The following is a 55,949-nucleotide window of genomic DNA, read 5'->3' as shown; positions in this document are numbered from 1 at the left end:
TCGGCATGAACAGCAGCGACACCGGCCTGCTGTACTTCGACGAGGTGCGGGTGCCGCAGCGCTTTCGCATCGGCGAGGAGGGGCAGGGCTTCATCTACCAGATGCAGCAGTTCCAGGAGGAGCGCCTGTGGGCGGCGGCGAGCTGCCTGGTGTCCCTGACCCACTGCATCCAGTGGACCATAGCGTGGGCGCAGGAGCGCAGGCTGTTCGGCGCCGTGCTGGCCGACCAGCAGTGGGTGCAGTTCAAGCTGGCCGAACTCAAGACCGAGGTGGAAGCGCTGCGCGCGCTGACCTACCGCGCCTGCGACCTCTACGTGCAGGGGCAGGATGTGCTCGAACTCGCATCGATGGCCAAGCTGAAGGCAGGCCGCCTGAACCGGCTGGTGCCGGACACCTGCCTGCAGTTCTGGGGCGGCATGGGCTACACCTGGGAGAACAAGGTCTCGCGCATGTACCGGGACGGCCGGCTGGCCTCGATCGGAGGCGGCGCCGACGAAGTGATGCTGGGCATCCTGGCCAGGCTGATGGGCATCGCCAAGCGGCGCCCGGCGAACGAATGAAGATCCGCCGCGTCCTCGTCGCCAACCGCGGCGCCATCGCCTGCCGCATCTTCCGCACGGCGCAGCGGCTCGGGCTGGAAACGGTCGCCGTCTACTCGGAGGCCGACCGCGATGCGCTGCACGTGCGCGCAGCCACCGAAGCGCGCCCGCTCGGAGGCGCGGCGGCGGCGGACTCCTACCTGCGCATCGACCGGATTCTTGCCGCCGCCCGCGCATCGGGCGCCGACGCCGTGCACCCCGGCTACGGCTTCCTGAGCGAGAACGCCGATTTCGCCCAGGCCGTGGCCGATGCCGGACTGACCTGGATCGGCCCCGGCCCCGACGCGATGCGCGCCCTGGGCCACAAGGCACGCGCGAAGGAACTCGCGCATGCGCGCGGCATTCCCTGCCTGCCCGGCTACCACGGCGACGACCCGTCCGACGAACGCTTGCTCGCCGCCGCGCGCGACATCGGCTTTCCGGTGATGGTCAAGGCCAGCGCCGGCGGCGGCGGCCGCGGCATGCGGCTGGTGACCGAGGCGGCGCAGCTTCCCGCCGCCCTGCAGGCCGCCCGCTCGGAGGCGCAGTCCGCCTTCGGCGACGGCGAACTGCTGCTCGAACGCGCGCTGCCCCGGCCGCGGCACATCGAGATCCAGCTGATCGCGGACCTGCACGGCCGCTGCCTGCACCTCGGCGAGCGCGACTGCTCCGTGCAGCGCCGGCACCAGAAGCTGATCGAGGAGTCGCCCAGCCCCGCGGTCGACGCGTCGCTGCGCGAGCGCATGGGAACGCACGCGGTCGAACTCGCGCGCGCGGCGGGCTATGTCGGCGTGGGGACGGCGGAGTTCCTGGTCGACGAGCATGGCCGCTTCTGGCTGCTGGAGATGAACCCGCGGCTGCAGGTGGAGCATGCGGTGACGGAGATGGTCAGCGGCCTCAACCTGGTCGAATGGCAGCTGCGCATCGCCGCCGGCGAGCGCCTGCCGTACCGGCAGGAGCACCTGAACCTGCAGGGGCACGCGATCGAGGTGCGGCTGTGCGCGGAGGACGAATCCTTCCTGCCGCAGACCGGCCGGGTGCAGCTGTTCAGGCCGCCGCCGGCCGGGGAGGGACGCAGCGCCGGCGCGCGCCTGCGCTTCGACCACGCGCTGTTCGAAGGCGTGGAGGTCACGCCGCACTACGACGCGCTGCTCGGGAAGCTGGTCGCGCACGCGCCGACGCGCGAGCAGGCCATCGCGCGCCTGCTCGCCGGGCTGGAGTCGCTCCAGGTGCTGGGGCTGGCCACCAACCGGCGGCTGCTCGCCGCCTGCCTGCGCCATCCCGAATTCGCGGCCGGCGCGGCGCACGTCGACTTCCTCGCGCGCCATGGCGACGCGATCCGGCGCCAGCTGGCGGCGGAGGAATTCGGCGCGGTGCCGCAGGCGGCGCTGGCGCTGCTGCTGCCGCAGGGGCCCGCCAGCGCGCTGCCGTCGCCCTTCCTGCGGCCGTGGCGCGTGCGGCACCACGGCGAGCTGCTGGACCTGCCGGTGCGCGAAGCCGATGGTGTCGCCCCGCCGCCGGTGCAGGCGGCCCCCGTGGCGCCGGGCCGCTGGCACGTGCAGAGCGGCGCCATCGACCTGTTCCTGGAAGATGCCTCCTACGACCCGCCCGCCGGTGCTGGCGCCGCTGCCACGGCCAACGAACTGCGGGTGCCCTTCAACGGCAAGGTGATCGCCGTGCATGCCCGCGCCGGCAGCTCCGTGCGCCGGGGCGACACCCTCGTGGTCGTCGAATCCATGAAGCTGGAACACGCGCTGCTGGCGGCGCGCGATGCCACCGTGCGCACCCTGCACGTGCAGCCGGGAGAGCAGGTGGCGACGGCGCAGGTGCTGGTGACCTTCGAGGCTGCGCCACAATCGGGTCCATGACCCGTGACCCGACCGCCATCGCCGCCCTGGAATTCGAGGAGGAGTTCGTCACCGGCCTGCGCACCATCTTCGAGGAGAAGATCGTGTTCAACCGGGTGCTCGGCCTGCAGGTCGTCTCCCTGCTGCCGCAGCGGGTGACGGGCCGCATCGCGATGAAGCCGGAGCTGGTGGGGCACTACCTGTTCAACCGCGTGCACGGGGGCGTGATCAGCGCCGGCCTCGATGCCATGGGGGGGCTGGCCGTGATGGCGGCGGTCGGCGAGCGCCACCTCGCCGAGCCGCCGGCCCAGCGGCTGCAGCGCTTCGGCAAGCTGGGGACCATCGACCTGCGGATCGACTACCTGCGCCCTGCCATCGGCGAGCACTTCGTGCTGCACGCGGAGGTGCTGCGCCTGGGCTCGCGCGTCGCCAGCACGCGCATGGAGTTCCTGGGACCGGACGGCAAGCTGCTGGCCAGCGCCGCCGGCGCGTACATCATTTCCTGAGCGCGCTCACGCCGGCGGGATGGTGGACTGCTGGCGCACCGAGGCCAGCATCTCCCAGCTCACGAGGAAGATCGCCGCGATCACCGGCCCGATCACGAAGCCATTGAGGCCGAACACCACGATGCCGCCCAGCGTGGCCACCAGCACCAGGTAGTCGGGCATGCGCGTGTCCTTGCCCACGAGGATGGGGCGCAGCACGTTGTCGACCAGCCCGATCACCAGGGCGCCCCACACGGCCAGGCCGATGGCCTTCACCAGCGCGCCGGTGAGGAAGTAGTAGATCGCGATCGGCCCCCACACCATGGCGGCGCCCACGGCCGGCAGCAGCGAGAGCAGCGCCATCACCGCACCCCACAGCAGGGCGCCCGGCAGGCCCAGCACCCAGAAGGCGAGGCTGCCCAGCGCGCCCTGCACCAGCGCCACGACGATGTTGCCCTTGACCGTGGCGCGCACGACGGTGGCGAACTGCGTGAGCAGCCGGCGCGTGTGCTGCGGATGCAGCGGGATCGCGCGGGCGATGGACTGCGACAGCTGCTCGCCGTCGCGGAACAGGAAGAACAGCACGTAGAGCATCACGAAGAAGGCGACGACGAAGTCCAGCGTCACCTGGCCGATGCCCACCACGCGGCTGGTGAGCACCTGTCCGCTCGAAGTGAGCGTGGCCAGCAGCTTCTTCTGCAGCAGCCCGAGGTCCCCGACACCGAAGCGCTCCAGCACGGAGCGGGCCCAGTGCGGCAGGGCGTCGAGCATGCGCTGGAAGAACTGGCCGATCTGGATCTCGCCCGAGCGCATCTTCTCGACCAGCACCGACGCTTCGGCCGTGGTGGAGGCGATGATCATCGCCAGCGGCAGGATCACGATCAGCAGGATGACCGTGAGCGATGCGAGCGCGGCCATGTTCCTGCGGCCGTGGCTGCCCTGCACGAAGCGCTGGTGCAGCGGCCAGAACACGATGGCGATGAAGACCGCCCAGCAGACCGCGCCGAAGAAGGGCCAGATGATCAGCAGGAACAGCGCCGTCGCCGCGAGCACCAGCAGCAGCAGCGACTTGAACTCGAGTTGGGGGTTCTTCAGCGGGTTCGGCGCGCTCATCCTGTCGAGGGTAGCAACAAACCAGCGCGCCTGGGGGCGCGATGACGGAATGACTTCGCCGCTGCGCAGCCCGATGACACGCTTCGCTGATGACAAAAGGGATCGTTCGTCATCGCGAAGCGTGTCATCGAGGCCGCAGCGCGGCCGAGGTCATTTCGTCATGGACGCACGTAGTCGGAGACGACCTTCCAGCGGCCGTCCTGGATCTGCGACAGGCGCGAGAGCTCGTTGCCCAGGTGCTTGGTGGCCGTATAGGTGGAGATCGGACTGCCGAAGATGTCGGGCTCGAAGGTCATGCCGTCCATGGCCTTGATGAAGCTGTCGGTGGTGAGGTTGGGACCGGCCTTCTGCGCCACCCGGGCGAACTGGTCGACGATGCTGTAGCCGTAGACCGAGAACACCGTCGGATCCTCGTTGAACTTCGTCTTGTACTTGGTGGCCCAGAAGCGGATCGGCTGGGAGGCCTCGTCCAGGTAGGGGTGCTGCACCGTCATCGTGGCGTACAGGCCGTCGACCGCCTTGCCTCCCAGCTTGTGGATCAGGTCGGTGTAGGCGGCGCTGGAGCCCAGGAAGGTGGGGTTGTAGCCGGTCTTGCGGGCCTCCGCGATGGCGCCTATGGTCTCGCGGATGATGGTGCCCAGCACCACGACCTCGCAGCCGGATGCCTTCAGCTTGGCCACCTGCGAGGAGAAGTCGGTCGCGCCGCGCTTGTACGTGGTCTTCTCGCCGACGTCCATGCCCACCGCCTTCAGGCCTGCTTCGGCGCCGCGCTGCACCTCCAGGCCGAAGTCGTCGTCCTGGTACAGGGTGCAGACCTTCTTCGCGTTCTTCTCCTTCACCAGCTTGGGCAGCGCCGTGCGGATCTGGTCGTAGTAGGTCGCCGCGAACGAGTACTTCAGCCTGTGCAGCGGCTCGTACATCTCGCGCGCGGCGGTGATCGGCATGAAGTTGATGATGTTCTTCTCGAACTGCACCGGCATCGCCGCCATGTTCTGCGCCGTCCCGATGTGGCCGGCGATCAGGAACACCTTGTCCTGGTTCACCAGCTTCTGCGCCGCCAGCACCGCCTTCTTGGGGTCGTAGGCCGAGTCCTCCACGGCCAGCTTGAGCCTGCGGCCCTGGATGCCGCCCTGCTCGTTGATCTCGTCCACGCGCAGCTGCATGCCCATGCGGGCCTGCTTGCCGAAGGCGGCGATCGGGCCCGAGAGGTCCTGGATGGTGCCGATCAGGATCTCGCTCTTCGAGACTCCTTGCTGCTGCGCGAGCGATGCGCTGCAGGCCAGTGCGGCGGCGAGCGCCAGGGTGGATTGCAATCTCATGTCTCGTCTCCTTCAGGCGTACATGGCTTCGATCTGGCGTGCGTACTTGCGCTGCACGAGGCTGCGCTTGAGCTTCATGGTGGGCGTGAGCTCCTCGTCCTCGGCGGACAGCTGCGTATCGAGCAGGAAGAAGCGCCTGACCTGCTCGACGCGGGCGAAGTTGCGGTTCACGCGGTCGATCTCGGACTGGATCAGCGCCTGCACCTCGGGCGCGCGCGTGAGGCTGGCGTAGTTGGAGAAGGGCACGTCGTGGTCCTGCGCGTACTTCTCCACGTTCTCCTGGTCGATCATCACGATCGCGCTCAGGTAGGGCCGGCGGTCGCCGATCAGCACGGCATCGGTGATGTAGGGCGAGAACTTCAGCTCGTTCTCGAACTCGCTGGGCGTCACGTTCTTGCCGCCGGCGGTGATGATGATGTCCTTCATGCGGTCGGTGATGCGCAGGAAGCCGTCGGCGTCGATGCTGCCCACGTCGCCGGTGCGCAGCCAGCCGTCCGCGGTGAAGGTCTCGGCGGTCTTCTGCGGCTGGTTCAGGTAGCCCCGGAACACGTTGGGGCCCTTCACCTGGATCTCGCCCGTGCCCGGGGCTATGCGCACCGCGTTGTAGCCGGCCGCCGGGCCGATCGAGCCGGGCTTGATCCGCGTCGGCGGCATGCCGGTGGCGGCGCCGCAGGTCTCCGTCATGCCCCACACCTCCAGCATGGGCACGCCCAGGGCGAGATACCAGCGCACCAGCTCGGGCGAGATCGGCGCCGCGCCCGTGACCAGGAAGCGCGCGCGGGCGATGCCGATCATGCGGCGCACGTTGGCCAGCACCAGCAGGTCCGCCGCGGCGAACTGCAGCTTCAGCAGGGGGCCGACGGGCTCGCCCGCGAGCACCTTCTGCGCGACGCGCTGCCCGGTGCCGATCGCCCACGCGTACGCACCCTGCTGCAGCCGGCCGGCTTCCTTCAGGGCGATCGTCACGCCGGAATAGAACTTCTCCCACACGCGGGGCACGGCGGTGAGCACGGTCGGCTGGATCTCGCGCACGTTCTCCGGCACCGTCTCCGGGTTCTCGACGAAATTGAGCCGGGCGCCGGTGTAGAGCGAGAAGTACTCGCCGCCCATGCGCTCGGCGATGTGGCACAGGGGCAGGAAGCACATGCACTCGTCGGCTTCGGAGCGCGCGATCAGCGTGTTGTAGCCCCGCACCGTGTACGCCAGCGCGCCGTGCGAATGCATGGCGCCCTTGGGCTTGCCGGTGGTGCCCGAGGTGTAGACCAGGATCGCGAGGTCTTCGGGGCGCACCGCGCGCACGCGCGCCTCCACCGCACCCGCATCCCGCGCGAGCACCTCGCGCCCGAGGTGGCGCAGCTCGTCGAGGCTGATCACCAGCGGGTCGTGCAGGTCGCGCAGGCCGTCCATGTCGAAGACGACGATGCGGCGCAGCCGGGGCAGCCGGTCGCGCACCTCCAGGGCCTTGTCCAGCTGCTCGTCGTCTTCCACGAACAGGATGCTGGTGCCCGAGTCCTCGCACAGGTAGTGCACCTGCGCCGGCGCGTCGGTGGGGTAGATGCCGTTGGCGACGCCGCCGCACGAGAGCACGGCGAGGTCGGCCAGCACCCATTCGACCACGGTGTTGGAGAGGATCGAGGCCGTGTCGTGCGGCTGGAAGCCGAGCGCGACCAGCCCGCCCGCGATCTCGCGCACCGCCTGGCCGGTGCGCTCCCAGGTCCAGCTGCGCCAGATGCCCAGCTCCTTCTGCCGCATCCACACCTTGGGCCCGCGCTGCACCACCGCATTCCAGAACAGGGCGGGCAGGGTGTCGCCTTCGAGCACGCTCTGCGTGATGGGCTGGAGGGCCGAAAGGTCCCAGAGCGTCTTCATGGCTTTCCGCGGCAGGAAGTCAGCGCCACGTCTTCTTCTTCTTCCAGCGCCGCTCGCCGCGCACGCCGGCTTCCTTCACGCCCAGGTAGAACTCCTTGATGTCCTCCTTCTCGCGCAGGCGGGCACAGGTGTCTTCCATCACGATGCGCCCGTTCTCCAGCACGTAGCCGTAGTCCGCCGTGGCCAGCGCCATGTTGGCGTTCTGCTCCACCAGCAGCAGGGTGGTGCCGCGCTCGCGGTTGATGCGCACCACGATCTCGAAGATCTCCCGCGTGAGCTTGGGCGAGAGCCCGAGGCTGGGCTCGTCCAGCAGGATCAGGTGCGGCGCCGCCATCAGCGCCCGCGAGATCGCGAGCATCTGCTGCTGGCCGCCGGAAAGAAGGCCGGCATCCTGCGTGGCACGTTCCTTCAGCACGGGGAAGTAGCGGTAGACGGCCTCCAGGTCGCGTGCGACGCCGTCGCGGTCGCGGCGCGTGTAGGCGCCCATCAGCAGGTTGTCGCGCACGGACAGCAGCGGGAACACCTCGCGGCCTTCGGGCACGTGGCACAGCCCTTCCTGCACGATCCAGGCCGGGTCGCGGGCGGTGATGTCCTCGCCCTTGAACGCGATGCTGCCCTTGCGCGGATCGAGGATGCCGGAGATCGTCTTCAGGATCGTCGTCTTGCCGGCGCCGTTGGCGCCGAGCACGGTGGCGATCTCGCCGCGCCGGACCTGCAGGCTGACGCCGCGGATCGCCTTGATCGGGCCGTAGGCGCTTTCGACGTTCGACAGGCGCAGCACCGGCAGGTCGCTGACGGCAGGCGGGTTGGAGGTCATCGGATCGCCTCGGGGGCCGGGGCCACGCCTTCGGACGGGCCCAGGTAGGCCTCGACCACGCGCGCATCGCGCTGCACTTGCGCGGGCGTGCCGATGGCCACCACTTCACCCTGGTTCATCGCCACCACGCGGTCGCTCACGCGCGAGACGAGGCTCATGTCGTGCTCCACCATCAGCACCGTGATGCCCAGCTCGGCGCGGATGTCCTGGATCCAGAAGGCCATGTCGCCGGTCTCCTCCACGTTCAGGCCGGAGGAGGGCTCGTCGAGCAGCAGGAGCTTGGGCTCGGTGCACAGCGCCCGCGCCAGCTCCACCACCTTGCGCACGCCGTAGGGCAGGCCGGCGACGGTGGCGTCGCGGTGGTGCTGCAGGTCCAGCAGGTCGATCACGCGTTCGACCTTCTCGCGCGCCTCGACTTCCGCCGCCCGCGCGCTGCGCGTGAACAGCATGTCGTGCAGCACGCCGGTGCGCCGGTGGGTGTGCCGGCCGACCAGCAGGTTGTGCAGCACCGAGGCGTGCTCGAACAGTTCGATGTTCTGGAAGGTGCGCGCGATGCCGAGGGCGGCGATGCGGTGCGGCGGCTGCCGGGTGAGCGGCCGGCCTTCGAAGGCGATGCTGCCGGTCGTGGGGTTGTAGATGCGGCTGATCAGGTTGAACACCGTCGTCTTGCCGGCGCCGTTCGGCCCGATCAGCGTGAGGACCTCGCCCCGGCGCACGTCGAAGCTCACGTCGTTGACGGCCAGCACGCCGCCGAAGCGCACGCCGAGGTGGCGGGCCGACAGCAGGGTGTCCGTCGTTTGGGTGGGCATCACCGCAGGCGCTCCGATTTCTGGAAGGCTTTCTGGCGCCGGAACATGCCGCGGCGGTAGAACGGGAACAGCATCAGGTAGGTGCGCACCTTGACCCAGCGGCCGTACAGCCCGAGCGGCTCGAACAGCACGAAGGCGACCAGCACGCCGCCGTACACCACGGCCTTCAGGCCCGGCGCCTGGCCGACTGCTTCCGGCAGGTAGTCCTTCACCCCGCTGATCGCCTGCGGCAGCCCGATCAGGAAGGTCGCGCCGAGGAAGGCGCCGTGCAGCGAGCCGAGCCCGCCGATCACCACCATCAGCAGCAGGTCGATCGACTGCACGATGTCGAACTGGTCGGGCGAGAGGAAGCGGATCTGGTGCGCATAGAGCGCGCCGCCCACGCCGGCGAGCGCCGCCGAGATCGCGAAGCTGAGGGTCTTGTAGCGCGCCAGGTGGATGCCCATGCTCTGGGCGGAGATCTCCGAATCGCGGATCGCGACGAAGGCGCGCCCGGTGGGCGAGCGCAGCAGGTTGGCGCAGACCAGCGTCGCCAGCACCGCGAGCACGAGGCAGACGAGATAGAAGGAGCGCGCCGTGTCGGCCGTCCAGCCGAACATCCTGACCGCGCCGACCGACTTGCCGACGTTGCCGCCGGTCACGCTTTCCCAGCGGGCGAACACTTCCTGCACGATGAAGCCGAAGGACAGGGTGGCGATGCCCAGGTAGATGCCCTTGACGCGCAGCGCCGGCAGGCCCACCACCACGCCCACCGCCGCCGACAGCGCCGCGCCCGCCGCGAGGGCGAGCGGGAACGGCCAGCCGAGGCCGGTGAGCGCCGCCTGCGCGTAGGCACCGACGCCGAAGAAGGCCGCATGGCCGATCGAGAACAGGCCGGTGAAGCCGGCCAGCAGCATCAGGCCCAGGCCCACGATGCCGTAGATCAGGATGAAGGTCAGTTGCGCCAGCAGGTATTCGGGCAGCAGCAGCGGCGCGGCCACCAGCAGCACGAGCAGCAGCCCGTACCAGAACACGTGTCCGGCGTGCTTCGCCAGGCGGATGTCCTGCTCGTAGGTGGTCTTGAAGACGAATCTCACACTTTCTTTCGCAGCTTCTCGCCGAACAGGCCGTTCGGCAGCACGACGAGCATCACGAGCACCACGATGTAGGGCGCCGTGTCCTTGAATCCCTCCGGCAGGTAGAAGCCCGAGAGCGACTCCACCACGCCGATCACCAGGCCGCCCGCGATCGCGCCGGGCAGGCTGCCGAAGCCGCCGACCACCGCCGCCGGAAACGCCTTCAGGCCGATGAAGCCCATGTTGGCGTGCACGAAGGTGATGGGCGCCAGCAGCAGGCCCGCGATGGCGGCCACGCCGGCGGCCAGCGCCCACGCCAGGCTGTTGAGGCGCTTGACCGGGATGCCCATGTAGTACGCAGCGAGCTGGTTCTGCGAAGCGGCCTGCATCGCGAGGCCCACCTTGCTGTAGCGGAACACGGCATAGAGCAGCGCGCACAGCAGCGCGGTGGCCGCGATCACCACCATCTGCTCCACGTTCAGCACCAGGCCCCCCACGTTCCAGGCCTGGTCCTTGTAGGGGACGGGGAGGGTGCGCGTCTCGGTGCCGATGCCGGGAATCATCGTGACCAGCCCGCGGGCGACGTAGCCGATGCCGATGGTGAGCATCACGATCGAGAACGCGGGCTGGCCCAGGATGGGGCGGATCACCACCTTTTCCAGCACCAGTCCGAACAGGGCCATCGCGCCGATCGCGCTGAGCACGGCGAGCCAGAAGGGGAAGCCCAGGCCGCCCATGGCCGCCAGCCCGAAGAAGGCGCCGAGCATCATCAGCTCCCCCTGGGCGAAGCTGACCGTTTCGGTGGCCTTGTAGATCAGGACGAAACCGAGCGCGATCAGCCCGTAGATGCAGCCCTGGGCGATGCCGCTGATGAAAAGCTGGAGGAACTGCACCTGCGCTGCTCCTTTCCCCCGGACGTTGCCGGCGGAAAATGTCTTATAGCGGGGCGGCGCGCGTGCGGCACACAGGGTTCGCCCCAACGACGCGCGCTGGCGGACGCACGGTGCCTGCGGTGTAATCGCGCGCATGGACGCCCCTGCGGTGCGCATGGAGAAGATCGACGCCGTGACGGTGGTGACGCTCGATCGCCCGCAGGTGCGCAATGCCGTCGATGCCGACACGGCCCGGCGGCTGCACGAGGCCTTCCTCGCCTTCGACGACGATGCGCAGGCGCGCGTGGCCGTGTTCCATGGTGCCCACGGTCACTTCTGCGCCGGTTGGGACCTGCAGTATGGTGCGCATGCGGCGCAGGAAGGCGGCGCCGCGGGCCTGGTGGCGCAACTCGAATTCGATGCGGCCACGGCGCGCCCTGCAGGGCCCATGGGGCCGACGCGGCTGCTCCTGTCCAAGCCGGTGATCGCCGCGGTGGCCGGCGCGGCGGTGGCGGGCGGCATGGAACTGGCCCTCTGGTGCGACCTGCGCGTGCTGGAGGAGGACGCCTTCTTCGGGATCTATTGCCGCCGCTTCGGCGTGCCGCTGATCGACGGCGGCACCGTGCGGCTGCCGCGGCTCGTCGGCATGGGCCATGCCATGGACCTGATCCTCACCGGCCGCAGGGTGGATGCGGCCGAGGCGCTGCGCATGGGGCTGGCGAACCGCGTGGTGCCGCGCGGTGCGGCCCGCGAGGCCGCCATCGCCCTGGCACTGCAGCTTGCCGCATTTCCGCAAGAGACGCTGCGTGCCGACCGGATGAATGCTTACGAGCAGTGGGGGAAGCCCGTGGAGGCGGCGCTGCGCGCCGAGTGGGAGCGCAGCCGCGAACGGATCGCGGACGGCCTGGAGGGGGCGGCCCGCTTCGCGGCAGGGGAGGGGCGGCACGGTTCTGCCGTCGTTCCCGCGGAGGCGGGGGCGGAGCGGCATGCAAGGGACGTCGTTCCCGCGGAGGCGGGAACCCACGGCGCTGCGCGCCGCTCTGGGCCCCCGCCTGCGCGGGGGTGACGGATCAAAGCGCGCGGCCGTGACGAGTCAAAGCGCGCGGGGGTGACGAATCAAAGCGCGCGGGGGTGACGAATCAAAGCGCGCGGGGGTGACGCTCAGCCCGCGTCCGACGTTTCGATCGCCTTCGGCCTGCCGTTCTCGTCCAGCGCCACATAGGTCACCAGCGCCTCCGTCACCCGCACGAAGGAGCCCTGGCGCTGGAAGCGTTCGGCGAAGACTTCGACGTCCACCGTCACCGAGGTGCGGCCGATGCGCGTCACCGAGGAATAGAAGCTCAGGATGTCGCCCACGCGCACGGGCTGCTTGAACACGAACTCCTTGACCGCGACCGTGGCCATCCGGCCGCGGATGATGCGCGCCGGCAGGATGGAGCCGGCCAGGTCGACGTGGGCCATGACCCAGCCGCCGAAGATGTCGCCGTTGCCGTTGGTGTCCGCCGGCATCGGGATCACCTTGAGCACCAGTTCCTTGTCGGTGGGCGGGGTGGCAGGGCCATGCGGCGGCAGGGCAGCACGTGGTTTCGTGGACATGGGCACAATCCGTGGATACGTTTGACCGGATTGTCCTCCATGCGCCGCGGCGGCGAATCGTCTTCCTCCCTTCCCACACCTTCGGCCGCGGTCAACGCGCCGCGGCCCGGCCGCTCCGACTGGGCCACCCTGGGGCGCCTGTTCCCCTACCTGTGGCAGTACAAGTGGCGCGTGTTCGCGGCGCTCGCCTTCGTGATCTGCGCGAAGGTCGCCAACGTCGGCGTGCCGGTGCTGCTCAAGGAACTGATCGACGCGATGAACATCAAGCCGGGCAGCGCCGGCGCGATGCTCGCCGTGCCGGTGGGCCTGCTCGTGACCTACGGGCTGCTGCGCCTGTCCACCTCGCTGTTCACCGAGCTGCGCGAACTGGTGTTCGCCAAGGCGACGCAGGGGGCGGCGCGCAGCATCGCACTGGAGACCTTCCAGCACCTGCACGCGCTGTCGCTGCGCTTCCACCTGGAGCGGCAGACCGGCGGCATGACGCGCGACATCGAGCGCGGCGTGCGCGGCATCGAGTCGCTGATCTCGTACTCCCTCTACAGCATCGTCCCCACGCTGGTCGAGGTGACGCTGGTGCTGGGCGTGCTGGCCGTCAAATTCGACGCCTGGTTCGCCTGGATCACGGTGGCGGCGCTGGTCGTCTACATCACGTTCACCGTGACGGTCACCGAATGGCGCACCCAGTTCCGCCGGGAGGCGAACGAATTCGATTCCGCCGCGCACACCAAGGCGGTGGACTCGCTGCTGAACTACGAGACCGTCAAGTACTTCAACAACGAGGGCTTCGAGGCGAACCGCTACGACCAGAGCCTCGAGCGCCTGCGGCGTGCCCGGCTCAAGAGCCAGACCACCCTGTCGCTGCTGAACGTCGGGCAGCAGACGATCATCGGCATCGGCCTGGTGGCCATGCTGTGGCGCGCCACGCTCGGCGTGGTCGATGGCCGCATGACGCTGGGCGACCTGGTCATGATCAACGGCTTCATGATCCAGCTGTACATCCCGCTCAACTTCCTGGGCGTGCTGTACCGCGAGATCAAGCAGAGCCTCACGGACCTGGACAAGATGTTCGTGCTGATGGAGCGCGAACGCGAGATCGCCGACCCGCCCGGCGCGCAGCCGCTGACGGCCTTCCTCCCTCCCGCCCAGGAGGAGCGCCGGGGTGGGGGCGCCGGCAGCGCCGCGTGGACGGTCCGCTTCGAGCACGTCGGCTTCCACTACGACCCGGCACGGCCCATCCTGCGCGACGTCTCCTTCGAGATCCCGGCCGGCAAGACGGTGGCGGTGGTGGGCCCCTCCGGCGCCGGCAAGTCGACGCTCGCGCGGCTGCTGTACCGCTTCTACGACGTGCAGCAGGGCCGCATCACCATCGCCGGGCAGGACATCCGCGCGGTCACGCAGGCCAGCGTGCGCCAGGCGATCGGCATCGTGCCGCAGGACACGGTGCTGTTCAACGACACCGTCGAATACAACATCGCCTACGGCCGCACCGGCGCGAGCCGTGCCGAGGTGGAGGAAGCCGCGCGCGCGGCGCGCATCCACGACTTCATCGCCTCGACGCCCAAGGGTTACCAGACGATGGTGGGCGAGCGCGGCCTGAAGCTCTCCGGCGGCGAGAAGCAGCGGGTGGCGATCGCCCGCACGCTGCTGAAGGATCCGCCGATCCTGATCTTCGACGAAGCCACGTCGGCGCTCGACAGCGCCAACGAGCGGGCGATCCAGGCCGAGCTCAGGAGCGCGGCGCAGAACAAGACCACCCTGGTGATCGCGCACCGCCTCTCGACCGTGGTCGACGCGCACGAGATCCTGGTGATGGAAGGCGGACGCATCGTCGAGCGCGGCACGCACCCCGAACTGCTGGCGCTCGGCGGGCGCTACGCCGACATGTGGGCCCTGCAGCAGAGCGCCGAGTCCGAGAAGTTCGCCGAAGTGATGGGGATGTAGCGTGGCAGACGCTGGCACACCGGATTTCGCGGAGTATGTCGCGCACGAGGAATTCCGCGCGGGCCTGCCCTTCGGGCGCTTCCGCGTGATCGTCGATCCCAAGCGGGCGCGCCGCTACGTGACGCAGCGGCTGATGCTGGTCGTGCTGCTGATGCCCCTGATCGGCATCGGCATCGCGCTGGCGCTGGTCGGCGCGCGCTGGACGGGCGCCGCGATGGTGGTCGCCGGCGTGGTGCTGCACCGCGTGCTCATGTGGCAGGCCCCGCAGATCCTGCTGCACATGGCCACGCGCGACGCCAGGGTGTACGAGCACGCGACGCAGCAGGGGCTCATGGAGGTGCGGCGGGTGGGGTGAGCAAGCTCTGCAGGTGCGCCGCGGACGGCGAGCGCTGCGCCGATGGCCTCGGCCATCTGTGGAAACTGTCGGACAAGCGGCGGCGGCTGAGGCTGCGAACAATGCCCTTGCATGTTCGATTCCCTCAGCCGATTCCTGGGCCGTGATCGCCGCCGCCTCGAGAAGCGCCTCCAGCTGGCGCTGCGGTCGGGGCACATGGCTGCCTGGGAACGGGAACTGGCCACCAGCCGCCGATGGTGGTCGGCGGAAATGTTCAGCCTGCACGGAATGGCTCCGCAAGGCGAACCGCCGCGGGACTATGACGCGCTGGTCCATCCCGACGATCGCGCGCCGCTGAAGGCCCAGGTCGACGAAGCGGTGCGGGCCTGCAAGGACATCGCCCTGCAGTACCGCATCGTCTGGCCCGACGGCTCCGTGCACTGGATCGAAGGCCACGGCACCATCGTCTGCGACGAGCAGGGACGCCCCGACCTGATGACGGGTGTCTGCGTCAACATCGACGCCCGCAAGGCGGAGGAGTCCGATCTCCAGTTCCTCGCGCAGGCCAGCGCCGAGCTCGCCGGCCTGACCGACTACCCCGCCACGATGCAGCGCATCGCGCAGCTCGCCGTGCCGCATTTCGCCGACTGGTGCGCCGTCGACATGCTCGAGGGCGGCACGCGCCTCAAGCGGGTCGCCGTGGCGCATGTCGACGAGGGCAAGGTGCGGCTCGCCCACGAGCTGCACGAGCGCTATCCACCCGATCCGGCGGACCCCGGCGGGACCTGGAGCGTGGTGCGCAGCGGCCGGCCGGAGCTGGTCCCGGTCATCACCCGGGAGATGCTGGAAGCCACGATCAGCGACGCCGGCTACCTGGAGGCGGTGTGTTCGCTGGGGCTGCATTCGTACATGGGCGTCCCGCTCCTGTCGCGCGGCGCGGTGCTCGGGGTGATGTCCTTCATCACCTCCGACTCGCGCCGCGTGTTCACGCAACGCGAGCTGATGCACGCCACCGAGCTGGCGGCACGGGCCGCCGTCGCCATCCACAACGCCGAGCTGCTGGACACCTTGCGCCGTTCCGATGCGGCCAAGGACGTGTTCCTCGCGACGCTGGCGCACGAGCTGCGCAACCCGCTGGCGCCCATCGTCAACAGCCTGGAGCTGCTGGCGCGCGCGCAGGACCCCCAGCGCCTGCTGCCCCAGGCCCTCGACATCATGCGCCGGCAGACGACGCACCTGACGCGGCTGGTCGACGACCTGCTGGACCTGGCGCGGATCAACTCCGGCAAGATCGAGCTGCGGCGCGAACCGCTGGACCTGCGCGACGCGTTGCGCGCCGCGGTGGAGAGCTGCCAGCCGCTGATCGACCGGCGCCGGCACTCGCTGGCGCTGGAACTGCCCGGGGAACCGGCGCGGGTGCGCGGCGACGCCGTGCGCCTGACGCAGGTGTTCGCGAACCTCCTGAACAACGCGGCCAAGTACACGCCGGAGAAGGGCCGCATCGAAGTCCGGATGGAGATCGCGCAAGGGACCATCGTCGTCACCGTGTCGGACTCGGGGGTGGGGATCCCGCCGGAACTCCTGCCGAAGATGTTCGAGCTGTTCACGCAGGCGCCACGCGCCGCGGCCGTGGAGCAGCAGGGGCTGGGCATCGGCCTGTTCCTGGTCAAGGGGCTGGTGCAGATGCACGAGGGCAGCATCGGCGCGCAGAGCGAGGGAGCGGGCCAGGGCAGCCGCTTCACCGTTTCACTGCCGCAGGCGCAGGACGTCGCTGCCGCCGCGGCGCCGGGCGTCGATCCCGCACAGGCCCGCAGCGCCAAGCGGGTGCTGGTCGTCGACGACAACGCGGATGCGGCCGAGACGCTGTCGCAGCTGCTGGAGCTGATGGACCACGAGCCGCGCACGGCGCACGACGGCCAGGGGGCGCTGGCGCGTTTCGAGGAGTTCAGGCCGGAGGTGGTCCTGCTCGATATCGGCCTGCCCGACATGGACGGCTACGAGGTGGCCCGCCAGATCCGCAGCCGGGCCGACCACACCGTGCGGCTCGTGGCCCTGACGGGCTGGGGCCAGAAAGAGGACAAGGCGCGCGCCGCGGCCGCGGGCTTCGACGATCACTGGACGAAGCCGATCGATCCGGCGAAGCTGGGGGAGATCTAGGGTCTGGGTTGCCAGGGTTCGTAGGCTGGCGGTGAGCGCCGCAGGCCGACCGAGCGCTGCGCGCAGCGCGTAGTCCGAGGCGACAGACCTCGGCAACCCCAGCGCTTTCACGCACCGCTGGGGTTCCGGCGCTGACGCGCGTCACCACCAGCCTACGACCAGCGCGCGAGCGGCCGGAGTCACCCCGCGTCTCCGAGCAGGTGCCTCAGCTTCACGAACACCAGCGCCGCCATCACCGCATCGGCCAGCGCATCGTGCGCCGCCTCCATCGGCAGGTCCAGCGTCTGCATGACGGTCGCGAAGCGCAGGTCGATCTGCGCCGGCTCGTAGTAGGGCGGCAGCTGCCGGCGCTTCCAGTCGTAGAACATCGCCGAGACCTCGATCTTCGGCTGCGGCAGGCCCATGCCCAGGCGCGGGAAGAGCGCGCGGTCGATCATCGCCAGGTCGAACTCGAGGTAGTAGCCCACGATCGGACGGCTGCCGATGAAGCGCATCAGCGCCATCAGCGCCTCGTCGGGATCCATGCCTTCCACCACGTCGCGCTCGCGCAGGCCGTGCACGCGCACGCTGTCGGCGGAGATGCGGCGCTTGCTCGGGCGCACCAGCAGTTCCAGCCGCTCGCTGGTGAGGATGCGGTCGCCCACGATGCGGACCGCGCCGATGGAGATGATCTCGTCGCGGTGCACGTTCAGGCCGGTGGTCTCGCAATCGAGCGCGACCCATTCGTCGGGCGGCGGCGGATCCCACATGAAGCGGAAGCGCTCGTCGCCCAGGTGATAGAGCAGCCACTCGCGCTTGAGCGCGCGCAGCCAGTGCAACGGCGACAGGCTCGTCATCGGCTCACAGCATGTCCAGGCGGTAGCGGTGCCGCAGCATCGCCTTGAAGCGCTTGACGGCCGCCAGCGCGTCCTTCAGCAAGTCCCGCTGCAGCGGCGAGAGCGCCTCGACGTGGATCACCCGCCCGTTGCCCGTGTCGCCGGCCGCGAGCCCCGCCTGCAGCTTCAGGCCCATGAGGAAGTAGAGGCTTTCGACCAGCTCCGCGCCCACGTTGCCCGGCAGCCGCCCCATCGCGCACAGCGCCTCGATGCGCTCCACGGTGCCGGTGCACGCCAGGCGCGCCTCCAGCGCCAGGCTGCGCACGCCGTGCACCAGGGGGAAGATGCCGGCCTTCTTCAGGTCGAGCGAGTCGCTGTCGGCCAGGAAGAACAGGCGGTTCCACCAGCCGCCTTCCTGCTCGAAGGCATCGATGGCGGCGGCGAAGCGCGCCTTCAGGGCATCGCTGTCGGTGAGCAGCCGGTCGACCTCGGCGCGCACCTGCGCGAGCAGTTCGGCGTCGCCGCACACCGCGCGGGCGTCGATGAAGATGGCCAGCGCCATCAGGCTCTCGGCATCGGGCATCACCAGCCAGCGGCGCACCGTGTGGCCGAAGGCCTGGACCGGCTGGCACCACTGCGGGTTGCTCACCATGATGCGGCCGGGGCACTCCGGGTAGCCGAAGGTGGCGAGCGCGTCCGAGAAGCGCTGGCAGATCGCCGCCAGGTCGTGCGGGCATGCGTAGCCCTCGCGCAGCACCAGGCCGTTGTCCTGGTCGGTCTTGAGCAGCTGCTCGCCGCGGCCCTCGCTGCCCATCACGAACAGGCAGCTGTTGGCGAACAGGTCGGGTGGCGCGATGAGCTGCCAGGCGCGCTCGAACAGCTTGGCATTGAGCTCGCCCACCAGCCGCGCGATGGCGCCCACCTTCGCGCCGCCGCGCCACAGCAGCGCGGTCAGGCGCGTGATCTGCTCGGCGGCCTGTGCCAGTGCGGCGAGATCCTCGGCCTGCACGATCTGCACCGAGATCAGGTAGGAATGGTTGGACAGGAAGCTGAGCAGGTCCAGCTGCTCGAGGAAGCCGACCACGCGCTCGCCGTCCATCACCACGAGCCGGTGCACCTGGTGCCGGATCATCAGCGCCAGCGCCTCCACCAGCGAGTCCTGCGGCCGCACGGTGAGCAGCGTGAAGGTGGCGAACTCGCGCACGGGCAGCTGCGCGAGCGGCGCGCCTTGCAGCACCGCGCGCTGCAGGCCGGTGGTGGTGAAGACGCCGGTGCGGGGCGGCTGCGTGCGCGTGTCGCGCACCAGCACGTTGCCGGTGTGGCGGGCCTGGAAGACCTTGACGACCGATACGACGTCGTCGTCCGCGTCGACCACGTGCGCGGGCCGCAGGTAGGCCTCGCCCACGCGCCCGAGCGCGAGCGACTGCCGCTCCTGCGCCCCGGCGCGCGCACCCAGCGCGCTGAGCTTGTGCGAGAGGTCGGCGAACAGCAACGCGCCGAAAGTGGCGTTGCGCGAGATGAGTTCGGTGACGGCCCCGCGCGCGATCAGGTGCGCCAGCACTTCCTCCTGGGCCACGAAGCGGCTGCTTGCCTTGCCCGCCACGAGGGCACGGCCGTCGAAGCAGTCGTCGGGGCCGTAGCTGGCCACGAGTTCGTCGCCGTCGAACTGCTGCACGCGGCCCTTGATCACGACGAACAGGTGCGCGGGTTCCACGCCGGGCGCGAGCAGCGTCGTTCCTTCGAGCCAGTAGCCGATGTCGACGTGGTCGCGCACCAGGCGCTGTTCGTCGCCGGAAAGACAGTCGAAAGGGGAAACGGAGAAGTCGAAGGAGGCGGCCACGGGCCCCCCGATGATTGCGGCTCGCGACCCGCGGCACTTGCGCTGCATCAATTGCAGCGGGGTGCACCGGCACGTGCGCCGCGGTCAGATTTGGGTCAGCATGCCTGCCCACACTTGCGCCTCGTCAAAAGCAAAGGGGACAAGAGTGAGCGAGACAGCATTGGACGCAATCATCCCTGGGGGCGGCAAGCGCCCGGCCAGGGGCCAGGCACCGCGGGCGGACGACGTGACAGCGCGCATCCGCGCCAATCCCAAGTACCAGGAACTGCGCCGCAAGCGCAACACCTTCGGCTGGACGCTGACGCTCGCGATGATGGTCGTGTACTACGGCTACATCGCGCTCATCGCGTGGAACAAGCCCTTCCTGTCGCAGCCGATCGGCGCCGGCGTCACCACGCTGGGCGTGCCGATCGGCATGGGCGTGATCATCTTCACCGTGCTGATCACCGGCTTCTATGTCCGCCGCGCCAACTCCGAATACGATGCGCTCACGCGCGCCATCCTCGAGGAAGAAGTGAAATGACGCGCCTGCACCGCCATCTCCTCGCGCTCGCCGCGCTGGCCGCTCCCCTCGCCGTTCTGGCCGCGGGCGACGGCCCCGGCCAGGCCGCCAAGCAGGCCACCAACTGGACGGCCATCAGCATGTTCGCGGCCTTCGTGCTGCTGACGCTGTGGATCACCAAGTGGGCTGCCGCGCGCACCCGCTCGGCGGCCGATTTCTACACCGCCGGCGGCGGCATCACCGGCTTCCAGAACGGCCTGGCGATCGCCGGCGACTACATGTCCGCGGCCTCCTTCCTGGGGATCTCCGCGGCCGTGATGGCCACCGGCTACGACGGCCTGATCTACTCGATCGGCTTCCTCGTGGGCTGGCCCGTGATCACCTTCCTGATGGCGGAGCGCCTGCGCAACCTGGGCAAGTTCACCTTCGCCGACGTGGCCGGCTACCGCTTCAAGCAGACGCCGATCCGCGCCTTCGCGGCTTCGGGCACGCTGGTCGTCGTGGCCTTCTACCTGATCGCGCAGATGGTCGGTGCCGGCCAGCTGATCAAGCTGCTGTTCGGCCTGGATTACTGGATCGCGGTGGTGCTGGTCGGCGGCCTGATGATGGTGTACGTGCTCTTCGGCGGCATGACGGCCACCACCTGGGTGCAGATCATCAAGGCCTGCCTGCTGCTGGCCGGCGTGAGCTTCATGGCCTTCATGGTGCTGGCGCAGTTCGGCTTCAGCCCCGAGGCGCTGTTCTCCAAGGGCGTGCAGGTCAAGACCGCCATCGCGGCGATGGCCGGCAAGAGCGCGGCGGAAGCCGGCGATGTCGGCGGCTCCATCATGCGGCCGGGCGGCTTCGTGAAGGACCCGATCTCCGCCATCAGCTTCGGCATGGCGCTGATGTTCGGCACCGCGGGCCTGCCCCACATCCTGATGCGCTTCTTCACGGTGCCCGATGCGAAGGAAGCACGCAAGTCGGTGTTCTGGGCCACCACCTGGATCGGCTACTTCTACGTCCTGATCTTCATCATCGGCTTCGGCGCCATCGCGCTGGTGCTGACCAACCCCGAGTTCGCCGATGTCTCCAAGGGCATCATCAAGGGCGGCGCGGGCACGGCCAACATGGCGGCGGTGCTGGTGGCCAAGAGCGTGGGCGGCGACGTGTTCTACGGTTTCATCTCCGCCGTGGCCTTCGCGACCATCCTCGCGGTGGTGGCCGGCCTGACGCTCTCCGGCGCATCGGCGGTGTCGCACGACCTGTATGCCACGGTGTTCAAGAAGGGCAAGGCCGACAGCGCTTCCGAGCTGAAGGTCTCGCGCATCACGACCATCGCCCTGGGCATCGTCGCGGTGGTGCTGGGCATCGTCTTCGAGAAGCAGAACATCGCCTTCATGGTGTCGCTCGCCTTCGCCATCGCGGCCTCGGCGAACTTCCCGGTGCTGTTCATGTCGGTGCTGTGGAAGGACTGCACGACCAAAGGCGCCGTGATCGGCGGGTTCCTGGGCCTGATCTCCTCCGTGGCGCTGACGGTGGTGTCGCCCTCGGTGTGGGAAGTGACCCTGGGCAACCCGAAGGGCAGCGCCTGGTTCCCCTACACCTCGCCGGCCCTGTTCTCGATGACCATCGGCTTCGTGGGCATCTGGCTGTTCTCGATCCTGGACCGCAGCGCACAAGCCGCGACGGAACGCGGCCTGTTCGAGGCGCAGCAGGTGCGTTCGGAGACCGGGCTCGGTGCTGCGGGAGCGTCGGGGCACTGATCGCCTCTGCCGTTCGCGCACACGGCGCAATGAGGGCATCGCTTGGCGGTGCCCTTTTTCATTTCTTGCGCGGATGGGCGGTGCGCATTTCTTCCGGTGCGCTCCGGACCGGACCAGGCCGGGTCCCTGTCCGCCTCTGCGACTGTCCCCCGGCGCGGATGGGAGACTGGCGCGAAGCTGGCGATACGCCCGCCCCTCCTCCTTGATGTCGCCGAGTCGGACAGGGACCCGTCCTGGTCCTGCACTGTGCGGTCGTGAGACGCGTGGCCCCTGGGAGGCCCGCACCGCGCAGCGCCTGCCGCGACGGACCCCGCACTCCGAAGGGGCGCGCAGTTTCGCTAAGCTGTGCACCCCATGCTGTTCGCCGTCCTCTTCACCGACAAGCCCGGTCGCGGCCACTTGCGCACGGCCAATCTCGATGCGCACATCCGCTGGGTCGAGGGGCACGGTGACATGGTGCTCGTTGCGGGATCGCTGCGCGTGGAACCGGGCATGGTCCCCAAGGGCGGCTTGTGGATCGTCGAGGCGCCTTCCAAGGAAGCGGTGATGGAATTGATGGAGACCGACCCGTTCTACACCTGCGGCCTGCGCGAGCAAGTGGAAGTCCTGCATTGGAGCAAGGCACTGGATCGCAAGGTGCCGGTATGAGGCTGGCGCGGCCACGCCTCCCGTAGGCTGGCGGTGGAGCGAAGCGAAACCCCAGCGCTGTTCCCCGTCACCCGTCCTCAGCCGGGGTTACACGCCGCTGCATTCTCTGCAGGCCGGATCCGCCACCCGCCTGCTAGCATGCCTTCCCGACCTGGAGGCACCATGGCGACCAACACCGTCCGATTGCACCGCGTGCTGCGCACCCGCCCCGAGCGGCTCTATCGCGCCTTCCTCGATCCCGCGGCCATGGCCAAGTGGCTGCCGCCGAACGGCTTCACGGGCACGGTGCACCAGATGGACGCGCGCGTCGACGGCAAGTGGCGCATGTCGTTCACGAATTTTTCCAGCGGCCACAGTCACTCGTTCGGCGGCACCTACCTGGAACTGGTGCCGAGCCAGCGCCTGCGCTACACCAGCGCCTTCGACGACCCGAACCTGCCAGGGGAAATGACCACCACGGTCACGCTGCGCGAAGTGTTCGGCGGCACCGAGATGGAGGTGGTGCAGGAAGGCATCCCGGAGGTGATCCCCACGGAGGCCTGCTACATGGGATGGCAGGAATCGCTCACCCTGCTCAAGCAGCTGGTGGAAGCGGAAATTCCCGGTTAGCGGCGCAGCAACGGCGCCAGCATCCACAGCCCGAGCGCCGGGCCGATCCCGAGTGCCGGCAGCACCACGGCCAGCGGCCAGGTCTGCGCCGCGCGCACGAACACCTCGATGCTGACCACGGAAATCGCGAAGCCGATGCAGTTGGTGAAGGTCAGCACGCTGCCGACCACCGAGGGCGGGGCGTTCTGTGCCGTCAGCGTCGAGAACTGCGGCGAGTCTCCGGAGACCGTAGCGCCCCACAGCAGCATCCAGGCGATGAACAGCGGCAGGGGCGCCACCAGCATCAGCGGCGCGGCCAGGCAGCAGGCACCGCTGGTCGCCAGTTGCAGTTGTGCGACGCGCGCGCTGCCCAGGCGGCGCACCAGCAGCCCGCCGACGACGCAGCCGGCGAAGCCGGCGCCTATGGCCCAGAACGCGCCGGCGCTGACGCTGCGCCCCGCCAGCCGCGTGGCCAGGATCAGCGGCACCAGCACGATGAAGGAATACAGCTCCCACATGTGGCCGAAGTAGCCGAAGACCGAGGCGCGCACCCGCCGGTCCGACCAGATCAGGCCCAGCGCACGCGGCGTGATGCGCGCCGCGTGCATCGCCTGGGGATGCGGCGGCACGAGCATCGCCGTCGCCAGGCCGCCCGCAATGGCCAGGGCGGAGACGGCCAGCACGACCAGCTGCCAGGGCGCCAAGCCGCCCACCGTGAACGACAGCCCGCTGCCGTCGCCGGCCAGCGCGCGCAATCCGTGCGGCAGCGCCGTCCCGAGCACCAGGGCGCCGATCAACACGCCCATCACGGCCCCGAGCCGTTCGCGATACCAGCTGGCGGCGATCTTCATGCCGACCGGGTACACGCCGGCCAGCAGGAAGCCGATGGCGAAGCGCAGCGCCAGCAGCACGCCCAGGCGGCCGTCGGCCAGCAGCATGCCGGCGTTGCACAGCGCCCCGAGCACCGCGCACGCCAGGAACACGCGGCCGGGCGGGAAGCGGTCGGCCAGCATCAGCAGCGCAAAGGCCAGCGTGCCCGCGACGAAACCGAGCTGCACGGCGGAGGTGAGGGTGCCGAGTGCCTCGGCGGGCAGCCCCCAGTCGCGCTGCAGGTCGGGCATCACGGCGTTGACCGCGAACCAGAGCGAGGTGCCGGCGAACTGCGACAGGACGATCACCGGCAGAATGTGGCGAGGGACGGCCGTGCTCATCGCCGCAGCATACGGCCACCGGCCGACCCCATCCTTTCCGGAGCCGCGATGACCCCAGACGAACAGCAGATCCGCGACCTGGTCCACACCTGGATGCAGGCTTCCAAGGCGGGCGACACCGCGACGGTGCTGGACCTCGTCACCGACGACGTGGTGTTCCTGCTGCCCGGGCGTGCGCCGATGCGCAAGGACGAATTCGCGGCCGCGGCGCAGTCGCAGGCCGGCCCCGGCGCGCCGCGCATCGAGGGCGAGGCCGAGATCCAGGAAGTGCAGGTGGTGGGCGACTGGGGTTTCCTGTGGACGCGCCTGTGGGTGAAGGTCACGCCGCCGGGCGCCGAAGCGGGCATGGAGCGCAGCGGCTACACGCTCACCGTGGTGCGCAAGGAGCAGGGCCGCTGGCGGCTGGCGCGCGATGCCAACCTGCTCACCCCGGTGCAGCCGGCGGACTGAAGCAGCCTTGCGCATCGGCCTCGTCTCCGACACCCACGACCTGCTGCGGCCGGAAGTGCTGGACTGGCTGCGCGGCAGCGATCACATCCTGCACGCCGGCGACATCTGCGGCGAGGCCGTGCTGCAGGAACTCGCGCGCATCGCGCCGCTCACCGCGGTGCGCGGCAACAACGACCGGGGCGCCTGGGCCGGGTGCCTGCGCGAACGCGAAATCGTGCGGCTCGGCGGCGCCACCATCCTCGTCGTGCACGACATCGCCGACCTGCGGCGCGCTCCGCCGCCTGCCGACGTCGCTGCCGTGATCACGGGCCATTCGCACAAGCCGCTGGTCGACGAACGCGACGGCGTGCTGTACGTGAACCCGGGCAGCGCCGGCCCGCGGCGCTTCAAGCTGCCGATCTCCGCCGGCGAGCTGATCGTGGAGCAGGGCCGCGTGGCGGCCAGGCTCATGCCCTTCTGAAAGGACGCTGCCATGCTGAACATCCGCGACATCGACCACCTCGTCCTGCGCGTGAAGGACGTCGATGCCATGGTCCGTTTCTACGGCGAGGTGCTGGCTTGCCCGGTGCACCGCATCGACGAGAAGATCCGGCTCGTGCAGTTGCGCGCCGGCCGCGGCCTGATCGACCTGATCCCCGTGGACAGCGACATCGGGCGCGCCGGCGGTGCGGCGCCGGGACGCGAAGGCCGCAACCTGGACCACTTCTGCCTGCGCGTCGACCCCTGGGACGCCGACGCGATCCGCGCCCACCTGCGCGCGCACGGCGTGGAGCCGGGTGAGGTGGCGCAGCGCTTCGGCGCCGAAGGGCAGGGACCTTCGATCTATCTCAGCGACCCCGAGGGCAACACGGTGGAACTCAAGGGTCCGCCGAACCCGCCGTCCCACTGACGAAGTCGGCCGACAGCGGGCGGCACGGGGCTTGCACAGACTGCGTCCATGAAATCTCGCAGCTCTCCCCGCCTCGCCCACCAGGCCACCGAACTCGCCTTTGCCGTGCCGCAGGTGGTCGCCCACCGGCTCACCCGCCTGGCCCTCGCCGGCCCGCGGCCCAACGCCCGCGACCAGCGCGAGTTCCACGGCATGGCGCAGGAGAAGGTGCATGCCTTCTGGCAGTCGTGGTTCGCCATGGGATGGGCCATGGTGGAGGCCTCGCAGAAAGCCTGGCTGGCGATGCTGCAAGGCGCGCGCGTGCCCCTGCTGGATGTGCAGCATGTGATGGCGCGCGGAATGGCCCCGGTGCACCGCAAGGCAACCGCGAACGCCCGCCGGCTGGCGCGGACGTCGTTGCGCTGAGGCCGCCAGCCGTCACGCGGCAGGAGCGGCCAATAGTCACCTCCGCAGAGGCGGCCAACCGTCATCCCCGCAGAGGCGGCCAATCGTCACCCCCGCGGAGGCGGGGGTCCAGGTTTCTGCGCGCTCCCCGCACCTTGCCGTGGACGCCTGCTTCCCTCTTGCCGGACCAGGATGGGACAGTCCGCCTCGGCGACTGTCCCCCGGCGCGGATGGGAGACTGGCGCGAAGCTGGCACTACGCCCGCGCCTCCTCCTTGATGTCGCCGAGTCGGACTGTCCCATCCTGGTCCTGCATGGCGCGCGCTCGGGTGGCGTGTCTCCGGTGAGCGCACCCGGGGGGGCCGAGGAAGCCAAATCGAAGCCGCCCTGCTCGAACGCGCAGGTGGCAGGACCAGCTCGGGACTATCCGGCTCTGCGACATAAAGGAGGAGGCGCGGGCGTGGTGCCAGCACGGGCAACGCGTCTCACCCGCGCCGGGGGACAGTCGCTGAGACGGATAGTCCCGGGCTGGTCCGGCGGGAAGGCAACAGGTGCTCGCCAGCGATGGTGGCGAGAGTCACCTGCGCTCGGATCGCCATAATCCCCCGATGGAAACCAAATGGCTGGAAGACTTCGTCAGCCTTGCCGAAACGCGTAGCTTCAGCCGCTCGGCGCAGTTGCGCCACGTCACGCAGCCTGCGTTCTCGCGCCGCATCCAGGCCCTGGAGGCGTGGGCGGGCACGGACCTCGTCGACCGCAGTTCGTATCCGACCCGTCTCACGCCCGCGGGCGAGACGCTCTACGCGCAGTCGCTGGAGATGCTGCAGGCGCTGCAAAGCACGCGCGCCATGCTGCGCGGGCACGCGTCGGTGGGCCACGACGTGATCGAGTTCGCGGTGCCGCACACGCTGGCCTTCACCTTCTTTCCGGCCTGGATGTCCAGCCTGCGCGAGAAGTTCGGGCCGATCAAGAGCCGCCTGATCGCGCTGAACGTGCATGACGCGGCGATGCGCCTGGTGGAGGGCAGTTGCGACGTGCTGATCGCCTACGACCACGCCGCGCAGCCGCTGCAGCTCGATGCCGGCCGCTATGAAGTCGTCACGCTCGGCCAGGAGACGCTCGCGCCCTACTGCAGGCCGGACGGCACCGGCGAGCCCGTGTTCCGCCTGCCCGGGCGCAGTGCGCAGCCCCTGCCTTATCTCGGGTACGCGCCCGGCGCGTACCTGGGGCAGGTGACGGACCTGCTCCTGAAGCAGGCCGGCACCGCCATCCACCTCGATCGCGTCTACGAGACCGACATGGCCGAGGGCCTGAAGGTGATGGCGGTGGAAGGCCACGGCATCGCCTTCCTGCCCTACAGCGCCGTGAAGAAGGAGTTGCGCGCGCACAAGCTGGTGCCCGCCGCGCCGGCGGACCTGGGTGCCCTGGCGGTGACCATGGACGTGCGCGCGTACCGCGAGCGCCCCGGCGGCAAGCACACACCCAAGGGCACGGCGCAGGCGCTGTGGAACTTTCTCGTGAACGAAGGCGGCGCTGCCTCGCTCCTGAAGGAATAGCAGCCCCGCGGCGGTGGCATGCCACCGGGCATAAACCCTGCTTACGAGGGCCGCTTGCTGGCCCTAAGCTGTCGGCGCCCGGGGCCGCCGTCGCCCCCTGCCCGGCTCGGCCTAGAATTTCCGACCGGGTTCCAGTTTCAACAACAGGAGATTTGAATGAAGATGAAGTATCTGCTGGCTTTCGCTCTCTCGGCCTTTGCAGCCAGCGGCGCTTTCGCCCAGTTGACCGACACCCTCGCCAAGGCCAAGGCCGCCGGCAAGGTGGTCATGGGCACGCGTGAGTCGTCTGCCCCGCTCGCGTACACGCTGGGCGGCAACCAGTTCACCGGCTACCACGTCGAACTGTGCCAGCGCATCCTGAAGGCAGTGCTCCCGGGCGTGCCGGTCGAATACGTCGCCGTGACTTCCGCCAACCGCATCCCGCTGGTGCAGAACGGCACCGTCGACATCGAGTGCGGCTCCACGACGAACAACGTGGCCCGCCAGAAGGACGTCGCCTTCGCGCTCACCACGTACGTGACCGAAGTGCGCACCGCGGTGAAGGCGAACTCCAAGATCAACTCGGTCGCCGACCTGAACGGCAAGACCGTCGCCACCACCACCGGCACCACCTCCGTGGCGCTGCTGCGCAAGAACAAGCGCGCCCAGGGCATCCAGTTCAACGAGGTGTACGGCAAGGACCACGCCGACAGCTTCCTGCTGCTCGAATCGGGCCGCGCCGACGCCTTCGTGATGGACGACAACATCCTGGCCGGCCTGATCGCCGGCTCGAAGAGCCCGAAGGACTTCAAGATCGTCGGCGAGACGCTGAACGTCGAACCGATCGCGATCATGATCCGCAAGGACGACCCGAAGTTCAAGAAGGCGGTGGACGACTACATCCGCGGCGCCATCAAGGCCGGCGAGATCGACCTGCTGTACAAGAAGTGGTTCCTGCAGCCGATCCCGCCGAAAAACGTGGCGGTCAACCTGCCCATGGGCAGCGTGCTCAAGAGCCTGCTGAAGACGCCGTCGGACGCGCCGGCCGAAGAATTCAACAAGTAAGCGACGCCCCGCGCCGGCCGTGATGCGGCCGGCGCCCCGATAACAACAACGAAGAGGACGGACCATGGCCCTGGAGTGGCAGGTCTTTTGCCAGGACACGATCGAGCGGACCGCGGTGGCGGGCTGCTTCGGCAGCGGTGGCGCCACGGGCACGCAGACCTACCTGGACTGGCTGCTCCAGGCCTGGGGCCAGACGGTGCTGGTGGCGGCGCTGTCGCTGGTCGTGGCGCTGGTCGTGGGATCCGTCATCGGCACCTTGCGAACCCTGCCGGAGAGCCCGGTGCTGGTGCGCATCGGCAACGTCTGGGTCGAGTTCTTCCGCAACATCCCGCTGCTGGTGCAGATCTTCCTCTGGTACCACGTGGTGCCGGTGCTGCTGCCCTTCTTCGCCCACACGCCCAAGCTGGTGCTGGTGGTGATGGGGCTGGGCCTGTTCACCTCCGCGCGCATCGCCGAACAGGTGCGTGCGGGCGTCCAGGCGCTGCCGCGCGGGCAGCGCTACGCCGGCATGGCGATGGGCTTCACCACGGTGCAGTACTACCGCTACGTGCTGCTGCCCATGGCCTTCCGCATCATCGTCCCCCCGCTGACCAGCGAGGCGATGAACATCTTCAAGAATTCCTCGGTGGCGTTCGCGGTCTCCGTGACCGAACTGACCTTCTTCGCCCAGCAGGCGGGGGAGGAGACGGCGCGCGGCATCGAGATCTACCTGGCGGTCACGGTGCTGTACGTGATCTCCGCGTTCGCCATCAACCGCGTGATGGCCTTCATCGAGAAGCGCGTGCGGGTGCCGGGCTTCGTGGCCAGCACCGGCGGCGGGCACTGACATGCTGGATTTCAGCGTCTTCACCCCCGCGGTCTTCCAGGCCTACATCCTCAACGGGCTGTACTTCAGCCTGGTGCTGACCCTCGTCGCCACGCTGGGCGGCATCGTGTTCGGCACGATCCTGGCCCTGCTGCGCCTGTCCGGCATCAAGCCGCTGGAACTGGTCGCGGCCACCTACGTCAACGGCATGCGCTCCATCCCGCTGCTGATGGTGCTGCTGTGGTTCTTCCTGATGGTGCCCTTCATCATCGGGCGGCCGATCGGCGCCGAGCTCACGGCGGTGATCACCTTCATCGCCTTCGAGGCGGCCTACTTCAGCGAGATCGTGCGGGCCGGCATCCAGTCGATCTCGCGCGGGCAGGTGTTCGCGGGCCAGGCGCTGGGCATGAGCTACGGGCAGAACATGCGGCTGGTGATCCTGCCGCAGGCCTTCCGCAACATGATCCCGGTGTTCCTCACGCAGACCATCATCCTGTTCCAGGACACCTCGCTGGTCTACATCATCACCGCGCACGACCTGCTGCACGGCTTCACCGTGGCGGGCAACAACCTGAGCCGGCCGCGCGAGTCGTACATCCTGGCCGCCGTCATCTACTTCGTGATCTGCTTCAGCCTGTCCTGGATCGTCAAGCGCGTGCAGCAGAAGATCGCGATCATCCGATAGGGAAAGAACGCCCATGAGCGAATTGCAACCGATGATCGACATCCGCAACGTGTCGAAGTGGTATGGCCCCGTGCAGGTCCTCAGCGACTGCACGGCGCGCATCGACAAGGGCGACGTCGTCGTGGTGTGCGGCCCCTCCGGGTCCGGCAAGTCCACGCTGATCAAGACGGTCAACGGCCTGGAGCCGATCCAGAAGGGCGAGATCTTCGTCAACGGCGTGCAGGTGAACGACCCCAAGACGAACCTGCCCAAGCTGCGCAGCCACGTCGGCATGGTGTTCCAGCACTTCGAGCTGTTCCCGCACCTGTCGGTGACGGAGAACCTGACCATCGCGCAAGTGAAGGTGCTCGGGCGCTCGCAGGACGAGGCCAAGGCGCGCGGCCTGAAGATGCTCGATCGCGTCGGCCTGATGGCGCACAAGGACAAGTTCCCCGGCCAGCTCTCCGGCGGCCAGCAGCAGCGCGTGGCGATCGCCCGCGCGCTGTCGATGGACCCCTACGTGATGCTGTTCGACGAGCCCACCTCGGCGCTGGACCCGGAGATGGTGGGCGAGGTGCTGGACGTGATGGTCGGCCTCGCCAAGGAGGGCATGACCATGATGGTGGTGACGCACGAGATGGGCTTCGCCCGCAAGGTCGCCAACCGCGTGATCTTCATGGACGTCGGCGGCCGGCTGCTCGAGGACTGCAGCAAGGACGAATTCTTCGGCCAGATGGAGGCGCGCCAGCCGCGCACCAAGGACTTCCTCAACAAGATCCTGTCGCACTGAGCGGCTGCGGGCGCGCCGCCAGCAGCTCGCCCAGGCGCCGCGCCAGCACGCCGGCATCGACCGGCTTGGGCAGCACGGCCAGGCGCAGGCGTTCCGCCTCGGGGATGCGCTCGGCATAGCCGGTCATCAGCAGCAGCGGCAGCGCCGGCCAGCGCTCGCGCAGCAGGCGCGCGAATTCCACGCCGTCCATGCCCCCGGGCATGACGACGTCGCTCAGCACGGCATCGAAGGCGCCTCCCTCCTCCAGCAGGGCGAGCGCCGCGCGCGGATGGTCGCAGTGCACCGGGCGGCATCCCAGGGATTGCAGCAGGGCCAGCGTGGCGGCGGCGACCTCGAGGTTGTCTTCCACCAGCAGCACGTCGGCGTCCAGGTCCTGCACCGCATCGTTGGCCGCCTCGGGCGCCGGCGTGCCTTCGCGGGCCGCTGCGTGGGCCGGGAAGAACAGCTGCACCGAGGTGCCGGCGCCGGGCGTGCTGTGGATCTCCACCCGCCCGCCGGCGCGCACGCACAGGCCCTGGACCTGGCTCAGGCCGAGCCCGGTGCCGACGCCGACCGCCTTGGTCGTGAAGAAGGGCTCGAAAACGCGCGCCAGATGCTCGGGTGCGATGCCGCTGCCGGTGTCGGTGAAGCTCAGCACCACCAGCTCGGGTCCGGCGCCCGGCGCCGCGGGCCGCACGTCCAGCGTCACCTTGCCGCCTTCGGGCATCGCGTGGCGGGCGTTGATGGCCAGGTTCATCAGCGCGAGTTCGAGCTCGCTGGGATCGAGCAGCACGGGCGGCGTGCCGGGTGCGACGCGCGCCTCGACCTGCACGCGGCTGCCCAGGAGCGTGCGCAGGAGTTCGCCGTCGGCCTCGAGCCGCTGCGCGAAGTCCACCGGCTGCGGCACGAGCGGCTGCCGGCGCGTGAACGCCACCAGTTGCCGCGTGAGCTTGGAGCCGGCCTGCACGGCCTTCTCGATGGCCTGCAGCGCCCGCGGCGGCGGGCCACCGGCGGACTGCCTCGACAGGATGCTGGCGTTCATGCTCACCACCATCAGCAGGTTGTTGAAGTCGTGCGCCACGCCGCCCGTGAGATGGCCCAGCGCCTCGAGCTTCTGCGAGTGGTGCAGGGCGGCCTCCACCTTCTCGCGCTCCAGGTATTCGTGCTGCAGCCGTTCGGCCATCGCGATGTTCTGGCGCGTGCGGCGCAAGGCGGTGAAGGTCGCCAGCGCCAGGATCGCGGCCAGCGGCAGCACGAAGCCAGCCAGCACCAGCGTGTCGGACCTCCAGTCGGCCAGCGCGGTTTCCTCGTCGATGCCGGCATGCACATAGGCCGGGTACTTGCCGACCTTGCGGTAGGCGGCGATGCGGGAGCGGCCGTCGACGGTGGACACGGAATGCAGGGTGCCCGCCGCCTCGCCATCGGACATGGCCTTGCGGATCGGGCTGGCGGCGGGCAGCGCGTCGCCGGGCGCGAGGTCCAGCGGCCAGCGGGCCAGCACGCCGCCATCGCGCTGCAGCAGGGTGTGGACGATGCCGCTGCCCTCGGGCGAGATCTCGGCGTAGAAGCCCCGGAAGTACTCGGCGCTCACGGCCACGACCACCCGGCCGGCCGGGCCGCCGCCGGCCCCCTCGCGGCGGCGGCTCACCTCGAAGAAGAGGTCGCCGCTGCGCCGGCTGCTGGCCAGCAGTTGCCCCGCGCCGTCCGCCAGCCACACCGCGTGGACCTGCGGGAGGCCGGCCGTCATGCGGTCCAGGGCCGCCTGCAGCGGCACGGCGCGGCGGCGGATCTCCTCGGTCGACAGGCCTCGCACGAGGTCCTCCACCCGCGCCAGGAGCATCTCGTTGGTCTCGAACACCTTGAGCGCATGCTCGTGGGCGGTGCGCGCGAGCCGCTCCACGCGGCGCTGCGTGTCGGTGACGGCGAGGGTGCGCGTGTGCAGCACCACCGCGGTGAAGAGCACCGCCGGCAGCAGCAGCGCCATGACGGTGGCGCATTCCAGCCACACGACGGCGCGCCGCCACGGCACGGCGCGCGGGCGGGGCGCGGCGGCTTCCGGCGGGACCCCGGCCGCGCGCGGCGGCAGGTCGGACGGGGATCGAAGCGTGTCGGAATAGAGCATGGGGAGGCCCGGGCCGGGCTCCCCGCGGGCGGATTCCGCGGCATGGCACCCGCTGGAACCACGCGATTCTTGGCGCAAACCGCGGCATTGCACTGTCGCCTGCGTTTGCCCGACAAAGTCGGGGGGGCATGCAGTGGGACAATCGCGCGATGTCCGAAACGCTCTCCATCACCCGCCCCGACGACTGGCACCTGCACGTGCGCGACGGCGCGGCCATGGCCTCGGTCGTGCGGCACTCCGCCGCGCAGTTCGGCCGGGCGCTGATCATGCCCAACCTGAAACCGCCGATCATCACGGCGGCCATGGCCAATGCCTACCGCGAGCGCATCCTGGCCGCCGTGCCCAAGGCCTTCGGCTTCCAGCCGCTGATGTCGCTGTACCTCACCGACAAGCTGCCGCCCAGCGAGATCCCGCGCGCCAAGGCCGCCGGCGTCGTCGCCGTCAAGTACTACCCCGCCGGCGCCACGACCAACAGCGACATGGGCGTGACCTCGCTGCGCAAGACCTTCCACACGCTGGACATGATGCAGCGCGAAGGCATGCTGCTGCTGGTGCACGGCGAAGTGACGGACCCGGCCGTCGACGTCTTCGACCGCGAGGCCGTCTTCATCGACAAGGTGCTGGTCCCGCTGCGGCGCGACTTCCCCGAACTGAAGATGGTGCTGGAGCACATGACCACGCGCGAGGCCGTGCAGTACGTCACGGAGGCCGACGCGTACATGGCCGGCACGATCACCGCCCACCACCTCCTGTACAACCGCAACGCGCTGTTCGTGGGCGGCATCCGGCCGCACTACTACTGCCTGCCCGTCCTCAAGCGCGAGGACCACCGGCGCGCGCTCGTGTGGGCGGCCACCAGCGGCAATCCCAAGTTCTTCCTCGGCTCCGACAGCGCCCCGCATGCGGCCCTGCTGAAGGAGCACGCCAGCGGCTGCGCCGGCTGCTACACCGCCTTTTCCGCGATGGAGCTGTACGCCGAGGCCTTCGAGGCCGCCGGCGCGCTGGACAAGCTGGAGGCCTTCGCCAGCTTCCACGGCGCCGACTTCTACGGCCTGCCGCGCAACACGGGGCGCCTCACGCTCCGCAAGCAGCCCTGGCAGGTGCCCGAGTCGCTGCCCTTCGGCGAGGCGCAGGTCAAGCCGCTGCGGGCGGGCGAGATGCTGGCGTGGCGGACCTTCGTCGAATGAGCGCGGCCGAAGCGCGGGCGGGCGATGCCGCCGCCATCCTGATCGACGCCGACAACCTCTCGCCCACGGCGGTGGAGCAGGCCTTCACGCACATGGCCCACCAGGGCTGGCGCGTGACGCTGCGCCGCGCCTATGGCGGCCACGAGAAGCTCGTGGGCATGAAGGACTGCCTGCTGCGCCACGGCGTGCGCTCGCTGGTGAACAACGGCAAGGGCACCACCGACGCACTGCTGGTGGTCGACGCGATGGACCTGCTGCACGAGGGGCGGCTGCCGCCCGTGGTGGCGATCGCGTCCAGCGATGCCGACTTCGCGCCGCTGGCGGTGCGCCTGCGGGAAGCCGGCCACTGGGTGATCTGCTTCGCGCAGAGCGGGAAGTCGGCCGACCTCGATCTGGCCCGCTGCTACGACCAGCTGATCGCGGTGGAAGGCTCGCCGGGCGCGCTCGAGGCGTCACCGCCGGCGCCGCCGCCGCGGCCCGCGCGCAAGACGCCGGCGCGCAAGAAGGCCGCGCCGCCGCCGCCGCCGGACCCGGTGCGCGAGGTGCTGGAATCGCTGGAGGGCTTCCGCCAGGGGCGCGAGATCGCGATGAACGAAGTGGTGAAGCGCCTGCGGGCCGCCGGCCTCATGGGCAAGAGCGCGACGGGCCCGGCCTTCCTGCGCAAGAACGCGCCGTACGTGGAGCTCTCGCCCAACTACCTGCGCCTGAAGGACTGATGCAGGTCGACTGGGCCGCGCCGTGGTACGCCCCGTGGCGCCGGCCCGGCGAGGTCGTGGCCGGCGCGCTCGCGGGTGGAGCGGCGTTGCACGACGCGCTGAATGCGGCGGGCCCGGCGCCGGTGCGCTTCGTGCCGCAGGAGGCGCTGCCGCCCGCAACTGCGTACGAAGCCTTCATCCAGGCCAGCGGAACGTGCCCCGTGCGGCCGGGGCTGCACGACTTCTTCAACGGCCTGGTGTGGCTCGCCTTCCCGCAGGCCAAGGCGGCGCTCAATCGCCTGCAGGCCGAGGAGATCGCCCGCGGCAGGGTGGTGCGGCGCGGGCCGGTGCGCGACGCGATCACCGTGTTCGACGAGAACGGCGCGCTGCTGCTTGCGCCTGCCGCGCTGTGGCAGGCGCTGCGCGAGCGCGCCTGGCGGCGGCTGTTCGTCGACCTGCGGCCGCTGTGGGCGCAGGCCCGGCTGGTGATCTTCGGCCATGCGCTGCTGGAGCAGCTCGCCGCGCCACGCAAGGATCTCACCGCGCATGTCTGGTGCCCCGGGCCGGCCCTGGGGCCAGGCGCGGACCTGGACGCCTGGCTGGCCGCGCAATGCAGGCCGGACGTTCTCGCCGCCAAGCCGTTCACGCCGCTGCCGGTGCTGGGCGTGCCCGGCTGGTGCGCCGGGAGCGAGAACTTTTCCTTTTATGATGACTCCCTCGTATTCCGTCCACGCAAGACGCCAGAACCCATAACAACGACAACGTCCGCGGGCCCTGCGCGCTCTTGATTTGCGGCTGGTCCAGCCTCATCTGGTCGCGGGGGTGAACGTGTTCCACCCTTCGGAGTCTTCCAAGCAATGAAACGCATCTTCCTGTTCGTGCTGACCAACCTCGCGGTGGTGGTGGTGCTGGGCGTCGTGTCCAGTCTCCTCGGCGTGAACCGATATCTCACGGCGAACGGGCTGAACCTCGGCTCGTTGCTGGTGTTCGCCTTCATCATGGGCTTCGGCGGCGCGATCATCTCGCTGCTGATCTCCAAGCCGATCGCCAAGTGGAGCTCCGGGGTGCAGGTGATCTCCGGCAACGAAGGGCCCGACGAGGCCTGGATCGTGAACACCGTGCGCCGCTTCGCGGACCAGGCCGGCATCGGCATGCCCGAGGTCGGCATCTTCCAGGGCGACCCCAACGCCTTCGCCACCGGCGCCTTCAAGAACAGCGCGCTGGTCGCCGTGTCCACCGGCCTGTTGCAGGGCATGACGCGCGACGAAGTGGAAGCGGTGATCGGCCACGAGGTGGCGCACATCGCCAACGGCGACATGGTCACCATGACGCTGATCCAGGGCGTGATGAACACCTTCGTGGTGTTCCTCTCGCGCGTGATCGGCTACCTGGTGGACGGCTGGTTGAGCCGCGGCGAGCAGCGCTCCGGCCCCGGCATCGGCTACTGGGTGACCACGATCGTGCTCGACATCCTGCTCGGTTTCCTGGCGGCGATCATCGTGGCCTGGTTCTCGCGCCAGCGCGAATTCCGCGCCGACCGCGGCTCCGTGCAGTTGCTGGGGCGCAAGCAGCCGATGATCAACGCGCTCGCGCGCCTGGGCGGCATGGTGCCCGGCGAACTGCCCAAGGGCCTGCAGTCCATGGGCATCACCTCCGGCGTCGGCAAGCTGTTCTCCACCCACCCCCCGATCGAGGAGCGGATCGCGGTGCTGCAGCAGGCCGCGTAAGCCGCAGGCTTCAACGTCACCCCCGCGCAGGCGGGGGCCCAGAGAAGAGCCCGCGCATGCGGGCTCTCTCCCCTCTGGGATAATCGCGCCGTGAAGCACGCCAGGCCGTCGCTGGTGCACCCGCCGAAAGGCCGCACTGGAGGAACGTCCGGACTGCACAGGGCAGCGTAGCAGGTAACACCTGTCCACCGCGAGGTGAGGATCAGAGCAACAGAGACGAGTCTTCCGTGCCGCGCAAGTGGTGTGGGAGGGTGAAACGGGCAATCTCTACGCGCAGCAATACCAAATAGGCCAGCGTTGATGCGGTCCCGCGGAGCTGGCGGGTAGGTAGCACCGAGCCGGTGGGGCGACCCCCGGCCCAGATGAATGACGGTCACGCCTGGGCGACCAGGCGCACAGGATCCGGCGTATCGGCGGGCTTCACACTATCTTCCTCGAAAGCGCGTTCAGCGGCACGCTGGTGCGTGCCCCTCCTTCAGGTCCCGCGCGCGCTGCGCCGTGTCCGGGTGGCTGCTCAGGAGGTTCATCCAGGCGGGCGTGGCGAGCTTCTCGCCGCCGGCCTTGCCCTCGATCGCGAGCAGCAGGTCGGCCATCGGCGCGCCGGGCACGCCCGCCTGCCGCATCAGCGCCGCCGCGAAGCAATCCGCCTCCGTCTCGTGACTGCGCCGGTAGGCCAGGCCGGTGAGCATCGAGGCGCCGGTGGAGACCACCGTGGAGACGTCGCCCAGCGCCAGGCCGAGGCCGACGTTCAGCACCCCTTGCTCCACGATCATGCGCGTCGTGTGGCGATGCATGACGTGGCCGACCTCGTGCGCCAGCACGCCGATCAGGGCATCGTCCGGCAGGTTCTGGCGGGCCGCTTCCTGCACCAGGGCATCCGTCATCACGAGGGTTCCGCCGGGCAGGGCGAAGGCGTTGGGCGGCAGGCCGGAGCGGAATTGCAGGACCAGCGGCGGCGCGTAGGTGCGATAGCGCCGCAGCGCCGGCGCGACCTGCGCCGCCAGGGCGTCGAAGCGCGCGCGCAGTTCGGCCTGGCGCTGCGCCGGCAGCTTGCTCGGATGCAGCCAGGCCATGTCCATGTCCGCCAGCACGCGCTGCGACAAGCCCAGCTCCCATTGCAGCGGCACCTGGCGCGTGAGCTGCGTCGCAGCCCAGGGCGTGCCCCAGCGGTAGAACGCCAGCAGCGCGCCCGCCGCCAGCACGAACATCAGCAGGAAGGCGCTCCAGCGCGTCTGCATGCGTTGCGCGAGCGGCGCCTCGTAGCCGGCGGCCTGCAGGGCAGCCTGCCAGCCGGCGACGTCCTCCACCTCGAGGCTGCCGTGTTCGCGCAGGTCGACCACCAGCTTGCGCGCCGCGCGGCGGCGGCTCCAGGCTTCGGGCAGGCCGATGTCGCGCTGGCGCAGCGGCGGTGGCGCCGGACCGCCGTCCAGCGCCTGCAGGCTCAGGGTCGGCCCGCCGGCTCCCGGGACGAGCCGCACGTGCACCTCGCGCGCCCGGCTGCTGCGGCCGTCGAACCAGGCGCCGCGCAGCACGTCCGGCATCAGCCGACCAGGCCCAGGCCCACCGCGTCCGCGATGGCGTCGCCCAGGCCCTGTTCCTCGCGCGCGAGCTGGCCGGCGAGCTGGTCGAGGCCGCCCTTGACGTGCAGCGTCACGGATTCGCTCTTCATGCGGTATTCGCTGACCACCGCAAAAGGCCGGAAGAAGCCGAGGCTCAGGATCGTGAGCAGCACGTTGCGGATGCGCAGCCCCACGTAGCGCCTGGCCTGCAGCCCGCAGCGAAAGCGCGCCACCTGGCTGACGCCGATGTTGTTCCACACCAGCTGGAAGATGCGCGCCTCGCGGTACGCGCGCGCCGGCGCCGAGGCCAGGAACAGCAGCAGCACCGAGGCCAGGCCGATGGCGATGCCGACCAGGATGGCGAGCATGCCCATGCCGCGCAGTTTCGGCAGCAGCGCGAAGGAGCCGCCGAGCGCCACCGCGAACAGCGCCGCGATCACCAGCACGGTGAGCAGGAACACGCCCAGCGTGGCGAGCCAGATGCGCACGAAGTCGCCGAACACGGGCTTCCAGCGTCCGGGCTGGCCGCCGATGCGACCCCGCAGCACCATCAGGCTCTTGTAGTTGTACTCCAGCCGCATCAGGCACCAGAGCGAGACGAGCAGCGCACCGCCGGAAGCGGCGAGCAGCACCGGCGCCAGGGCGCGACGGTGCGCCGCGGGCGACAGGCCTTGCGGCACCAGCGCCGCCGACAGCAGCACGGCGGCGGCCCAGGCGAGGGCCATCACGAACAGCGGCCAGCTTGCGCGGTAGACCTCGCCCCAGCCGGCGGTGAATTGCAGGCGCACGCCGCGCCAGCGCGTCGCGTTGAAGCGGAAGCGCATCGCGCTGCCCCACAACCAGGGCGCCAGCGCCGCGGCCCCGAGCAGCATGAGCGAGGCCACGGTGTCCTGGCCGGTGCGCGAGGCGGTCTTGAAGGTCGCATACAGCACGACCAGCAGCACGAAGCCGATCACCATCTTGCGCTGCTGCGCGGTGAATTCGAGCGGGCTGTCGGCCACCAGCGTGTGGCCGTAGAAGTACTGCGCCGTGCGCCGGCGCGCGAAGGGCGTGTAGAAGCCCACCGTGAGCACCGAAAGCAGCACGTTCACGATCCAGACGCGGAAGTACTCGCCCCCGCTGCCCGTGAATTCCACCCGATGGGCGTCGATGCCGGGCCGCCTGCCCGGGCTCGTTGTCTTGTCCGCCATGCGCCTCCCAGCCCCCCGGGCCAGTGTAGCCGCAGGCCCTTCAGCCAACCAGTTGCAAAGCCTCGATGCGTTGCACGTGCGCCAGCAGGGAGCGCCTGGCCACCGGCCACATCCGCGGAGGCACGTCCGTATAGGCGAGCTCCACCCAGTCGTCCAGGGTGCCGTTGGGCCGCTGGCGCATGGCCGCGATCACCTTGGCCTCGCGTTGCAGCCGGTGGTTCCTGAGCGTCTCGATGGCCCGGCGCGCGTGCCCCAGGACGTGGCCGTGCGCGGGCAGGATGAATTCGATGCCGAATGCGTCGCAGGCGGCGATGAGGCGCTCCAGCGAATCCAGGTAGGCGCTCATGTCGCCGTCCGGCGGGTCCACCACCGTGGTGCTGCCATTGAGCACGTGGTCGCCGGAGAACAGCAGGCCGTCTTCCAGCAGCACCAGGCAGACATGATTGGCGGCGTGGCCCGGCGTGTGGATGGCGCGCAGGCTGTGCTGGCGGCCGCCGCCCGACACGGCCAGCACCTCGCCGTCGCCCAGCACGCGGTCCGGCGTGAACTCGCTCGCCGCGCGCGCCGTGGGCGCCGAGGGCAGGCCGTAGATCGGCGGCGGCGTGCGGCACAGGGCCTGCAGCGGCCGCGCGCCCGGCGAGTGGTCCGGATGCGAGTGCGTGCAGACGATCAGGCGGATGTCGCCGCCGGCGGCGCGCCAGATCCGCTGCTGGTGCTCGGGCTCGTCCGGGCCCGGGTCGATCGCGATGTAGCCGGTGTCCGGATCGCCCACCAGGTAGCCGTTGGTGCCCGGCCCGGTCATCACGCCGGGGTTGGGGGCGGTGACGCGCGTGACGTTCTTCAGCAGCGGCACGGCAGCGTCGGTGCGCCAGTCCAGGTGGTGCAGCAGCTGGCCGTCGGGGCAGACCAGCGCCAGCTCGCCGAACTGCATCTCGTGTTCCATGAAGCGCGCTTCGGCACCCTGGACGAAGCCGGCGCGCGGGCAACTGGTCCACAGCGGCTGTTCACTGGCGCAGGCGGCCAGCACGGCGTCCACGTTCGCATGGGCGCGCAGGCGCTCCAGCGTGCGAATGGTGGGGAACACCATGAAGAACTGCCCGGCGTGGTGGCGCTCCAGCGCATCGGCAGGGCGCACCCACACCGGCTCGAACTGCTCCGCCTCGTCGGCGACGGGCAGCTGGCCGGCGGGCATGCGCGCGACCAGGAAAGGAACGTCGAAGCGGCGCGGCAGGTCGCGGTCGGTGATCCATTCCGCGAGCAGGAAGACCTCGTCGGCGGCGAGCACCAGGCCGCGCTCGCGGCACTGCGGCAGCAGCGGCGCGTGCCGGTCGAGGCCGGCGAGTTCGTCCGGGTGGACCGGACGGCCGTCGGCATGCCGCGCCAGCAGCACCCCCAGCTCCTCGAAGCTCTCGCGGATGGCGGCGATGGCCTGCGTCAGGCGCTCGTCGGACTGGGTCGGCCGGCGCACGGCCGCTGCGTGCGCCTGCGCATCGCCGGGGTCGATCACGCCGCCGGGGAACACATAGGCGCCGGGGGCGAAGCTGGCCGTGGCCGAGCGGCGCGTCATCAGCACCTCGAGGCCGGTCCCGCCGTCGCGCAGCAGCAGGACGGTGGCCGCCGCCCGGGGCACTGCGGGTTCACGCTGAGGGTGCAGAAGCTGGCTGGCTCTTACCATGCCGGCGATTACATCATGGAGGCCCCATGAAGACGTCCCGCAGGTGGTTTGCCGCGCTCGCCCTGCTGGCCTGCGCGTGGCTCCCGGCCCAGGCCCAGACCCAGACCGGCGACTGGCCGAAGCGCCAGCCGATCAAGCTGGTGGCGGTCTTCCCCCCGGGCGGATCGGTCGACCAGGTCTCCCGCATCCTGGCCCAGCAACTGACGCACCAGCTCGGACAGACCGTGATCGTCGAGAACAAGGTGGGCGCCTCCGGGGTGATCGGCACGCACTACGTGATCGCGGCGCCGCCCGACGGCTATTCGTATGCGGTGGTGTTCGACACCCATGGCGTCAACCCGAGCCTGATGCCCAGCATGCCCTACGACACCCGCAAGGACATCGCGCCGGTGATCGTGATCGGCACGGCACCCATGGTGATCGCCACGCCGGCGGCTTCCGAGTACAAGACCTTCGCCGAGGTGGTGGCCGCCTCGAAGGCGAAGAAGAACATCAGCTTCGGCTCGGTCGGATCGGGCAGCCTGAGCCACCTGGCCATGGCCATGCTGGTGCGCCGCGGCGGGCTCGACATGACGCACGTGCCCTACAAGGGCGGCGGGCCGCTGATGCAGGATGCCGTGGCCGGCCACGTGCCGCTGTCGGTGGCCTCGGTGTTCGTGACCAAGCCGCACCTCGACAGCAAGCGGCTGCGGCCGCTGGCCGTGACGACCGCGAAGCGCTCGCCCGAACTGCCCGACGTGCCGACGGTGGCCGAGAGCGGTTTCCCCGGCTTCGACGCCCGCGCCTGGTGGGGCGTGCTGGCCTCGGCCAAGGTGCCGCCGGAGATCGTGCGCCGCATGAACGAGGAGATCAACAAGGCCCTGCAGGTGCCCGAGGTGGCCGAGAAGCTTTCCGGCCAGGGCATCAGCCTCATGGGCGGCAGCACCGAGGCCGCCCACGCCTTCATCGACCAGCAGCTCGATACGTGGGCGGCGGTGGTGAAGGAGAACAACATCAAGTCGGAGTGAGGTTCGGCGTTGAGCGTTAGGCGTTGAGCGAGGGGGCCGACCTCACGCCCAACGCCGAACGCCGAACGCCCAACGTGCCTCACTCCTCCGGCGCCACCCCCAGCGCGACCAGGAAGCGCGCGACCATGTTGTAGGTTGCGATGGTGGCGGTGATCTCCACCAGTTCCGGGGTCGGGAAGCGCTCCTGCATCGCGGCGAACAGCGCGTCGTCCACCTTCACGTCGCGCGTCATCTGCAAGGCGTAGCGGGCCACCAGCGCCTCGTCGCCGGCCAGCCCCTGCGGCTCGCCCTGCGCGCCCGCGCGCAGGAAGGCCTGCAGCGCGTCCAGCGTGGCCTGCGTGCCGCCCGCGGCGAGGTAGTCCGGCGCGTGGTGGTGGTACTCGTAGTGGGCGCCGGTGACCAGGGCCACCGTGCAGATCCCCAGCTCGCGCAACTGGCGGCTCGCGCCCAGGCCGGTGCGCACCGCCTTCAGGTAGGTGTTCCAGCCGCGCGCCAGCGGCTCGCTCCAGAGCAGGGCGCGGTCCAGGTTCAACAGCGTGCCGCCGCGGCGATCGACGATCGCCTGGACCAGGTCCTGCGGCTGCGGCTTGCGTTCGGGGGTCCAGTCGGGGATGCGCATGTCTCGCCCTCGTTTGCGGTGGAGCCCGGAGGATAATCGCCGCATGCGCATCCGCTTCACCAAGATGCAGGGCGCCGGCAACGATTTCGTGGTGCTCGACGAAACACGCCAGCGCCTGGAGCTCTCGCCGGCCCATTACCGGCAGCTCGCCGACCGCCACTTCGGCATCGGCGCCGACCAGATCCTCAGCGTGCGGCCGTCGCCGGCCCCCGGCGTCGACTTCGAATACGTGATCCACAACGCCGACGGCGGCCAGGTGGAACAGTGCGGCAACGGCGCCCGCTGCTTCGCCCGCTACGTCGTCGACAAGGGCCTGGCCCGCGGCCAGCGCATCCGCGTGCAGACGCTCTCCGGCGTGATCGAGCCGCAGCTCAACCCCGACGGCCGCGTCACGGTGGACATGGGTGCGCCCGTCTTCGACCTGCCCGCCGTGCCCTTCGACGCCGCCGGCCTGAGCCCGCACCGCGAAGGCGACTGGCACCAGTGGCACCTGGCGCTGGAGGTCGACGCCGAATCGGAGATCGTCGCCGTGGCCGTGCTGTCCATGGGCAATCCGCACGCGGTGCTGGAAGTGGCGGACGTGGAGCAGGCGCCGGTGCACGGCCAGGGCCCGGCCATCGAGCACCACCCGCGCTTTCCGAAGCGCGTGAACGCCGGCTTCATGCAGGTGGTCGACCGCGGCCGCATCCGCTTGCGGGTGTGGGAGCGCGGCGTCGGCGAGACGCTCGCCTGCGGCACCGGCGCCTGCGCCGCGGTGGTCGCCGGGATCCGGCTCGGGCGGCTCGACGCGCGCGTGGACGTCGAGACGCGCGGCGGCCTCCTCACGATCGAATGGGCCGGCGGCGACGCGCCGGTGCGGATGACGGGGCCGGCCATGACGGTCTTCGAAGGCGAAATCGAATTGCAGGAATGACATGGTCAACGAAGAACCGATGAACCCGATCACGGAAGACGACATCGCCAACTGGCTGGCCAACAATCCCGCGTTCTTCGAGCGCCACGCGCAGCTGCTGGCGAGCGTGCAGCTCACCAGCCCGCACGGCAACCGCGCCGTGAGCCTGCAGGAGCGGCAGGCCGAGATGCTGCGCGACAAGATCAAGGCGCTGGAGCACCGCATCATGGACATGGTGCGGCACGGCAACGAGAACATGGTGATCTCCGAGCGCGTGCACCGCTGGGCCCGCTCGCTGCTGCTGGTGACGTCCTCGCGGGCGCTGCCGGCCACCCTGGTGGCCGAACTGCAGGCGCAGTTCATGGTGCCCCAGGTGGCGCTGAAGGTCTGGGACGTGGACGAGCGCTACCGCGAGGAGCCGTTCGCGCAGGGCGTGAGCGAGGACGCCAGGGCCTTCGCCACTTCGCTGCAGCAGCCGTATTGCGGCATCGTCTCGGGCATCGAGGCGGTGGGCTGGCTGGACCAGCCGGAAACGGCGGTGTCGCTGGCGCTGGTGCCCTTGCGCGCGGGAGCGGTCAACGGCGTCGCGCCGGCCTTCGGCATGCTGGTGCTGGCCTCGCCGGACGCGCAGCGCTTCCAGTCCGGCATGGCCACGGACTTCCTCGAGCGCATCGCGGAGATCGCGAGCGCCGCGCTGTCGCGCCTGCGGCCCCGCTGATCGGCATGGACGACAGCGGGCTGGTCGAGCGCTACCTGGAGCACGTCCGCGTCGAGAAGCGGCTGGCCGCCCGCACGGTGGAACTCTATGCGCTGGACCTGCAGAAGCTGGCGGAGAACGCCGGCAAGGCGGGTGTGGCCCTCACGCAGGTGCACAACGCGCACGTGCGGCGCTGGGTGGCGCAGATGCACGGCGGCGGCCGCAGCGGGCGCGGGATCTCGCTGATCCTCTCCGGCTGGCGCGGCTTCTATGCCTGGCTCGGGCGCGAAGGCCTGGTGCCGAGCAACCCGGTGCAGGACGTGCGCGCGCCCAGGGTGGCCAAGCCGCTGCCGAAGGCGCTGAGCGTGGACGAAGCCGTGCAGCTCGCGCAGTTCTGCGAGGACGCGGCGGATCCGTGGCTGGAGGCGCGCGATGCAGCCATCGTCGAACTGCTCTATGGCTGCGGGCTGCGCGTGGGCGAACTGGTCGGCCTGGACGGGCAGGCGAGCTCCGCCGCCCGGGGCTGGATCGACCTGCAGGCCGGCGAGGCGCACGTGCTGGGGAAGGGGAGCAAGTGGCGCATGGTGCCGGTGGGCGCCAAGGCCATCGAAGCGCTGCGCCACTGGCTGGCGCTGCGTGCGGGCGGACCGCACGCCGACGCGGCGGCGCTGTTCATCGGGCGCAACGGCACGCGCCTGAGCGCGCAGGCGATCTGGGCGCGGCTGAAGCGGCGCAGCCTGCAGGCGGGCCTGGCCACGCCGGTGCATCCGCACATGCTGCGGCATTCGTTCGCCAGCCACGTGCTGCAGTCCAGCGGCGACCTGCGCGCCGTGCAGGAGCTGCTGGGGCACGCCAACATCGGAACCACCCAGGTCTACACGCGCCTGGACTTCCAGCATCTCGCCAAGGCCTACGACGCGGCGCATCCGCGGGCGAAGAGGAAGTAAAAGGGCCGTCATTCCCGGGCCCCTCCGTCATTCCCGCGCCCCTCCCGTCATCCCCGCGCCCCTCCCCGTCATTCCCGCGCAGGCGGGAATCCACTCCCCACCTCAGATCGCGGCAGCGACCGTGTGCAGCCCGCCCGACCGCGACAGCATGAACACCGCCCTGCGGCTGTCCGCCGGCGCGCTCGCCAGCAGCAACTCGAGGCGGCCGATCAACTGGGCGGGATCGGAGCCATCCATCGGGATCAGCGCCTGCGCCACGCGCACCTGGGCCGACCATTCGAGCGGATGGCCCTTGAAGGGCATCAGGCAACGCGCCACGATGCGCGGCCCCGCCTCGGCCACTTCGTCGGCGTGCAGCGGGCCTTCCAGCAGCACGCCGAAGCGGTGCTCCGACAGCCGCGCGACGGTGTCGATCTCGCGCGCCACCGACAGCAGGCGGCCGGCCACGCGCAGCGTGAGTTCGCGCGCCGAATCCGGATCGAACTGGCGCTGGATCTGGTCGATGTTGGAGATGTCCACCAGCAGCATGGCGCTGCGGAACTTCAGCCGCTGCGAGCGCGCGATCAGTCGCACCAGGCGCTCGTGGAACACGGCGGCGTTGATCAGCCCGGTGGAGGGGTCGATGCGGTCCAGCCCCTGGATGCGGCGCGCGTGCTCGCGGCGGTGCTGGCTGCGCAGCACCATCACCAGCAGCAGGATCGGCAGTTCGGCCGCGATGGCCAGCTGCATGCCGTGGGTGGTCCAGAAGCCCACCGGGATCAGTCCGGCTGCCCGCGCCACCGGGAACAAGGCCCCGATGGCTACCGGCGCGGCGCCGACCAGCAGCCACGGTGCGTAGCGGTCGCCGCGCAGCGCGCTCCAGACCACCACGCCCAGGCCGGCGACGGTCTCGGCGACGAAGTAGACGGCGATCATGCGCAGCCGGTCCATCACGTCCGGCGTGAGCATGAGGTAGATGGACAGCGGCAGCGACAGCAGGCCGGCCGTCATCAGCAGGCGATAGAGCAGCCGGGAGCGTTCGCGCAGCGACACGAGTTCGGCCAGGAACAGCTGCAGCGAGGCGATCGCGAACACCGGCAGCACCTGCGGCGCCATGTCGTTCCACCAGGGCCACTCGCCCCACAGGTGCAGGCCTGCCAGGCCGGTGATGGTGGCCTGCGTCAGCGCCATCAGCACGGCCGACAGGGCGTACAGGCTGTAGACGTGGTCCTTCAGCGTGATGGCGCCGGCCAGCGAGAGCATCACCGCCAGCACCACCAGCCCGAAGTAGACGCCGAGCGCGAGCGCCATGCCCTGCTCGTTGCGCATGATGTAGTTGTCGCTGACGAACTGCATCGGCGCGCCGAAGATCGTGCCGTTCTGCACGCGCACGTAGTGCACGCGCGGCTCCTGCGGCGAGACCACGATCGGCAGGAGGGGGTGGCGGTGCGGCAGCGGCCAGGCGGAAAGGGGCAGGCTGTCGCCGGCGCCGCGGCCCGTCCAGGCGCCGGCGGCGTTCTGCACGAACAGGCTGACGCTGTCGACGCCGGGGTAGGGCACCTCGAGGTACCAGCGCTCGGTGCTGGGCGTCGGCGGCACGGTGAAGCGGATCCACAGCGCCTGGCCGCCATCCAGGTGGTAGATCTTCAGGTCGCTGGTGGCGTGCCAGGCGATGCCGGCATCGGCGGCCACGTCCTCGACGCGCTTCGTGCCGGACGCGTCGACCCAGGCTTCGCCGGAGTCCTGCAGCATGACGGGCTGCCGCGCCGGATCGAACGCCAGCGTGGAACGTGCCGAAGCCGCACCGGCGACGCCCAGCGTCACCAGCCACAGCAGCGCCACCCAGACCCGGCAACCCCGGGCGAACCACGCCATCGACCCTTCTCCTTCCCGCTCCGATTTCTGTTGCACATTCTTACGCCTTCCCGTCCGGCCGACAATAGGGGTATGAAGGTGATTCGGTTGCGGGAAGGGCGCGAGCGCTCGCTGTTGCGCCGCCATCCATGGATCTTCGATTCGGCCATCGCCCGCGGCGGAGCCGATCCCGGGGAGACGGTGCGGGTGGAGGCGAACGACGGCCGCTTCCTCGCCTGGGCGGCGTTCAGCCCCGCCTCCAAGATCCGCGCGCGGGCCTGGAGCTTCGAGGAGGGCGAGCGGATCGACCCGGACTTCTTCCGCCAGCGATTAGGGGAGGCGCTTAGGCTGCGGCAACGGCTTAAGGTGCCCAGCGAGGGAGTGCGCCTGGTGCACGGGGAATCGGACGGATTGCCCGGTTTCGTCGTGGATTGCTACGGAGATACCCTCGTCGCGCAATTTCTTTCAGCTGGATCAGAGAAGTGGAAGAAAGTGCTTGCGGACATCCTTTTGGATGTGACCGGAATGCAACGGCTGTACGAGCGCTCGGACGCCAACGCCCGCGGACTCGAGGGTCTTCCCGGGGTCACCGGCTGGTTGCGGGGCGACGGCCCGACCGAACTGGCGATCGCCGAATCCGGCTGGAACTTCGGCCTGGACATCGCCGGCGGACACAAGACCGGCTTCTACCTGGACCAGCGGGACAACCGGGCGCGCTTCGCCGACTGGGTGCGGCGCCTGGGCGCGCAGCGGGTGCTGAACTGCTACTGCTATACCGGCGGCTTCAGCGTGGCGGCGCTCGCGGGCGGCGCGAGCGAGCTCACTTCGATCGATTCCTCGGGGCCGGCCCTGGAGCGAGCGCGCGCCAACGTGGCGCGGAATGGCTTCGATGCGGCGCGGGCGGAATTCCTGGACGCGGACGTCAACGCCAGCCTGCGGCGCTTCGGCGAGGCCGGGCGCCAGTTCGATGCGATCGTGCTCGATCCGCCCAAGCTGGCGCCGACGGTGGCGCATGCCGAGCGCGCCGCGCGGGCCTACAAGGACATCAACCGGCTGGCGCTGAAGCTGCTTGCGCCCGGCGGGGTGCTGTTCACGTTCTCGTGCTCCGGCGGCATCTCCGCCGACCTGTTCCACAAGATCGTGGCCTCCGCCGGCACCGACGCCGGCGTGGACGGCTACATCGCCGACCACCTGGGCGCCGCCCCGGACCACCCGATGACCCTGGCCTTCCCCGAGGGGGAGTACTTGAAGGGGCTGGTGGTGATCCGCAAATAGGGCGCCGTGCGAGCACGAGGAGATCCAACGCAAAAGCCGCAAAAGGAAGACCGAAGCCGCAGAAAAGTCATGGAGTTCTTTTGCGGCTTTTGCGCAGCTTTTGCGGCTTTTGCGTTGAAAGTGCCACGCCAAGCCCGGGCGTTCCGATCGGACTAAACTGCCCCGAAAACATCGACTGAACACACCCCATGAGCCTCATCCCCGCCACCATCCTCACCGGCTTCCTCGGCTCCGGCAAGACGACGCTGCTCAAGCGCGTGCTGGGCGAGGCGCACGGGCAGAAGATCGCCGTGATCGAGAACGAGTTCGGCGAGGAGAACATCGACAACGACATCCTGGTGAGCGATACCCAGGAACAGATCGTCCAGATGAGCAACGGCTGCATCTGCTGCACCATCCGCGAGGACCTGCGTTCGGCCCTGCAGCTGCTGGCCGCGAAGAAGCGCAAGGGCATGCTCGATTTCGACCGCGTCGTGATCGAGACCACCGGCCTGGCGGACCCCGGCCCCGTTGCCCAGACCTTCTTCATGGACGACGAGATCGCCGAAAGCTACCTGCTCGATTCGATCCTGACGCTGGTCGACGCCAAGCACGCCGACCAGCAGCTCGATGACCGCCAGGAGGCCCGGCGCCAGGTGGGCTTCGCCGACCAGATCTTCATCAGCAAGACCGACTTGGTGGGCCAGGACGCCGTCGACGCCCTCACGCACCGCCTCAAGCACATGAACCCGCGCGCGCCGCAGCGGGCCGTGCACTTCGGGGACGTGCCGATCAAGGACGTGTTCGACCTGCGCGGCTTCAACCTGAACGCCAAGCTGGACATCGACCCGGACTTCCTCAAGGAGGAAGACGAGCATGACCACGCGCACCACGACCACGACCACGAGCACGGCGAGCACTGCGACCACCCGCACCACCACGCCCACGACGACGACGTCAAGAGCTTCGTGTTCCGCTCCGACCGCGCCTTCGATCCGATGAAGCTGGAAGACTTCCTGGGCGCGATCGTCAACATCTACGGCCCGCGCATGCTGCGCTACAAGGGCGTCCTGAACATGAAGGGCACCGAGCGCAAGGTGATCTTCCAGGGCGTGCACCAGCTCATGGGAAGCGACCTGGGCCCGCAGTGGGCCGAGGGCGAAGCGCGCCAGTCGAAGATGGTGTTCATCGGCATCGATCTCCCCAAGGACATCTTTTTGCAGGGCCTGGCGCAGTGCCTTGTCTGACGCGGCGCGTCGGCGTGGTCTGAAGGGCGGCTCGCGCGTGGCGGGGCTACGCTGGCGCCCTTCACGATCCAGCCGCCGACGCCCGTGTTTGTCTCAGTTCCGCAACTGACCAGATCCACCCCGCACAGGGTGGCGCGGCGGCGCCATGACGAAAAGGAGGTTCACGGTCGTGCAGAGCCGGACAATCAGGGTATAAATCGCGGTCATGACGGCGTTGCACCTAGAAGAAAAGGCTCGTTCGCGGACTGCGGTCCGCTGCTTGCCTGCGCCGGCGCGAGGAGACGGGAAGTGAAGGCTCAGCCCAAGGCCGCTACCAAGACCACGAAGAAACCGGCGGTGAAATCGCAGCCTGCGTCCCGGCCGGCGCCCAAGGCGGCGGCCAAGCCCGTCAAGACCGCAGCCAAGGCAACGCCGAAGGCACCGGCCAAGGTGGCCGTGAAGGCCGTCCCGAAGGCGCCCGCCAAGCTGGCCAGGCCGGTTGCCAAGGCCCCGGTCAAGACGCCCGCCAAGGCCGCTCCGGCCAAGGCGGCAGGCAGCGCAGTGAAGGCCGCGCCCAAGGGCGCCAAGGCTGCCGCAGGCAAGGTGGTCGGCGCCGTGGCCAAGGCTGTCGTCAGCGGCGCCAAGGCTGTCGTCGCCGCCGCCCGGAAGATCCCTGCCAAGGCGAGCCAGGCTCCCGCGAAGGCGGCGCCCGCCAAGGCATCCCATTCACCCGCGGCACCCGCACCCGCCGCAGCGCAGAAGGCCCCCGTGGCCGCGCCTGCCCCGCAACCGGCGCCTGCCGTGCCGCGGGCAGCGCAACCACCGGTCGTCGCCTCGCCTGCCGCACCGGGCGCCGCCAAGGCAACCTATATCCCCATGGCCACTCAATCCGTACTGACGCCCCCGCCCGTCGTCGCCATCAAGAAAGATCCGAAATTGGCGAACAACTGGAAGACCAAGTCCGCAGAAGAGCTCACGGATGAAGAAGTGCTCGCCATGCCGGACACCGAATACATGAACGAGAAGCAGATGGCGTTCTTCCGCCTGAAGCTGCTCCAGCTCAAACAGGACATCCTCAATAGCGCCGGCGAGACGACCGAGCACCTGCGCGAGGAGACGGTGATCGTCCCCGATCCGGCCGACCGCGCCACGATCGAGGAGGAGCACGCCCTGGAACTGCGCACCCGCGACCGCGAGCGCAAGCTGCTCAAGAAGATCGAGCAGTCGATCGCGCGCATCGACGCCGGCGACTACGGCTACTGCGACGAAACCGGCGAGCCGATCGGCGTCGGGCGCCTGCTGGCCCGCCCGACGGCGACGCTGTCGCTCGAAGCGCAGCAGCGCCGCGAACTCAAGCAGAAGATGTTCGGCGACTGAAGCCGGCCGCAACCTAGCAGTACCCGCACCTGTCCATGGCACAGAAAGACGATTCCGCGCCCGGTGGTTTGCTGTCGAGGGTGGTGCGGTTCGTCAAGAGTCCGGCCACCGCCTGGGGCGAGCCCGGCAACGACGCCGAGAGCGACCGCGAGAGCTCGTACTCCAAGCAGATGCTCAAGGAGATGATCGAGCGCAAGCGGCGCAACGACTTCGTGCGCAAGCGCGAATTCGACATGCTGCGCAAGATGCGCCGCAGCGAGGTGCTCGCCGGGCAGGATCCCGGCCTGCGCCCCTCGTTCTTCCAGAGCTCGATGCCGTCCAAGCCGGACGACCGCGCCACCACGCTCAAGAAGATCGACGAGATCGAGGCGCAGATGTCCATGCAGTGGTGGAAGACCAAGCATGGCGGCCAGTCGCAGCAGCCGGCCAACAGTTCCTTCGCGGTTTCCTCGCACATGCCGCCGGAGGCACTGCAGCAGCCCACGCCGGCGGCCACCTCGTATTCGCGCACCGCACCGCAGGACCTGGCGAATGCCGCCAAGGCCGCGGCCTCGGGTGCGCCGCAGCCGATGCTGAATTCCGTGCTGCCGCAGACGCCCGAACAGCGCGCCGCGCAGGGCTCGCAGCCGCAGGGCGCCGCGCCGGCGCATCCTGCGATGGCCGCGGTGCCGGCCGGCGCCGGCGCGGGCGCAGCGCGCAGGGACGCGCCGGGTGGCGCGCCCAGCCTGCCCAGCGTGTTCTCGCACTCCAAGCAGTACGCGATCCAGGTCGAGGAGTTCGCCCACGACCCTGAGCTGGAGGAGGCCTCCATCCGCTTCGCCAACGGCGACGACGATGGCGCCGAGGCCGGCCTGCTCGAAGTGCTCGGTCCCCAGGGCTCGCGCGTCAACCACGACGAGACCTGGCTGACGCTGTTCGACCTGTACCGCGCCACCGGCAAGCAGGACCGCTTCGAATCCGCCGCGCTCGAATTCGCCGGCCGCTTCGGGCGCTCGGCGCCGCAGTGGATGTCGATGCCGGAGATCGTCGGGCGCATGAGCACGGCGACCGCCGCCGCGCCACTGGGCCCGGGCCAGTCCGCGGCCGACTGGACGTCGCCCGCGGTCTTCGGCACGCAGACGGTGGCCGCGCTGGCCGCGGCGCTGGCGAAGGCTTCGCAGCCCTACAAGCTGAACTGGAACAAGCTGAACTCGATCGTCGAATCGGCGATCGAGCCGCTCACGCGCCTGTTCACGCAGTGGGCCAGGCAACCGATCCAGCTGCGCTTCGTCGGCGCCGATGCGCTGGAAAAGGTGCTGAAGGACAACACGCCCTCCGGCGACCGCGGGGTGAATCCCGCGTGGTGGAAGCTGCGCATGGAGGTTCTGCGCGTGATGCACCGGCCGGACGAATTCGAGCTGGTGGCGCTGGATTACTGCGTGACGTACGAGGTGTCGCCGCCGTCCTGGGAGAGCGCGCGCTGCGAGTACAAGGCCCTGCAGCCGGACGGCAGCCTCGCCACGCGCAACACGATCGTCGGCGAAGCGTTCCGCGATTCCGTCATGTCCAGCGTGATGACCTATGGCGATTCGCAACTGGCGGCCGTGACCTCGCAGATGTCCAGCATCGCGACGGTCGAACTTTCCGGCCAGATCCTGGGCGACGGCAAGGAAGCGCTGGAACTGCTCGATGCCAAGCTCGGCGACGCCGACGTGATGATCATCTCCTGCGCGCGGCTGATGCGCATCGATTTCACTGCTGCCGGCACGCTGCTGAACTGGGTCACGGCGCGCGTGTCCGAAGGCCGGCAGGTGCAGTTCGTCGACGTGCATCGCCTGGTCGCCGCGTTCTTCAACGTGATCGGCATCAGCGAGCACGCGCGCATCGGGCTGCGGCTCGACTGAATGACAAATGACGCGCGGCTGCGCCGCGCATGACCTTCGCCGCCCGGCGGGGGGCTTCAATGACAAAATGACTTGAGTTGTGGCGCCGCGGCGCCATCTCTTCATTTCGTCATTGAAGCGAAGCGAAGTCATTTCGCCATTCGTCACCCACATGGAACAGTTTCACGGCACGACCATCGTCAGCGTGCGGCGCAAGGGCAGCGACGGCCGCTGGCAGGTGGCCCTCGGCGGCGACGGCCAGGTCACCCTCGGCAACATCGTCGTCAAGGGCACTGCGCGCAAGGTGCGCAAGCTCTACCACGACAAGGTGCTGGCCGGTTTTGCCGGCGCCACCGCGGACGCGTTCACGCTGTTCGAGCGCTTCGAAGGCAAGCTGGAAAAGCACCAGGGCCACCTGGTGCGCGCGGCCATCGAGCTGACGAAGGACTGGCGCACCGACCGCGTGCTGCGCCGGCTCGAGGCGATGCTGGCCGTCGCCGACCGCGAGTCCTCGCTGATCATCACCGGCAACGGCGACGTGCTCGAGCCCGAACACGGCATCGTCTCGATCGGCTCCGGCGGCGGCTATGCGCAGGCCGCGGCGCGGGCGCTGCTGGAGAACTCGGAGCTGGGCGCGCGCGACATCGTCAAGAAGTCGCTCGAGATCGCCGGCGAGCTTTGCATCTACACGAACATGAACCACACGATCGAGGTGCTCGAATGAGCACGATGACGCCGCAGGAGATCGTGTCCGAGCTCGATCGCCACATCGTGGGGCAGGGGAACGCCAAGCGTGCCGTCGCCATCGCGCTGCGCAACCGCTGGCGCCGCCAGCAGGTCGAGGAGAAGCTGCGCCAGGAGATCACGCCCAAGAACATCCTGATGATCGGGCCCACGGGCGTCGGCAAGACCGAGATCGCGCGCCGCCTGGCCAAGCTCGCCGACGCGCCCTTCATCAAGGTGGAAGCGACCAAGTTCACCGAGGTCGGCTATGTCGGCAAGGACGTCGATTCGATCATCCGCGACCTCGCCGAGATCGCCGTCAAGCAGACGCGCATGACGGAAATGCGCAAGGTCCGCACCCGGGCGGAAGACGCAGCGGAGGACCGCATCCTCAGCGTGCTGATCCCCGCGCCGCGCGGCGACGAACCGGGCGAGAGCACGGCGCGCCAGGTGTTCCGCAAGAAGCTGCGCCAGGGCGAACTGGACGACAAGGACATCGAGATCGATGTCGCCGAGGCCAAGCCGAACCTCGAGATCATGGGCCCGCCCGGCATGGAGGACATGACCGAGCAGCTGCGCGGCCTGTTCACGCAGTTCGGCGGCACGCGCCGCAAGTCGCGCAAGCTGAAGATCCGCGAGGCGATGAAGCTGCTGGTCGACGAGGAAGCGGCGGCCATGGTCAACGAGGACGAGATCCGGGCCGCGGCGATCCACAACGCGGAGCAGAACGGCATCGTCTTCGTCGACGAGATCGACAAGGTGGCTTCGCGCAGCGAGATGCAGGGCGCCGACGTCTCGCGCCAGGGCGTGCAGCGCGACCTGCTGCCGCTGGTGGAAGGCACCACCGTGTCGACCAAGTACGGGCCGATCCGCACCGACCACATCCTGTTCATCGCCAGCGGCGCCTTCCATCTCTCGAAGCCGAGCGACCTCATCCCCGAGCTGCAGGGGCGCTTCCCGATCCGCGTGGAGCTCGGCTCGCTGTCGGTGCAGGACTTCGAGGCGATCCTCACGTCCACGCACGCGTCGCTCGTCAAGCAATACCAGGCGCTGCTGGCCACCGAGAACGTGCAGCTCACCTTCGCGCCGGACGGCATCACGCGGCTGGCGCAGATCGCCTACGACGTCAACGAGCGCACCGAGAACATCGGCGCGCGGCGGCTGTCGACGGTGATGGAACGGCTGCTGGACGAAGTGAGCTTCGAGGCCACCCGGCTGGAAGGGCAGGCGGTGACGATCGATGCTGCCTATGTCGACACGCGCCTGAGCGAACTCAGCCGGAACGAGGACCTTTCGCGCTACATCCTCTGAACTCCGTGAGGAGTCACATTCACAGCATCACGTAAGTGCTTGCTTTAGAACGGAATTCGGCGGCCCTCGGCCGCCGTCTTCGCTTCTAAGTGCTTGATTTCATTGCCAATTCTTACCGGCGCTCCCTTGCGCCTCAGCGTTTTCCTGCTACAGTGCAAAAAAGTGCAATGAAGTGGGGGATAGTGGGATTTCCCGCCGTGACTTGCGGTTGCTGTGCAGTGAGGGCAGACAAAGGTGTTCCAGGGCGCGTCGTCGCTGAATCTCGATGCCAAGGGGCGGCTTTCCATGCCGACCCGGCATCGTGACGTCCTGTCCGCCTCGGCCGCCAACCAGCTCACCATCACCCGCCACCCCCACGGCTGCCTGCTGATCTTCCCGCGGCCGGAATGGGAAAAATTTCGTGACCGCATCGCGCAGCTCCCCATGGACGCGCAGTGGTGGAAGAGAATCTTTCTGGGCAACGCCCAGGACGTGGAACTGGATTCGACCGGGCGCGTGCTGGTGGCGCCCGAACTGCGTGCCGCCACCGGCATCGAGAAGGAAACGATGCTGCTTGGAATGGGCGCGCACTTCGAACTGTGGGACAAGGCGACCTACGAGGCCAAGGAGGCCGAGGCCATGCGCGGCGGAATGCCCGAAGCCTTCAAGGACTTCTCTTTCTGAGGGCAGGTGGTGGACAGCAGATGGCAACACACCACCGTCTTGTTGAACGAAGCAGTCGAGGCCCTCGTCACCAAGCCGGATGGAATCTACGTCGACGCGACCTTCGGCCGCGGCGGGCACTCGCGCCTGATCCTCTCCAGGCTGGAGCCGCAGGGCCGGCTGGTCGCCTTCGACAAGGACCCGGAAGCGGTCGCGGCCGCGCATGCGATCGCCGACACGCGCTTCGAGATCCGGCACGAGGGCTTCGCGGCCCTGCGCGAGCTGGCCTCCAACAGCATCTCCGGGGTGCTGATGGACCTGGGCGTGAGCTCGCCGCAGATCGACAACCCGGCGCGGGGTTTTTCGTTCCGCTCCGAGGGCCCGCTGGACATGCGCATGGACCCGACGCGCGGCACCAGTGCCGCGGACTGGCTCGCCAGTGCCCCGGTCGAACAGATGGCGGAGGTGATCCGTGAATACGGCGAGGAACGGTTTGCTGTTCAGATTGCAAAGGCGATTGCAGCTCGCCGACAGGAACGGGGGCCTCTTGCCAGCACCTCCGAACTGGCCCAGCTCGTGGCTGGCGCGGTCAAAACCCGCGAGCCGGGCCAGGACCCTGCAACGCGCACATTTCAGGCTCTTCGGATTTTCGTCAACGCCGAGCTTGAAGAGCTGCAGGCGGCGCTAGAAGCGAGTCTCGACG

General features: G+C 69.5%; 53 protein-coding genes and 1 other RNA gene (2 of these 54 cut by a window edge). 37 read left to right on the top strand and 17 right to left on the bottom strand.

Annotation, left to right across the window (positions count from 1 at the left end):
• The 3 genes in view from JI746_RS01580 to JI746_RS01570 are tightly spaced (at most 2 nt apart) and all read left to right on the top strand, a layout consistent with a single transcriptional unit that may run on beyond the window.
• Positions 1-560, top strand: the end of a protein-coding gene (locus tag JI746_RS01580; RefSeq protein ID WP_201687018.1) for an acyl-CoA dehydrogenase family protein. 619 nt of this gene lie to the left of the window's left edge; 560 of the gene's 1,179 nt are visible here — the last part of the coding sequence; the start codon falls outside the window, past its left edge; it ends in the stop codon at positions 558-560.
• Between the two features lie 2 nt (positions 561-562).
• On the top strand, positions 563-2,446 hold the full coding sequence (locus tag JI746_RS01575) for an ATP-binding protein (protein ID WP_456239073.1): 1,884 nt from the start codon (positions 563-565) through the stop codon (positions 2,444-2,446).
• Positions 2,443-2,931: a thioesterase family protein gene (locus tag JI746_RS01570; RefSeq protein ID WP_201687016.1), complete on the top strand. Its 489-nt coding sequence runs from the start codon at positions 2,443-2,445 to the stop codon at positions 2,929-2,931. The genes JI746_RS01575 and JI746_RS01570 overlap by 4 nt, the downstream gene beginning before the upstream one ends.
• A gap of 6 nt (positions 2,932-2,937) precedes the next feature.
• Here the strand turns inward: JI746_RS01570 and JI746_RS01565 are convergent, their stop codons facing one another.
• From JI746_RS01565 to JI746_RS01535, 7 genes are all read right to left on the bottom strand, one after another.
• Positions 2,938-4,023 carry an AI-2E family transporter gene (locus tag JI746_RS01565; RefSeq protein ID WP_201687015.1) on the bottom strand — a complete coding sequence of 362 codons (1,086 nt, stop codon included), beginning with the start codon at positions 4,021-4,023 and terminating at the stop codon, positions 2,938-2,940.
• 158 nt (positions 4,024-4,181) lie between these two features.
• Positions 4,182-5,342: an ABC transporter substrate-binding protein gene (locus tag JI746_RS01560; RefSeq protein ID WP_201687014.1), complete on the bottom strand. Its 1,161-nt coding sequence runs from the start codon at positions 5,340-5,342 to the stop codon at positions 4,182-4,184.
• 12 nt (positions 5,343-5,354) lie between these two features.
• Positions 5,355-7,211: an AMP-dependent synthetase/ligase gene (locus tag JI746_RS01555; protein WP_201687013.1), complete on the bottom strand. Its 1,857-nt coding sequence runs from the start codon at positions 7,209-7,211 to the stop codon at positions 5,355-5,357.
• A gap of 19 nt (positions 7,212-7,230) precedes the next feature.
• Positions 7,231-8,028 carry an ABC transporter ATP-binding protein gene (locus JI746_RS01550; protein WP_201687012.1) on the bottom strand — a complete coding sequence of 266 codons (798 nt, stop codon included), beginning with the start codon at positions 8,026-8,028 and terminating at the stop codon, positions 7,231-7,233.
• Positions 8,025-8,837, bottom strand: coding sequence for an ABC transporter ATP-binding protein (locus tag JI746_RS01545; protein ID WP_201687011.1), 813 nt, complete (start codon positions 8,835-8,837; stop codon positions 8,025-8,027). The genes JI746_RS01550 and JI746_RS01545 overlap by 4 nt, the downstream gene beginning before the upstream one ends.
• Positions 8,837-9,913: a branched-chain amino acid ABC transporter permease gene (locus JI746_RS01540; RefSeq protein WP_201687010.1), complete on the bottom strand. Its 1,077-nt coding sequence runs from the start codon at positions 9,911-9,913 to the stop codon at positions 8,837-8,839. The genes JI746_RS01545 and JI746_RS01540 overlap by 1 nt, the downstream gene beginning before the upstream one ends.
• On the bottom strand, positions 9,910-10,785 hold the full coding sequence (locus JI746_RS01535; RefSeq protein WP_201687009.1) for a branched-chain amino acid ABC transporter permease: 876 nt from the start codon (positions 10,783-10,785) through the stop codon (positions 9,910-9,912). The genes JI746_RS01540 and JI746_RS01535 overlap by 4 nt, the downstream gene beginning before the upstream one ends.
• Positions 10,786-10,918: 133 nt before the next feature.
• Here JI746_RS01535 and JI746_RS01530 point away from each other — a divergent pair, with 133 nt between their 5' ends.
• Positions 10,919-11,830: a crotonase/enoyl-CoA hydratase family protein gene (locus JI746_RS01530; protein WP_236599473.1), complete on the top strand. Its 912-nt coding sequence runs from the start codon at positions 10,919-10,921 to the stop codon at positions 11,828-11,830.
• A gap of 95 nt (positions 11,831-11,925) precedes the next feature.
• On the opposite strand, the gene JI746_RS01525 is transcribed toward JI746_RS01530, so the two are convergent.
• Positions 11,926-12,360, bottom strand: a complete 435-nt coding sequence (locus JI746_RS01525; RefSeq protein ID WP_201687008.1) for an acyl-CoA thioesterase — start codon at positions 12,358-12,360, stop codon at positions 11,926-11,928.
• A gap of 39 nt (positions 12,361-12,399) precedes the next feature.
• Between JI746_RS01525 and JI746_RS01520 the strand changes: the two genes are divergently transcribed.
• From JI746_RS01520 to JI746_RS01510, 3 genes are all read left to right on the top strand, one after another.
• Positions 12,400-14,301, top strand: a complete 1,902-nt coding sequence (locus JI746_RS01520; protein ID WP_201687285.1) for an ABCB family ABC transporter ATP-binding protein/permease — start codon at positions 12,400-12,402, stop codon at positions 14,299-14,301.
• A 1-nt stretch (position 14,302) separates the two neighbouring features.
• Entirely contained in the window at positions 14,303-14,656 is a 354-nt protein-coding gene (locus JI746_RS01515) for a hypothetical protein (RefSeq protein ID WP_201687007.1), read from the top strand.
• A 111-nt stretch (positions 14,657-14,767) separates the two neighbouring features.
• Positions 14,768-16,792 (top strand): hybrid sensor histidine kinase/response regulator, encoded by a 2,025-nt coding sequence (locus tag JI746_RS01510; protein WP_201687006.1) that lies wholly within the window; start codon positions 14,768-14,770, stop codon positions 16,790-16,792.
• 179 nt (positions 16,793-16,971) lie between these two features.
• Here the strand turns inward: JI746_RS01510 and JI746_RS01505 are convergent, their stop codons facing one another.
• Both JI746_RS01505 and JI746_RS01500 read right to left on the bottom strand, forming a co-directional pair.
• The gene (locus tag JI746_RS01505; protein WP_201687005.1) at positions 16,972-17,628 is read right to left on the bottom strand and encodes a 3'-5' exonuclease; all 657 of its coding nucleotides are present in this window, start codon (positions 17,626-17,628) and stop codon (positions 16,972-16,974) included.
• A 4-nt stretch (positions 17,629-17,632) separates the two neighbouring features.
• Entirely contained in the window at positions 17,633-19,447 is a 1,815-nt protein-coding gene (locus tag JI746_RS01500) for a DUF294 nucleotidyltransferase-like domain-containing protein (RefSeq protein WP_201687004.1), read from the bottom strand.
• A 226-nt stretch (positions 19,448-19,673) separates the two neighbouring features.
• Here JI746_RS01500 and JI746_RS27525 point away from each other — a divergent pair, with 226 nt between their 5' ends.
• The 4 genes from JI746_RS27525 (at position 19,674) to JI746_RS01480 (ending at position 22,951) form a co-directional block, all read left to right on the top strand.
• Positions 19,674-19,970, top strand: coding sequence for a DUF485 domain-containing protein (locus JI746_RS27525; RefSeq protein ID WP_330892926.1), 297 nt, complete (start codon positions 19,674-19,676; stop codon positions 19,968-19,970).
• Positions 19,967-21,694 carry a cation acetate symporter gene (locus tag JI746_RS01490; protein WP_201687002.1) on the top strand — a complete coding sequence of 576 codons (1,728 nt, stop codon included), beginning with the start codon at positions 19,967-19,969 and terminating at the stop codon, positions 21,692-21,694. Before JI746_RS27525 ends, JI746_RS01490 begins: the two co-directional genes overlap by 4 nt.
• Before the next feature lie 354 nt (positions 21,695-22,048).
• Positions 22,049-22,342, top strand: coding sequence for a YciI family protein (locus tag JI746_RS01485; protein ID WP_201687001.1), 294 nt, complete (start codon positions 22,049-22,051; stop codon positions 22,340-22,342).
• A 162-nt stretch (positions 22,343-22,504) separates the two neighbouring features.
• Positions 22,505-22,951: an SRPBCC family protein gene (locus tag JI746_RS01480; RefSeq protein ID WP_201687000.1), complete on the top strand. Its 447-nt coding sequence runs from the start codon at positions 22,505-22,507 to the stop codon at positions 22,949-22,951.
• Here JI746_RS01480 and JI746_RS01475 read toward each other — a convergent pair.
• Entirely contained in the window at positions 22,948-24,141 is a 1,194-nt protein-coding gene (locus tag JI746_RS01475) for an MFS transporter (protein ID WP_201686999.1), read from the bottom strand. The genes JI746_RS01480 and JI746_RS01475 overlap by 4 nt on opposite strands.
• A 48-nt stretch (positions 24,142-24,189) precedes the next feature.
• Between JI746_RS01475 and JI746_RS01470 the strand changes: the two genes are divergently transcribed.
• The 9 genes from JI746_RS01470 (at position 24,190) to JI746_RS01430 (ending at position 30,722) form a co-directional block, all read left to right on the top strand.
• Positions 24,190-24,591 (top strand): YybH family protein, encoded by a 402-nt coding sequence (locus tag JI746_RS01470; protein ID WP_201686998.1) that lies wholly within the window; start codon positions 24,190-24,192, stop codon positions 24,589-24,591.
• Between the two features lie 7 nt (positions 24,592-24,598).
• Positions 24,599-25,051, top strand: coding sequence for a metallophosphoesterase family protein (locus tag JI746_RS01465; RefSeq protein WP_408004070.1), 453 nt, complete (start codon positions 24,599-24,601; stop codon positions 25,049-25,051).
• Between the two features lie 12 nt (positions 25,052-25,063).
• The gene (locus JI746_RS01460) at positions 25,064-25,480 is read left to right on the top strand and encodes a VOC family protein (protein ID WP_201686996.1); all 417 of its coding nucleotides are present in this window, start codon (positions 25,064-25,066) and stop codon (positions 25,478-25,480) included.
• A gap of 48 nt (positions 25,481-25,528) precedes the next feature.
• Positions 25,529-25,885, top strand: a complete 357-nt coding sequence (locus JI746_RS01455; RefSeq protein ID WP_201686995.1) for a polyhydroxyalkanoate granule-associated phasin — start codon at positions 25,529-25,531, stop codon at positions 25,883-25,885.
• Positions 25,886-26,471: 586 nt separating this feature from the next.
• Positions 26,472-27,419, top strand: a complete 948-nt coding sequence (locus JI746_RS01450) for a LysR substrate-binding domain-containing protein (protein WP_201686994.1) — start codon at positions 26,472-26,474, stop codon at positions 27,417-27,419.
• Between the two features lie 156 nt (positions 27,420-27,575).
• The gene (locus JI746_RS01445; protein WP_201686993.1) at positions 27,576-28,463 is read left to right on the top strand and encodes an amino acid ABC transporter substrate-binding protein; all 888 of its coding nucleotides are present in this window, start codon (positions 27,576-27,578) and stop codon (positions 28,461-28,463) included.
• A 64-nt stretch (positions 28,464-28,527) separates the two neighbouring features.
• The gene (locus JI746_RS01440) at positions 28,528-29,289 is read left to right on the top strand and encodes an amino acid ABC transporter permease (protein ID WP_201686992.1); all 762 of its coding nucleotides are present in this window, start codon (positions 28,528-28,530) and stop codon (positions 29,287-29,289) included.
• Between the two features lies 1 nt (position 29,290).
• Positions 29,291-29,953 carry an amino acid ABC transporter permease gene (locus JI746_RS01435; RefSeq protein WP_201686991.1) on the top strand — a complete coding sequence of 221 codons (663 nt, stop codon included), beginning with the start codon at positions 29,291-29,293 and terminating at the stop codon, positions 29,951-29,953.
• Between the two features lie 31 nt (positions 29,954-29,984).
• Positions 29,985-30,722, top strand: coding sequence for an amino acid ABC transporter ATP-binding protein (locus tag JI746_RS01430; protein WP_201687284.1), 738 nt, complete (start codon positions 29,985-29,987; stop codon positions 30,720-30,722).
• On the opposite strand, the gene JI746_RS01425 is transcribed toward JI746_RS01430, so the two are convergent.
• Positions 30,700-32,823: an ATP-binding protein gene (locus tag JI746_RS01425; protein WP_201686990.1), complete on the bottom strand. Its 2,124-nt coding sequence runs from the start codon at positions 32,821-32,823 to the stop codon at positions 30,700-30,702. The genes JI746_RS01430 and JI746_RS01425 overlap by 23 nt on opposite strands.
• A 149-nt stretch (positions 32,824-32,972) precedes the next feature.
• On the opposite strand from JI746_RS01425, the gene pyrC reads away from it, so the two are divergent.
• From pyrC to rnpB, 5 genes are all read left to right on the top strand, one after another.
• Positions 32,973-34,010, top strand: a complete 1,038-nt coding sequence (gene pyrC / locus JI746_RS01420) for a dihydroorotase (protein ID WP_201686989.1) — start codon at positions 32,973-32,975, stop codon at positions 34,008-34,010.
• Complete coding sequence (locus JI746_RS01415; RefSeq protein WP_201686988.1) at positions 34,007-34,726, top strand: NYN domain-containing protein; 720 nt, start codon at positions 34,007-34,009, stop codon at positions 34,724-34,726. Before pyrC ends, JI746_RS01415 begins: the two co-directional genes overlap by 4 nt.
• Positions 34,726-35,493: a DUF3025 domain-containing protein gene (locus tag JI746_RS01410; protein ID WP_201686987.1), complete on the top strand. Its 768-nt coding sequence runs from the start codon at positions 34,726-34,728 to the stop codon at positions 35,491-35,493. Before JI746_RS01415 ends, JI746_RS01410 begins: the two co-directional genes overlap by 1 nt.
• 69 nt (positions 35,494-35,562) lie before the next feature.
• Positions 35,563-36,432: a protease HtpX gene (htpX, locus tag JI746_RS01405; protein ID WP_201686986.1), complete on the top strand. Its 870-nt coding sequence runs from the start codon at positions 35,563-35,565 to the stop codon at positions 36,430-36,432.
• A gap of 92 nt (positions 36,433-36,524) precedes the next feature.
• Positions 36,525-36,858, top strand: an RNA gene (gene rnpB, locus JI746_RS01400) — RNase P RNA component class A.
• A gap of 20 nt (positions 36,859-36,878) precedes the next feature.
• Here the strand turns inward: rnpB and JI746_RS01395 are convergent.
• From JI746_RS01395 to JI746_RS01385, 3 genes are read right to left on the bottom strand one after another with little or no spacing between them, the layout of a single operon-like run.
• Entirely contained in the window at positions 36,879-37,973 is a 1,095-nt protein-coding gene (locus JI746_RS01395; protein ID WP_201686985.1) for a M48 family metallopeptidase, read from the bottom strand.
• The gene (locus JI746_RS01390) at positions 37,973-39,181 is read right to left on the bottom strand and encodes a YjgN family protein (protein WP_201686984.1); all 1,209 of its coding nucleotides are present in this window, start codon (positions 39,179-39,181) and stop codon (positions 37,973-37,975) included. Before JI746_RS01390 ends, JI746_RS01395 begins: the two co-directional genes overlap by 1 nt.
• Before the next feature lie 40 nt (positions 39,182-39,221).
• Entirely contained in the window at positions 39,222-40,856 is a 1,635-nt protein-coding gene (locus JI746_RS01385; RefSeq protein ID WP_201686983.1) for an MBL fold metallo-hydrolase, read from the bottom strand.
• 26 nt (positions 40,857-40,882) lie between these two features.
• Here JI746_RS01385 and JI746_RS01380 point away from each other — a divergent pair, with 26 nt between their 5' ends.
• Entirely contained in the window at positions 40,883-41,863 is a 981-nt protein-coding gene (locus tag JI746_RS01380; RefSeq protein ID WP_201686982.1) for a tripartite tricarboxylate transporter substrate binding protein, read from the top strand.
• A 79-nt stretch (positions 41,864-41,942) separates the two neighbouring features.
• Here the strand turns inward: JI746_RS01380 and JI746_RS01375 are convergent, their stop codons facing one another.
• Complete coding sequence (locus tag JI746_RS01375; protein ID WP_201686981.1) at positions 41,943-42,482, bottom strand: carboxymuconolactone decarboxylase family protein; 540 nt, start codon at positions 42,480-42,482, stop codon at positions 41,943-41,945.
• A 43-nt stretch (positions 42,483-42,525) separates the two neighbouring features.
• Between JI746_RS01375 and dapF the strand changes: the two genes are divergently transcribed.
• From dapF to JI746_RS01360, 3 genes are read left to right on the top strand one after another with little or no spacing between them, the layout of a single operon-like run.
• Positions 42,526-43,395, top strand: coding sequence for a diaminopimelate epimerase (dapF, locus tag JI746_RS01370; protein ID WP_201686980.1), 870 nt, complete (start codon positions 42,526-42,528; stop codon positions 43,393-43,395).
• Between the two features lies 1 nt (position 43,396).
• Positions 43,397-44,092: a DUF484 family protein gene (locus JI746_RS01365; RefSeq protein WP_236599471.1), complete on the top strand. Its 696-nt coding sequence runs from the start codon at positions 43,397-43,399 to the stop codon at positions 44,090-44,092.
• 5 nt (positions 44,093-44,097) lie between these two features.
• Positions 44,098-45,018: a tyrosine recombinase XerC gene (locus JI746_RS01360; RefSeq protein ID WP_201686979.1), complete on the top strand. Its 921-nt coding sequence runs from the start codon at positions 44,098-44,100 to the stop codon at positions 45,016-45,018.
• A gap of 102 nt (positions 45,019-45,120) precedes the next feature.
• On the opposite strand, the gene JI746_RS01355 is transcribed toward JI746_RS01360, so the two are convergent.
• Positions 45,121-46,872, bottom strand: coding sequence for a sensor domain-containing diguanylate cyclase (locus JI746_RS01355; RefSeq protein WP_201686978.1), 1,752 nt, complete (start codon positions 46,870-46,872; stop codon positions 45,121-45,123).
• 72 nt (positions 46,873-46,944) lie between these two features.
• On the opposite strand from JI746_RS01355, the gene JI746_RS01350 reads away from it, so the two are divergent.
• The 8 genes from JI746_RS01350 to rsmH form a co-directional block, all read left to right on the top strand.
• Positions 46,945-48,126 (top strand): class I SAM-dependent rRNA methyltransferase, encoded by a 1,182-nt coding sequence (locus JI746_RS01350; RefSeq protein ID WP_201686977.1) that lies wholly within the window; start codon positions 46,945-46,947, stop codon positions 48,124-48,126.
• A 188-nt stretch (positions 48,127-48,314) separates the two neighbouring features.
• Positions 48,315-49,352: a CobW family GTP-binding protein gene (locus tag JI746_RS01345; protein WP_201686976.1), complete on the top strand. Its 1,038-nt coding sequence runs from the start codon at positions 48,315-48,317 to the stop codon at positions 49,350-49,352.
• Positions 49,353-49,892: 540 nt separating this feature from the next.
• A complete protein-coding gene (gene dksA / locus JI746_RS28325) occupies positions 49,893-50,708 on the top strand; it encodes an RNA polymerase-binding protein DksA (RefSeq protein ID WP_408004072.1) in 816 nt (271 codons plus the stop codon).
• A gap of 35 nt (positions 50,709-50,743) precedes the next feature.
• Positions 50,744-52,591 carry an STAS domain-containing protein gene (locus JI746_RS01335; RefSeq protein ID WP_201686975.1) on the top strand — a complete coding sequence of 616 codons (1,848 nt, stop codon included), beginning with the start codon at positions 50,744-50,746 and terminating at the stop codon, positions 52,589-52,591.
• Positions 52,592-52,742: 151 nt separating this feature from the next.
• Entirely contained in the window at positions 52,743-53,294 is a 552-nt protein-coding gene (gene hslV / locus JI746_RS01330; protein ID WP_201686974.1) for an ATP-dependent protease subunit HslV, read from the top strand.
• Positions 53,291-54,604: an ATP-dependent protease ATPase subunit HslU gene (gene hslU, locus JI746_RS01325; RefSeq protein ID WP_201686973.1), complete on the top strand. Its 1,314-nt coding sequence runs from the start codon at positions 53,291-53,293 to the stop codon at positions 54,602-54,604. The genes hslV and hslU overlap by 4 nt, the downstream gene beginning before the upstream one ends.
• Positions 54,605-54,838: 234 nt before the next feature.
• Positions 54,839-55,267 (top strand): division/cell wall cluster transcriptional repressor MraZ, encoded by a 429-nt coding sequence (mraZ, locus tag JI746_RS01320; protein ID WP_201686972.1) that lies wholly within the window; start codon positions 54,839-54,841, stop codon positions 55,265-55,267.
• A gap of 9 nt (positions 55,268-55,276) precedes the next feature.
• Positions 55,277-55,949 carry the 5' portion of a 16S rRNA (cytosine(1402)-N(4))-methyltransferase RsmH gene (gene rsmH, locus JI746_RS01315; protein ID WP_201686971.1) on the top strand. 239 nt of this gene lie beyond the right edge of the window, so only the first 673 of its 912 coding nucleotides appear in the window; its start codon is at positions 55,277-55,279; the stop codon falls past the right edge of the window.

This window comes from Ramlibacter alkalitolerans (assembly GCF_016722765.1).
Lineage (GTDB): Bacteria > Pseudomonadota > Gammaproteobacteria > Burkholderiales > Burkholderiaceae_C > Ramlibacter > Ramlibacter alkalitolerans.
The sequence above is the reverse complement of the archived record's forward strand: the minus strand, read 5'-3'. Positions and strand labels throughout refer to the sequence as shown.

What these genes read in the sequence shown, in the direction of transcription:
- JI746_RS01570 (WP_201687016.1), top strand. Translation starts at nt 2,443, where the DNA reads ATGACCCGTGACCCGACCGCCATCGCCGCCCTGGAATTCGAGGAGGAG.
- JI746_RS01565 (WP_201687015.1), bottom strand. Translation starts at nt 4,023, where the DNA reads ATGAGCGCGCCGAACCCGCTGAAGAACCCCCAACTCGAGTTCAAGTCG.
- JI746_RS01560 (WP_201687014.1), bottom strand. Translation starts at nt 5,342, where the DNA reads ATGAGATTGCAATCCACCCTGGCGCTCGCCGCCGCACTGGCCTGCAGC.
- JI746_RS01555 (WP_201687013.1), bottom strand. Translation starts at nt 7,211, where the DNA reads ATGAAGACGCTCTGGGACCTTTCGGCCCTCCAGCCCATCACGCAGAGC.
- JI746_RS01550 (WP_201687012.1), bottom strand. Translation starts at nt 8,028, where the DNA reads ATGACCTCCAACCCGCCTGCCGTCAGCGACCTGCCGGTGCTGCGCCTG.
- JI746_RS01545 (WP_201687011.1), bottom strand. Translation starts at nt 8,837, where the DNA reads ATGCCCACCCAAACGACGGACACCCTGCTGTCGGCCCGCCACCTCGGC.
- JI746_RS01530 (WP_236599473.1), top strand. Translation starts at nt 10,919, where the DNA reads ATGGACGCCCCTGCGGTGCGCATGGAGAAGATCGACGCCGTGACGGTG.
- JI746_RS01525 (WP_201687008.1), bottom strand. Translation starts at nt 12,360, where the DNA reads ATGTCCACGAAACCACGTGCTGCCCTGCCGCCGCATGGCCCTGCCACC.
- JI746_RS01520 (WP_201687285.1), top strand. Translation starts at nt 12,400, where the DNA reads ATGCGCCGCGGCGGCGAATCGTCTTCCTCCCTTCCCACACCTTCGGCC.
- JI746_RS01510 (WP_201687006.1), top strand. Translation starts at nt 14,768, where the DNA reads ATGTTCGATTCCCTCAGCCGATTCCTGGGCCGTGATCGCCGCCGCCTC.
- JI746_RS01505 (WP_201687005.1), bottom strand. Translation starts at nt 17,628, where the DNA reads ATGACGAGCCTGTCGCCGTTGCACTGGCTGCGCGCGCTCAAGCGCGAG.
- JI746_RS01490 (WP_201687002.1), top strand. Translation starts at nt 19,967, where the DNA reads ATGACGCGCCTGCACCGCCATCTCCTCGCGCTCGCCGCGCTGGCCGCT.
- JI746_RS01485 (WP_201687001.1), top strand. Translation starts at nt 22,049, where the DNA reads ATGCTGTTCGCCGTCCTCTTCACCGACAAGCCCGGTCGCGGCCACTTG.
- JI746_RS01480 (WP_201687000.1), top strand. Translation starts at nt 22,505, where the DNA reads ATGGCGACCAACACCGTCCGATTGCACCGCGTGCTGCGCACCCGCCCC.
- JI746_RS01475 (WP_201686999.1), bottom strand. Translation starts at nt 24,141, where the DNA reads ATGAGCACGGCCGTCCCTCGCCACATTCTGCCGGTGATCGTCCTGTCG.
- JI746_RS01470 (WP_201686998.1), top strand. Translation starts at nt 24,190, where the DNA reads ATGACCCCAGACGAACAGCAGATCCGCGACCTGGTCCACACCTGGATG.
- JI746_RS01460 (WP_201686996.1), top strand. Translation starts at nt 25,064, where the DNA reads ATGCTGAACATCCGCGACATCGACCACCTCGTCCTGCGCGTGAAGGAC.
- JI746_RS01455 (WP_201686995.1), top strand. Translation starts at nt 25,529, where the DNA reads ATGAAATCTCGCAGCTCTCCCCGCCTCGCCCACCAGGCCACCGAACTC.
- JI746_RS01450 (WP_201686994.1), top strand. Translation starts at nt 26,472, where the DNA reads ATGGAAACCAAATGGCTGGAAGACTTCGTCAGCCTTGCCGAAACGCGT.
- JI746_RS01445 (WP_201686993.1), top strand. Translation starts at nt 27,576, where the DNA reads ATGAAGATGAAGTATCTGCTGGCTTTCGCTCTCTCGGCCTTTGCAGCC.
- JI746_RS01440 (WP_201686992.1), top strand. Translation starts at nt 28,528, where the DNA reads ATGGCCCTGGAGTGGCAGGTCTTTTGCCAGGACACGATCGAGCGGACC.
- JI746_RS01435 (WP_201686991.1), top strand. Translation starts at nt 29,291, where the DNA reads ATGCTGGATTTCAGCGTCTTCACCCCCGCGGTCTTCCAGGCCTACATC.
- JI746_RS01430 (WP_201687284.1), top strand. Translation starts at nt 29,985, where the DNA reads ATGATCGACATCCGCAACGTGTCGAAGTGGTATGGCCCCGTGCAGGTC.
- JI746_RS01425 (WP_201686990.1), bottom strand. Translation starts at nt 32,823, where the DNA reads ATGCTCTATTCCGACACGCTTCGATCCCCGTCCGACCTGCCGCCGCGC.
- pyrC (WP_201686989.1), top strand. Translation starts at nt 32,973, where the DNA reads ATGTCCGAAACGCTCTCCATCACCCGCCCCGACGACTGGCACCTGCAC.
- JI746_RS01415 (WP_201686988.1), top strand. Translation starts at nt 34,007, where the DNA reads ATGAGCGCGGCCGAAGCGCGGGCGGGCGATGCCGCCGCCATCCTGATC.
- JI746_RS01410 (WP_201686987.1), top strand. Translation starts at nt 34,726, where the DNA reads ATGCAGGTCGACTGGGCCGCGCCGTGGTACGCCCCGTGGCGCCGGCCC.
- htpX (WP_201686986.1), top strand. Translation starts at nt 35,563, where the DNA reads ATGAAACGCATCTTCCTGTTCGTGCTGACCAACCTCGCGGTGGTGGTG.
- JI746_RS01395 (WP_201686985.1), bottom strand. Translation starts at nt 37,973, where the DNA reads ATGCCGGACGTGCTGCGCGGCGCCTGGTTCGACGGCCGCAGCAGCCGG.
- JI746_RS01390 (WP_201686984.1), bottom strand. Translation starts at nt 39,181, where the DNA reads ATGGCGGACAAGACAACGAGCCCGGGCAGGCGGCCCGGCATCGACGCC.
- JI746_RS01385 (WP_201686983.1), bottom strand. Translation starts at nt 40,856, where the DNA reads ATGGTAAGAGCCAGCCAGCTTCTGCACCCTCAGCGTGAACCCGCAGTG.
- JI746_RS01380 (WP_201686982.1), top strand. Translation starts at nt 40,883, where the DNA reads ATGAAGACGTCCCGCAGGTGGTTTGCCGCGCTCGCCCTGCTGGCCTGC.
- JI746_RS01375 (WP_201686981.1), bottom strand. Translation starts at nt 42,482, where the DNA reads ATGCGCATCCCCGACTGGACCCCCGAACGCAAGCCGCAGCCGCAGGAC.
- dapF (WP_201686980.1), top strand. Translation starts at nt 42,526, where the DNA reads ATGCGCATCCGCTTCACCAAGATGCAGGGCGCCGGCAACGATTTCGTG.
- JI746_RS01365 (WP_236599471.1), top strand. Translation starts at nt 43,397, where the DNA reads ATGGTCAACGAAGAACCGATGAACCCGATCACGGAAGACGACATCGCC.
- JI746_RS01360 (WP_201686979.1), top strand. Translation starts at nt 44,098, where the DNA reads ATGGACGACAGCGGGCTGGTCGAGCGCTACCTGGAGCACGTCCGCGTC.
- JI746_RS01355 (WP_201686978.1), bottom strand. Translation starts at nt 46,872, where the DNA reads ATGGCGTGGTTCGCCCGGGGTTGCCGGGTCTGGGTGGCGCTGCTGTGG.
- JI746_RS01350 (WP_201686977.1), top strand. Translation starts at nt 46,945, where the DNA reads ATGAAGGTGATTCGGTTGCGGGAAGGGCGCGAGCGCTCGCTGTTGCGC.
- JI746_RS01345 (WP_201686976.1), top strand. Translation starts at nt 48,315, where the DNA reads ATGAGCCTCATCCCCGCCACCATCCTCACCGGCTTCCTCGGCTCCGGC.
- JI746_RS01335 (WP_201686975.1), top strand. Translation starts at nt 50,744, where the DNA reads ATGGCACAGAAAGACGATTCCGCGCCCGGTGGTTTGCTGTCGAGGGTG.
- hslV (WP_201686974.1), top strand. Translation starts at nt 52,743, where the DNA reads ATGGAACAGTTTCACGGCACGACCATCGTCAGCGTGCGGCGCAAGGGC.
- hslU (WP_201686973.1), top strand. Translation starts at nt 53,291, where the DNA reads ATGAGCACGATGACGCCGCAGGAGATCGTGTCCGAGCTCGATCGCCAC.